The 53240-nt window shown below is 34.8% G+C and carries 69 protein-coding genes and 3 tRNA genes; 45 read left to right on the forward strand and 27 right to left on the reverse strand.

Annotated elements, in window-relative coordinates; translation table 11 throughout:
* On the reverse strand, nucleotides 1-618 hold a 618-nt coding region (locus tag K9M74_01285; protein MCF7798516.1), incomplete at its 3' end, for a hypothetical protein.
* A 110-nt stretch (nucleotides 619-728) separates the two neighbouring features.
* Here K9M74_01285 and K9M74_01290 point away from each other — a divergent pair.
* The 3 genes from K9M74_01290 to K9M74_01300 all read left to right on the forward strand — a co-directional run bounded on the left by K9M74_01290 (nucleotide 729) and on the right by K9M74_01300 (nucleotide 1540).
* Nucleotides 729-875 carry a hypothetical protein gene (locus tag K9M74_01290; protein MCF7798517.1) on the forward strand — a complete coding sequence of 49 codons (147 nt, stop codon included), beginning with the start codon at nucleotides 729-731 and terminating at the stop codon, nucleotides 873-875.
* Between the two features lie 7 nt (nucleotides 876-882).
* A tRNA-Thr gene (locus K9M74_01295) sits at nucleotides 883-987 on the forward strand.
* Between the two features lie 208 nt (nucleotides 988-1195).
* Nucleotides 1196-1540, forward strand: a complete 345-nt coding sequence (locus tag K9M74_01300; protein ID MCF7798518.1) for a hypothetical protein — start codon at nucleotides 1196-1198, stop codon at nucleotides 1538-1540.
* A gap of 30 nt (nucleotides 1541-1570) precedes the next feature.
* Here K9M74_01300 and K9M74_01305 read toward each other — a convergent pair whose 3' ends face one another.
* Genes K9M74_01305 through K9M74_01320 form a run of 4 tightly spaced genes read right to left on the reverse strand, consistent with a single transcriptional unit; the run spans nucleotide 1571 to nucleotide 4544 of the window.
* The gene (locus K9M74_01305; GenBank protein ID MCF7798519.1) at nucleotides 1571-2191 is read right to left on the reverse strand and encodes an HAD family hydrolase; all 621 of its coding nucleotides are present in this window, start codon (nucleotides 2189-2191) and stop codon (nucleotides 1571-1573) included.
* Nucleotides 2188-3123 (reverse strand): ADP-ribosylglycohydrolase family protein, encoded by a 936-nt coding sequence (locus K9M74_01310; protein ID MCF7798520.1) that lies wholly within the window; start codon nucleotides 3121-3123, stop codon nucleotides 2188-2190. Before K9M74_01310 ends, K9M74_01305 begins: the two co-directional genes overlap by 4 nt.
* Nucleotides 3110-4015 carry a hypothetical protein gene (locus K9M74_01315; GenBank protein ID MCF7798521.1) on the reverse strand — a complete coding sequence of 302 codons (906 nt, stop codon included), beginning with the start codon at nucleotides 4013-4015 and terminating at the stop codon, nucleotides 3110-3112. The genes K9M74_01310 and K9M74_01315 overlap by 14 nt, the downstream gene beginning before the upstream one ends.
* The gene (locus tag K9M74_01320; GenBank protein ID MCF7798522.1) at nucleotides 3993-4544 is read right to left on the reverse strand and encodes a phosphoribosyltransferase; all 552 of its coding nucleotides are present in this window, start codon (nucleotides 4542-4544) and stop codon (nucleotides 3993-3995) included. Before K9M74_01320 ends, K9M74_01315 begins: the two co-directional genes overlap by 23 nt.
* A gap of 148 nt (nucleotides 4545-4692) precedes the next feature.
* Between K9M74_01320 and K9M74_01325 the strand changes: the two genes are divergently transcribed.
* Entirely contained in the window at nucleotides 4693-5565 is an 873-nt protein-coding gene (locus K9M74_01325) for a hypothetical protein (GenBank protein MCF7798523.1), read from the forward strand.
* A 207-nt stretch (nucleotides 5566-5772) separates the two neighbouring features.
* Nucleotides 5773-6615, forward strand: coding sequence for a hypothetical protein (locus K9M74_01330; protein MCF7798524.1), 843 nt, complete (start codon nucleotides 5773-5775; stop codon nucleotides 6613-6615).
* A gap of 35 nt (nucleotides 6616-6650) precedes the next feature.
* On the opposite strand, the gene K9M74_01335 is transcribed toward K9M74_01330, so the two are convergent.
* Nucleotides 6651-6968 carry a hypothetical protein gene (locus K9M74_01335; protein ID MCF7798525.1) on the reverse strand — a complete coding sequence of 106 codons (318 nt, stop codon included), beginning with the start codon at nucleotides 6966-6968 and terminating at the stop codon, nucleotides 6651-6653.
* A 95-nt stretch (nucleotides 6969-7063) separates the two neighbouring features.
* On the opposite strand from K9M74_01335, the gene K9M74_01340 reads away from it, so the two are divergent.
* The 4 genes from K9M74_01340 to K9M74_01355 all read left to right on the forward strand — a co-directional run bounded on the left by K9M74_01340 (nucleotide 7064) and on the right by K9M74_01355 (nucleotide 10465).
* Nucleotides 7064-7948: a mechanosensitive ion channel family protein gene (locus K9M74_01340; GenBank protein MCF7798526.1), complete on the forward strand. Its 885-nt coding sequence runs from the start codon at nucleotides 7064-7066 to the stop codon at nucleotides 7946-7948.
* Nucleotides 7945-9003, forward strand: coding sequence for a magnesium/cobalt transporter CorA (corA, locus tag K9M74_01345; GenBank protein ID MCF7798527.1), 1059 nt, complete (start codon nucleotides 7945-7947; stop codon nucleotides 9001-9003). The genes K9M74_01340 and corA overlap by 4 nt, the downstream gene beginning before the upstream one ends.
* 21 nt (nucleotides 9004-9024) lie before the next feature.
* Nucleotides 9025-9534, forward strand: coding sequence for a hypothetical protein (locus tag K9M74_01350; protein ID MCF7798528.1), 510 nt, complete (start codon nucleotides 9025-9027; stop codon nucleotides 9532-9534).
* 85 nt (nucleotides 9535-9619) lie between these two features.
* Nucleotides 9620-10465, forward strand: a complete 846-nt coding sequence (locus tag K9M74_01355) for a prohibitin family protein (GenBank protein MCF7798529.1) — start codon at nucleotides 9620-9622, stop codon at nucleotides 10463-10465.
* Between the two features lie 57 nt (nucleotides 10466-10522).
* Here the strand turns inward: K9M74_01355 and K9M74_01360 are convergent, their stop codons facing one another.
* Nucleotides 10523-11401 carry a Fic family protein gene (locus K9M74_01360; GenBank protein ID MCF7798530.1) on the reverse strand — a complete coding sequence of 293 codons (879 nt, stop codon included), beginning with the start codon at nucleotides 11399-11401 and terminating at the stop codon, nucleotides 10523-10525.
* A 123-nt stretch (nucleotides 11402-11524) separates the two neighbouring features.
* Here K9M74_01360 and K9M74_01365 point away from each other — a divergent pair.
* The 3 genes from K9M74_01365 to K9M74_01375 all read left to right on the forward strand — a co-directional run bounded on the left by K9M74_01365 (nucleotide 11525) and on the right by K9M74_01375 (nucleotide 12844).
* Nucleotides 11525-11652, forward strand: a tRNA-Ser gene (locus K9M74_01365).
* 120 nt (nucleotides 11653-11772) lie between these two features.
* Entirely contained in the window at nucleotides 11773-12339 is a 567-nt protein-coding gene (locus tag K9M74_01370) for an AAA family ATPase (GenBank protein ID MCF7798531.1), read from the forward strand.
* Entirely contained in the window at nucleotides 12314-12844 is a 531-nt protein-coding gene (locus K9M74_01375) for a dCMP deaminase family protein (GenBank protein ID MCF7798532.1), read from the forward strand. The genes K9M74_01370 and K9M74_01375 overlap by 26 nt, the downstream gene beginning before the upstream one ends.
* A gap of 54 nt (nucleotides 12845-12898) precedes the next feature.
* Here K9M74_01375 and K9M74_01380 read toward each other — a convergent pair whose 3' ends face one another.
* Nucleotides 12899-14512 carry a TCP-1/cpn60 chaperonin family protein gene (locus K9M74_01380; protein MCF7798533.1) on the reverse strand — a complete coding sequence of 538 codons (1614 nt, stop codon included), beginning with the start codon at nucleotides 14510-14512 and terminating at the stop codon, nucleotides 12899-12901.
* A gap of 118 nt (nucleotides 14513-14630) precedes the next feature.
* Between K9M74_01380 and K9M74_01385 the strand changes: the two genes are divergently transcribed.
* Together K9M74_01385 and K9M74_01390 are read left to right on the forward strand one after the other, a co-directional pair.
* Nucleotides 14631-15272, forward strand: a complete 642-nt coding sequence (locus K9M74_01385) for a hypothetical protein (protein MCF7798534.1) — start codon at nucleotides 14631-14633, stop codon at nucleotides 15270-15272.
* Nucleotides 15269-15625 (forward strand): hypothetical protein, encoded by a 357-nt coding sequence (locus K9M74_01390; GenBank protein MCF7798535.1) that lies wholly within the window; start codon nucleotides 15269-15271, stop codon nucleotides 15623-15625. Before K9M74_01385 ends, K9M74_01390 begins: the two co-directional genes overlap by 4 nt.
* Nucleotides 15626-15673: 48 nt before the next feature.
* Here the strand turns inward: K9M74_01390 and K9M74_01395 are convergent, their stop codons facing one another.
* The gene (locus tag K9M74_01395) at nucleotides 15674-15958 is read right to left on the reverse strand and encodes a hypothetical protein (protein MCF7798536.1); all 285 of its coding nucleotides are present in this window, start codon (nucleotides 15956-15958) and stop codon (nucleotides 15674-15676) included.
* Nucleotides 15959-15973: 15 nt separating this feature from the next.
* Complete coding sequence (locus tag K9M74_01400; protein MCF7798537.1) at nucleotides 15974-16150, reverse strand: zinc finger domain-containing protein; 177 nt, start codon at nucleotides 16148-16150, stop codon at nucleotides 15974-15976.
* Between the two features lie 130 nt (nucleotides 16151-16280).
* Here K9M74_01400 and K9M74_01405 point away from each other — a divergent pair, with 130 nt between their 5' ends.
* Nucleotides 16281-17261: a hypothetical protein gene (locus K9M74_01405; protein MCF7798538.1), complete on the forward strand. Its 981-nt coding sequence runs from the start codon at nucleotides 16281-16283 to the stop codon at nucleotides 17259-17261.
* A gap of 123 nt (nucleotides 17262-17384) precedes the next feature.
* Here K9M74_01405 and K9M74_01410 read toward each other — a convergent pair whose 3' ends face one another.
* Entirely contained in the window at nucleotides 17385-17702 is a 318-nt protein-coding gene (locus tag K9M74_01410) for a transcription factor S (GenBank protein ID MCF7798539.1), read from the reverse strand.
* A 118-nt stretch (nucleotides 17703-17820) separates the two neighbouring features.
* Between K9M74_01410 and K9M74_01415 the strand changes: the two genes are divergently transcribed.
* The 7 genes from K9M74_01415 to lonB all read left to right on the forward strand — a co-directional run bounded on the left by K9M74_01415 (nucleotide 17821) and on the right by lonB (nucleotide 23481).
* On the forward strand, nucleotides 17821-18123 hold the full coding sequence (locus K9M74_01415; GenBank protein ID MCF7798540.1) for a hypothetical protein: 303 nt from the start codon (nucleotides 17821-17823) through the stop codon (nucleotides 18121-18123).
* 176 nt (nucleotides 18124-18299) lie between these two features.
* The gene (locus K9M74_01420; protein ID MCF7798541.1) at nucleotides 18300-18617 is read left to right on the forward strand and encodes a 50S ribosomal protein L44e; all 318 of its coding nucleotides are present in this window, start codon (nucleotides 18300-18302) and stop codon (nucleotides 18615-18617) included.
* 208 nt (nucleotides 18618-18825) lie between these two features.
* Nucleotides 18826-19005, forward strand: a complete 180-nt coding sequence (locus K9M74_01425; protein ID MCF7798542.1) for a 30S ribosomal protein S27e — start codon at nucleotides 18826-18828, stop codon at nucleotides 19003-19005.
* Nucleotides 19006-19016: 11 nt separating this feature from the next.
* The gene (locus K9M74_01430; GenBank protein MCF7798543.1) at nucleotides 19017-19790 is read left to right on the forward strand and encodes a S1 RNA-binding domain-containing protein; all 774 of its coding nucleotides are present in this window, start codon (nucleotides 19017-19019) and stop codon (nucleotides 19788-19790) included.
* 4 nt (nucleotides 19791-19794) lie between these two features.
* A complete protein-coding gene (locus K9M74_01435; protein ID MCF7798544.1) occupies nucleotides 19795-19950 on the forward strand; it encodes an RNA-protein complex protein Nop10 in 156 nt (51 codons plus the stop codon).
* A gap of 279 nt (nucleotides 19951-20229) precedes the next feature.
* Entirely contained in the window at nucleotides 20230-21348 is a 1119-nt protein-coding gene (locus tag K9M74_01440) for a hypothetical protein (GenBank protein ID MCF7798545.1), read from the forward strand.
* 216 nt (nucleotides 21349-21564) lie between these two features.
* The gene (gene lonB, locus K9M74_01445) at nucleotides 21565-23481 is read left to right on the forward strand and encodes an ATP-dependent protease LonB (protein ID MCF7798546.1); all 1917 of its coding nucleotides are present in this window, start codon (nucleotides 21565-21567) and stop codon (nucleotides 23479-23481) included.
* Nucleotides 23482-23682: 201 nt separating this feature from the next.
* On the opposite strand, the gene K9M74_01450 is transcribed toward lonB, so the two are convergent.
* Nucleotides 23683-24258 (reverse strand): hypothetical protein, encoded by a 576-nt coding sequence (locus K9M74_01450; GenBank protein ID MCF7798547.1) that lies wholly within the window; start codon nucleotides 24256-24258, stop codon nucleotides 23683-23685.
* A gap of 182 nt (nucleotides 24259-24440) precedes the next feature.
* Here K9M74_01450 and K9M74_01455 point away from each other — a divergent pair, with 182 nt between their 5' ends.
* Entirely contained in the window at nucleotides 24441-25892 is a 1452-nt protein-coding gene (locus tag K9M74_01455) for a hypothetical protein (protein ID MCF7798548.1), read from the forward strand.
* A 70-nt stretch (nucleotides 25893-25962) separates the two neighbouring features.
* Nucleotides 25963-26547, forward strand: coding sequence for a hypothetical protein (locus tag K9M74_01460; protein ID MCF7798549.1), 585 nt, complete (start codon nucleotides 25963-25965; stop codon nucleotides 26545-26547).
* An 8-nt stretch (nucleotides 26548-26555) separates the two neighbouring features.
* On the opposite strand, the gene K9M74_01465 is transcribed toward K9M74_01460, so the two are convergent.
* The gene (locus tag K9M74_01465) at nucleotides 26556-26741 is read right to left on the reverse strand and encodes a hypothetical protein (GenBank protein ID MCF7798550.1); all 186 of its coding nucleotides are present in this window, start codon (nucleotides 26739-26741) and stop codon (nucleotides 26556-26558) included.
* A gap of 127 nt (nucleotides 26742-26868) precedes the next feature.
* On the opposite strand from K9M74_01465, the gene K9M74_01470 reads away from it, so the two are divergent.
* From K9M74_01470 to K9M74_01480, 3 genes are read left to right on the forward strand one after another with little or no spacing between them, the layout of a single operon-like run.
* Nucleotides 26869-27753, forward strand: coding sequence for an ROK family protein (locus tag K9M74_01470; GenBank protein MCF7798551.1), 885 nt, complete (start codon nucleotides 26869-26871; stop codon nucleotides 27751-27753).
* A gap of 4 nt (nucleotides 27754-27757) precedes the next feature.
* Nucleotides 27758-28525 (forward strand): nucleoside phosphorylase, encoded by a 768-nt coding sequence (locus K9M74_01475; GenBank protein MCF7798552.1) that lies wholly within the window; start codon nucleotides 27758-27760, stop codon nucleotides 28523-28525.
* A gap of 3 nt (nucleotides 28526-28528) precedes the next feature.
* Nucleotides 28529-28921 (forward strand): hypothetical protein, encoded by a 393-nt coding sequence (locus tag K9M74_01480; GenBank protein ID MCF7798553.1) that lies wholly within the window; start codon nucleotides 28529-28531, stop codon nucleotides 28919-28921.
* Between the two features lie 54 nt (nucleotides 28922-28975).
* On the opposite strand, the gene K9M74_01485 is transcribed toward K9M74_01480, so the two are convergent.
* Together K9M74_01485 and K9M74_01490 are read right to left on the reverse strand one after the other, a co-directional pair.
* The gene (locus K9M74_01485) at nucleotides 28976-29632 is read right to left on the reverse strand and encodes a DEAD/DEAH box helicase (protein ID MCF7798554.1); all 657 of its coding nucleotides are present in this window, start codon (nucleotides 29630-29632) and stop codon (nucleotides 28976-28978) included.
* Nucleotides 29633-29692: 60 nt separating this feature from the next.
* A complete protein-coding gene (locus K9M74_01490) occupies nucleotides 29693-30199 on the reverse strand; it encodes a hypothetical protein (protein MCF7798555.1) in 507 nt (168 codons plus the stop codon).
* A gap of 88 nt (nucleotides 30200-30287) precedes the next feature.
* Here K9M74_01490 and map point away from each other — a divergent pair, with 88 nt between their 5' ends.
* Complete coding sequence (map, locus tag K9M74_01495; GenBank protein ID MCF7798556.1) at nucleotides 30288-31178, forward strand: type II methionyl aminopeptidase; 891 nt, start codon at nucleotides 30288-30290, stop codon at nucleotides 31176-31178.
* A 33-nt stretch (nucleotides 31179-31211) separates the two neighbouring features.
* Nucleotides 31212-32306, forward strand: a complete 1095-nt coding sequence (locus K9M74_01500; GenBank protein MCF7798557.1) for a GTP-binding protein — start codon at nucleotides 31212-31214, stop codon at nucleotides 32304-32306.
* A gap of 149 nt (nucleotides 32307-32455) precedes the next feature.
* On the opposite strand, the gene K9M74_01505 is transcribed toward K9M74_01500, so the two are convergent.
* The 3 genes from K9M74_01505 to K9M74_01515 form a co-directional block, all read right to left on the reverse strand.
* Nucleotides 32456-32821: a hypothetical protein gene (locus K9M74_01505; GenBank protein MCF7798558.1), complete on the reverse strand. Its 366-nt coding sequence runs from the start codon at nucleotides 32819-32821 to the stop codon at nucleotides 32456-32458.
* A 21-nt stretch (nucleotides 32822-32842) separates the two neighbouring features.
* Entirely contained in the window at nucleotides 32843-34426 is a 1584-nt protein-coding gene (locus K9M74_01510; GenBank protein ID MCF7798559.1) for a hypothetical protein, read from the reverse strand.
* Between the two features lie 511 nt (nucleotides 34427-34937).
* Nucleotides 34938-35354 (reverse strand): 30S ribosomal protein S6e, encoded by a 417-nt coding sequence (locus K9M74_01515; GenBank protein MCF7798560.1) that lies wholly within the window; start codon nucleotides 35352-35354, stop codon nucleotides 34938-34940.
* A 173-nt stretch (nucleotides 35355-35527) separates the two neighbouring features.
* On the opposite strand from K9M74_01515, the gene K9M74_01520 reads away from it, so the two are divergent.
* Both K9M74_01520 and K9M74_01525 read left to right on the forward strand, forming a co-directional pair.
* Nucleotides 35528-36208 carry a PAC2 family protein gene (locus tag K9M74_01520; GenBank protein MCF7798561.1) on the forward strand — a complete coding sequence of 227 codons (681 nt, stop codon included), beginning with the start codon at nucleotides 35528-35530 and terminating at the stop codon, nucleotides 36206-36208.
* Nucleotides 36209-36221: 13 nt separating this feature from the next.
* The gene (locus K9M74_01525) at nucleotides 36222-36512 is read left to right on the forward strand and encodes a ferritin (GenBank protein ID MCF7798562.1); all 291 of its coding nucleotides are present in this window, start codon (nucleotides 36222-36224) and stop codon (nucleotides 36510-36512) included.
* A gap of 82 nt (nucleotides 36513-36594) precedes the next feature.
* Here K9M74_01525 and K9M74_01530 read toward each other — a convergent pair whose 3' ends face one another.
* Nucleotides 36595-36942: a hypothetical protein gene (locus K9M74_01530; GenBank protein ID MCF7798563.1), complete on the reverse strand. Its 348-nt coding sequence runs from the start codon at nucleotides 36940-36942 to the stop codon at nucleotides 36595-36597.
* A gap of 120 nt (nucleotides 36943-37062) precedes the next feature.
* On the opposite strand from K9M74_01530, the gene cca reads away from it, so the two are divergent.
* Nucleotides 37063-38304, forward strand: a complete 1242-nt coding sequence (gene cca / locus K9M74_01535) for a CCA tRNA nucleotidyltransferase (protein ID MCF7798564.1) — start codon at nucleotides 37063-37065, stop codon at nucleotides 38302-38304.
* Here the strand turns inward: cca and K9M74_01540 are convergent.
* The gene (locus K9M74_01540) at nucleotides 38297-38671 is read right to left on the reverse strand and encodes a hypothetical protein (protein ID MCF7798565.1); all 375 of its coding nucleotides are present in this window, start codon (nucleotides 38669-38671) and stop codon (nucleotides 38297-38299) included. The two genes, cca and K9M74_01540, sit on opposite strands and share 8 nt — an antisense overlap.
* A 216-nt stretch (nucleotides 38672-38887) precedes the next feature.
* On the reverse strand, nucleotides 38888-39193 hold the full coding sequence (locus K9M74_01545) for a hypothetical protein (protein MCF7798566.1): 306 nt from the start codon (nucleotides 39191-39193) through the stop codon (nucleotides 38888-38890).
* Nucleotides 39194-39404: 211 nt separating this feature from the next.
* On the opposite strand from K9M74_01545, the gene K9M74_01550 reads away from it, so the two are divergent.
* From K9M74_01550 to K9M74_01565, 4 genes are all read left to right on the forward strand, one after another.
* Nucleotides 39405-39971, forward strand: coding sequence for a 50S ribosomal protein L15e (locus K9M74_01550; GenBank protein ID MCF7798567.1), 567 nt, complete (start codon nucleotides 39405-39407; stop codon nucleotides 39969-39971).
* 51 nt (nucleotides 39972-40022) lie between these two features.
* A complete protein-coding gene (locus K9M74_01555) occupies nucleotides 40023-40313 on the forward strand; it encodes a 50S ribosomal protein L21e (protein ID MCF7798568.1) in 291 nt (96 codons plus the stop codon).
* A gap of 10 nt (nucleotides 40314-40323) precedes the next feature.
* Entirely contained in the window at nucleotides 40324-40677 is a 354-nt protein-coding gene (locus tag K9M74_01560; protein ID MCF7798569.1) for a hypothetical protein, read from the forward strand.
* A gap of 116 nt (nucleotides 40678-40793) precedes the next feature.
* On the forward strand, nucleotides 40794-41351 hold the full coding sequence (locus K9M74_01565) for a DUF655 domain-containing protein (protein MCF7798570.1): 558 nt from the start codon (nucleotides 40794-40796) through the stop codon (nucleotides 41349-41351).
* 84 nt (nucleotides 41352-41435) lie between these two features.
* On the opposite strand, the gene K9M74_01570 is transcribed toward K9M74_01565, so the two are convergent.
* The 4 genes from K9M74_01570 to K9M74_01585 all read right to left on the reverse strand — a co-directional run bounded on the left by K9M74_01570 (nucleotide 41436) and on the right by K9M74_01585 (nucleotide 43647).
* Nucleotides 41436-41720 (reverse strand): hypothetical protein, encoded by a 285-nt coding sequence (locus tag K9M74_01570; GenBank protein MCF7798571.1) that lies wholly within the window; start codon nucleotides 41718-41720, stop codon nucleotides 41436-41438.
* 165 nt (nucleotides 41721-41885) lie between these two features.
* Nucleotides 41886-42371 carry a 50S ribosomal protein L11 gene (locus tag K9M74_01575; GenBank protein MCF7798572.1) on the reverse strand — a complete coding sequence of 162 codons (486 nt, stop codon included), beginning with the start codon at nucleotides 42369-42371 and terminating at the stop codon, nucleotides 41886-41888.
* 14 nt (nucleotides 42372-42385) lie between these two features.
* The gene (locus tag K9M74_01580; protein MCF7798573.1) at nucleotides 42386-42538 is read right to left on the reverse strand and encodes a hypothetical protein; all 153 of its coding nucleotides are present in this window, start codon (nucleotides 42536-42538) and stop codon (nucleotides 42386-42388) included.
* Between the two features lie 383 nt (nucleotides 42539-42921).
* Nucleotides 42922-43647, reverse strand: a complete 726-nt coding sequence (locus K9M74_01585) for a hypothetical protein (GenBank protein MCF7798574.1) — start codon at nucleotides 43645-43647, stop codon at nucleotides 42922-42924.
* Nucleotides 43648-43753: 106 nt separating this feature from the next.
* Here K9M74_01585 and K9M74_01590 point away from each other — a divergent pair, with 106 nt between their 5' ends.
* On the forward strand, nucleotides 43754-44575 hold the full coding sequence (locus K9M74_01590; GenBank protein ID MCF7798575.1) for a DegT/DnrJ/EryC1/StrS family aminotransferase: 822 nt from the start codon (nucleotides 43754-43756) through the stop codon (nucleotides 44573-44575).
* A 166-nt stretch (nucleotides 44576-44741) separates the two neighbouring features.
* Complete coding sequence (locus K9M74_01595; GenBank protein MCF7798576.1) at nucleotides 44742-45080, forward strand: hypothetical protein; 339 nt, start codon at nucleotides 44742-44744, stop codon at nucleotides 45078-45080.
* Between the two features lie 15 nt (nucleotides 45081-45095).
* On the opposite strand, the gene K9M74_01600 is transcribed toward K9M74_01595, so the two are convergent.
* Complete coding sequence (locus K9M74_01600) at nucleotides 45096-45764, reverse strand: hypothetical protein (protein ID MCF7798577.1); 669 nt, start codon at nucleotides 45762-45764, stop codon at nucleotides 45096-45098.
* 93 nt (nucleotides 45765-45857) lie between these two features.
* Here K9M74_01600 and K9M74_01605 point away from each other — a divergent pair.
* The 7 genes from K9M74_01605 to eno all read left to right on the forward strand — a co-directional run bounded on the left by K9M74_01605 (nucleotide 45858) and on the right by eno (nucleotide 52720).
* A tRNA-Cys gene (locus K9M74_01605) sits at nucleotides 45858-45928 on the forward strand.
* Between the two features lie 145 nt (nucleotides 45929-46073).
* Nucleotides 46074-47546: a cysteine--tRNA ligase gene (gene cysS, locus K9M74_01610; GenBank protein MCF7798578.1), complete on the forward strand. Its 1473-nt coding sequence runs from the start codon at nucleotides 46074-46076 to the stop codon at nucleotides 47544-47546.
* Nucleotides 47547-47667: 121 nt separating this feature from the next.
* Entirely contained in the window at nucleotides 47668-48063 is a 396-nt protein-coding gene (locus K9M74_01615) for a hypothetical protein (GenBank protein MCF7798579.1), read from the forward strand.
* The gene (locus tag K9M74_01620) at nucleotides 48060-48593 is read left to right on the forward strand and encodes a hypothetical protein (GenBank protein ID MCF7798580.1); all 534 of its coding nucleotides are present in this window, start codon (nucleotides 48060-48062) and stop codon (nucleotides 48591-48593) included. The genes K9M74_01615 and K9M74_01620 overlap by 4 nt, the downstream gene beginning before the upstream one ends.
* Nucleotides 48594-48649: 56 nt before the next feature.
* The gene (locus K9M74_01625; protein ID MCF7798581.1) at nucleotides 48650-49051 is read left to right on the forward strand and encodes a winged helix-turn-helix domain-containing protein; all 402 of its coding nucleotides are present in this window, start codon (nucleotides 48650-48652) and stop codon (nucleotides 49049-49051) included.
* 417 nt (nucleotides 49052-49468) lie between these two features.
* Nucleotides 49469-51202, forward strand: a complete 1734-nt coding sequence (gene glgP / locus K9M74_01630) for an alpha-glucan family phosphorylase (protein MCF7798582.1) — start codon at nucleotides 49469-49471, stop codon at nucleotides 51200-51202.
* A gap of 270 nt (nucleotides 51203-51472) precedes the next feature.
* Nucleotides 51473-52720 carry a phosphopyruvate hydratase gene (gene eno, locus K9M74_01635; GenBank protein MCF7798583.1) on the forward strand — a complete coding sequence of 416 codons (1248 nt, stop codon included), beginning with the start codon at nucleotides 51473-51475 and terminating at the stop codon, nucleotides 52718-52720.
* Here the strand turns inward: eno and K9M74_01640 are convergent.
* Nucleotides 52717-53028 carry a hypothetical protein gene (locus K9M74_01640; protein MCF7798584.1) on the reverse strand — a complete coding sequence of 104 codons (312 nt, stop codon included), beginning with the start codon at nucleotides 53026-53028 and terminating at the stop codon, nucleotides 52717-52719. The genes eno and K9M74_01640 overlap by 4 nt on opposite strands.
* Nucleotides 53029-53240: the final 212 nt, after the last annotated feature.

Here is a 53240-nt window from a genome sequence, read left to right on the forward strand (position 1 = left end):
AGCGGTCTTTTTGTTAGTGCGAGGCTTAGTGGTAGCTTTTTTTGTTGCCTTTTTAGCTGTTTTTGTTGCTGTTTTCTTTGTTGTTTTTTTAGCGGTCTTTTTGTTAGTGCGAGGCTTAGTGGTAGCTTTTTTTGTTGCCTTTTTAGTTGCTTTTTTTGTTGTTTTCTTTTTAACAGCTTTTTTTGGTGTTGCTTTCTTTGTCACTGTCTTATTTACAACAACAGGCTTTCGCTCAACACGAACAACAGGTGGTTCTTGATGGTTGTCAAGTCGAAGTTGTTTTTCAACACGACCTTTTTTTGGCTGAACATACCAAATACTTAACATCAAACCAATAAGCGAACCAATAACAAATTCTAAAATAAGATTAGGATACAATGCAGCGCGATACGTTGTTGCATACACAACAAAAATAATTGTAGCTGCAATAAATAAATAATTGAACTTATGCATTGTCTTTTGCTTACCTGGAACAGTAGTTGCCCTGTACAAGAAATAGGCATTTAAAATAAGCAAGGCGAATTTACCAGCTTGAACAAGTCCACTGGATTGAATAAGTAAACTTAAAAACAACACAATAAATGTAAGATAATTGATGAATAATCTTGTTTTCTTCATGGGAATATCTAATTAGAAAGGGGTATATAAATGTTTTCATCGATAAGTAGTATTTTGTTTTTTTTCTCGGCAACCTTTATAAATAAAAGGCGTGTTTCTGCAACCTAACAATGGCAAAATGCGATATTTGCGGGCAAAAAGTACAAACAACCTTCCTAGGAAAACTAGTAGGAACAATTATCACAGTAAATGGTAAGAAAAAACACGTTTGCAATGCTTGTCAAAAAGAACACAGCGATCTTAAAGCCCAATTATAATTATTCTGCCTCCTTAGCATAGTGGCTAGTGCATCCGCCTCGTAACCAAAAACAGAAGAATTCTGTTTTTCAAGAAAGCGGAAGGTCCCGAGTTCAACTCTCGGAGGGGGCTTTTATCTGATATACAGTGGTCAGGTTTTCTGGTTACTTTATGTCGTGGGCGGGTTTACTGTTTTGTTTATTCTATCTATTGAATCCAGCTGATGTATTATTTGTTTAAAAAGAACGATTCATTATGTTCGAAAGATTTAAATTTTCATTTCTTCAAAGTCTTTTTTATGCGGGAAAAAATTCAGGGTAAATATAGTTTTAAGAAACTCATGAAACATGGTTGGCATGGCTTTGTAGTTATAGTTGGTTTTGCATTATCTCCTTTATCTTGGTGGAATGATTTATTTGTTAATATACCTTTAGCTTATGTCTTTTCATTACCTTTTTCGCTAATAAGTAAAAAACTCTTTATTCCTTCTTTTGTAGTGGGTTATTTACTAACAAATATCTTGGGATTTTATTTAATGCACCGTGGCTTTAAGAAAATATTAAACTCTCCTTCAGGTAGAAAAGAGTTTCGTAGAGATATTATTATTGCGTTTTTGTATACTCTTCTCATAATCATACTTGGTTTAACCGGAGTAATAAAAGCACCTGTTGATTTGTTTACTTGATTGAGTTGCAGTATTTTTATTACTGTTGTTTTATTCATTATTTAGAATGGTTTTCACTAAATCGTAAAGGGAATTATCATCTGTTCTATTTATTTGATGAGCATTTATACCTATTAATTTTGGCGCAAGATAGTCATTTACTTTTCCATCACCAATCATAATAATATCTGTAAATGGAATGCCTGATAGTTTGCTTATGTATTTGTAACTATGTACATCGGGTTTTTTATAACCTATTTGATGCGAGAAAACTCCCAAATCAATATATTCAGGAAGTAATGTTTTTTCATATATTTCATGATATAAGCTTGTCTGGTTAGATAATATTCCAGACATATATCCTTTTTCTTTAACAAGTTTAATTGCTTTAATTGCATCTGGAAAGAGTTTTGATTCTTGATGTTCTTTAGTAATTATTTCTATTTGTTCTTGAGAAAGTTTTTCTTTATCAGCTGAAATCTTTGTTGTTTGAAGAAATTGAGTGATAAATTCTTCAGATGACTTGAGTTCTTGACAAAGGTATAGTGGTTTAACTTTATTTCTCCAAAATTCTTTATCAATATCGTAACGATGTTTAAGAAATGTGAATCCATTCCAATTTGATGGCATGTCTAGTAATGTCTGCCATAAATCAAATACTACTAATTTCATTTTGCATACTTATCTCTAAGTTTTTTTAATTCTTTTCCATAATAGATGAAATCAATATTGTTAGCTAGTCCAATCTCAGTAGATATTTTTTTTACTTTTTCATTAGTTTTTCTTGCACCCATAATGCTACCTGCTATTGATGCCATAGTATCTAAATCTCTATTTGGTTGATTTCTGTGAATGATATTAATAAATTCATCATAGGTATTATTTGCTAAAATACCTGTAGCTATTGCGCAAGGAACCGAAGTCCAAGCATATTTTGTAAACCCAATCATTTCGTCTAACATATCTGCAGAGTTATGCTCGCTGAATATTTTCGTGGCGAGATGAAAATTATCTATTACCTTAGTATGTTTACCTTCAGGAAAATATGTTTGCAGCGTATCTAACATGTATTCATTTATGTTTGCAATGTCTCGTAAGGCTGCTTGTTGTGCATATGCAGTAAGTAATGTTGCAGAAATTGATTCGAGAGTGCCATGCGTGAGTGTTGTCAGTTTAATTACATCTTTTGTTAATTTATTTGCATTATCATGAATAACTGCTAAACCAAGAGTACGTATAGCTCCTCCGTTTGTTTCTCCATCAAGCGCCACATATTCTAGATTATTGCTTGATTTGAATTTTTTAATTTGAGTGCCACCTTTTGGATCGCATATCATAAGATCTGCAGCAAAATCTTTTCTATCGAACTCTTTATTTTTAATTAATGAATCCATTACTAGTTTTGTTAATATAGTGTCATCTGTTATTGCACCATAATTCCATGTTTGTATACTTGTTCGTCGAACTGGTTGTTTAAGTCCAGTTATTTTATGACCATATATTTCTATAACTTCATCAGTCGTATATTTTGAACATATTTTTCCTAGAGCGTCTCCTGTTGCTAGATGCTCAAAACTAGATATTATTTTATTAACAAATGTCATATTGGTCAAACTCCTTTAATAGTTTTTTTACTCCAACACTATTTCCCACATCAAATCTGCGTTTACAATTACGCAGGGTGTGAAGTGCAAAAAAGAACTTTTTATTTTCTTTCACGTATTTTTGTGTTTCTTGTGGATGATATTTTATATATTCTTCAAATGAATTGATATGTCCCAGTCCATACGCAGGACGCTCCATAGTAGCGCGAACAATTGCATAGCCTAAAGGAAGAATACCAAATGCTTCTTCATCGATTAAGTAAATTTTATCTTCATCTGAAATTAAATTATGGATTCCAAAATCTTGATGATCTAAAACAGGAATAAGTTGAGGAAAGGTGTTTACTGTTGCCAGTAGTTTTTGATATATTCTTTTATCTATTTGCTCTACAGTACTTATTGACTCTTTAATGAGTTGAGTTACATTTTTTTCTAGAACTGAAGTTAGCGAGCCATATTTCTGTTTGTTGAGCATTATTTGGAGTTGTGCTATTTCTTCGAGGTGTTTTGTTGCATCACTAGCTGTTAAATTCTTTCCTTGCAGAAATTCAAATAATACTACATTGTCTTCTAGCTTGAGAAGTTTTGCTTTATTATCTAATGTTTTTTCAACTTCTATATTTCTGTTTGCAAGTTTCTTTGCTTCCACTTTATTTGCACATAATCTAGCTTTATACTCGCCTTCTTTAGTTACTAGGTGAAAGACTCTAGATCCGGAAATATAATTTTTTGTTTCAGCATCAAAATATTGTAATATATTTATATCTATTATATCCTCATTAATTCTTTGTTGAAAAAAATCTTTTTTATTCTCAATAGTTGCTGAGAATTTCTGAATTTGAGGATTGTAAAATGCTTCATTAAATAATTCAGTTGAAATCATTTTCATCATATAAATATTTTATACTGTATCCTTTTTTTGCTAGTGTATTGATATTCTTAGCACTTTCTTTTGTTGATGCCACTATATATGTTCCAATATCAATAACATTAACACCCAGTCTTTCAAATTCAGTTATTGCATTAACAAGAGTTGATCCTGTTGTTATTTCATCTTCCACGATAATGATGTTGTCGTTTTTTTTCAAACCATATATGTAGTGATTTGCTCTCTCAGAATGAGGTTCAATAAATGTGATTTCATTTTCATGTTTTAATCGTACACGATATGAGCCTATCATTGGTATATTGGTTGCTTGAGATACGCCGTATGCTGGAAGTAATCCTCCTTCTGCAAAACCAACAATATAATCAATCTTAGTTGTATTCAGTTTAGTTGCAAGTTGTCTACCTACATCTTGTAAAAATTGTGGTTGAAGTGGGTCCACACGTCCATCAAAAGGATGAATGATTTTGAACTTCTTTGTGTCGCCATTTCTTCTTTCAAGCATGTAAAGGTGAACTTTATTTACTGATTCCATGCTTGTTAAGAATGAGTGCGTGGTTATAAATCTTACTTTTTGTTAGCATTATATAGTGGTTAAAACAAGGATTTATTTATAAATGTTTAAAATTATTTCTATAGATTGTAGTATGGTTTTTTATATTTCACCCTATATTAAATAGTTAATGATGGATGAAGACTATTTGCATATTGTGGGCGACACGCATAATGTAGAGAGTCTTCAAAGAATTCTTCTAAAGTATGATAATATTCTCTCTCTTGGTGATATTGGTGCGGCTACTGACCACACTATCTTTGAAGGAAACAACATGAGTAACTATCGTTTAGCTTGGAGACATTTTTCGAAAGGCGATGTTGTATCTCCTGAGATTGTTGCATGGTTTAAACAACTGAATATTTCTTCTTGGATTGCGCAAATAAATAATATTGTCGCATCTGGTAAACTTATTAGTATTATTCAAGGAAATTCAGATTTAGCCATGCTCGAATTTTTTCCAGAATGTAAAACGTTTTTAGATGAGCAAATGAATGAAAAATTTCATTTTATTCGAGAACTTGAGATTATTGAAAAAAATCATGTGGTGTTAGTACTCATTCCTTTTAGTAGAAAACCATACAACCTTCAGTTCTTGGCTGAAGTTAATAAAGAAAAAAAAATAATTGTTTTTAGTCATTGTCCACCTATGAAGCTTGCAAAAAAACCTTATTATACTTTTATCTATGATGTTCTTGATGTCTTAGCAAAGCAAGCAAAGCAAGAAGTGTTATTTTTTCATGGTCATATGCATCCAGATCAATCTTATGTTTACAAGCCAAATGGAATTGTTAATTTGACTTGTATTTGTCCAAAAGCTGAGGAGAATAGAGATGGAATAGGTGTTAACCACCACGTTGTTAAACTTAATTTGACTAAAGGCATCTTTAAGATTTTTGATAGTATTACAAATAAGGAGATTAAGTTGGTTAATTTACCTGACGAGTTCTTTACAAATGAGGATCATTGGAACACATTTGATGAGACTGAACTAGCAAAATAATAGTGCTAGCTTTATAAGCTACTCTTCCTTATACGCTTCTTAGAGAACCTTTAGAATTAGGGGCTTTTAACTTGTAAGGGGCTTAGCTTGGGGGCTTTCTCTTCGGAGGGGGCTTGTTTCTATTTAATTGTGTGCTATATGCGTTTTTTTGTTTTCACTGGCCAAATTCTCATAAGCTATATAAAGTTCTGATAAATAATATTTATTATGGATGAAAAAACTGCTATTAAGCTCTTTGAATCACATAAAATTCGCGCCGAATGGAATTCTGATGAAGAAGAGTGGTATTTCTCTATTGTTGATGTTGTTGCAGTTTTAACAGATAATGATTTTCAAACAGCAAGAAAATACTGGAATAAGCTCTCTCAGCGTCTTCGAGAAGAAGGAAATGAAACGGTGACAAATTGTCACCGGTTGAAATTACTTGCTCCAGATGGTAAACAAAGACTTACTGATGTTGCTAATACGCAGCAATTACTTCGTCTTATTCAGTCTATTCCTTCTAAAAAAGCCGAGCCTTTCAAAATATGGCTTGCAAAAGTGGGTAATGAACGAATTAATGAAACAGCGGATCCTGAATTAGCAATTAACTGGGCAATGCAAACTTATCTTAATAAAGGTTACTCTAAAGAGTGGATTAATCAGCGACTCAAGACAATTGAGGTTCGTAAAGAATTAACAGATGAATGGTCTAGAGTGGGAATTGATAAACAATCAGATTTTGCTATTTTAACAAATGAAATCACTAAGGCTTGGTCAGGAAAGACAGTTAAAGAATACAAACAGCTCAAAAATTTAAAAAAAGAAAATCTTCGAGATAATATGACTAATCTAGAACTTGTTCTTAATATGTTGGCAGAAGTAACAACAAAAGAAATCTCTGAAAAAGAAGATCCAACAACATTTGATGAGAGTAAATCTATTGCAAAAGAAGGCGGGGAAACTGCTAAAGTCGCAAAAGATAGAATTGAGAAACGATTAGGGCAAAATGTTGTCACTTCAAAAAATGCTAAAGAAATCCATTTCAAGAAACATAAGCAAATAAAGTAATTTATTCTTTCATCTGTTGATATTATAACTCGCTTTTATAACTCATTCTTTGTGAGGGTTTCTGAGATGAGGAGTTGCTTACATTGTTTACAGAATACATCGATGATTATTTTTTCTTCTTGCTCTTGCGTTTTTGTGTGTTCTTCTGTTATTTCTTTGTTATTGCAATAAGGACATTTGTAATCCGTTTTTGTTTTGATAAAGCCCTTGTCGCTGAATACTTGTAATGTAACGTAGGATTTAGAGAGCTCTAATATTCTGCCCGTAGGCAATTCTGTTGCCACCGTATCATATAGTTTTTTAGATGTTAAGACTTTACGGTTGTTTTGATCGGACCTGATTCCTTTCTTCATCTTTATGTTGCAAAACTATATTTCACTATATAAACTTGTTTCTACGGAATCTTTATAAACCTCGTTTGCTCTAATTTGTTTGGAGAGGACGGTTAATGATTTTTGGACTGACATATGAACAAATAGTGGGGTTGGCTTTTTTTAGACCTATTTTGGCTTTGTTTATTATTCTTTGTACATTTATTGTCGCTAAGATTGTAAGTGCAGTGCTTAGACGTTATATGAATAAATCTGCAAAATATATCAAAGTAGATAAAACTCATTTTGCCTTCATGCGACATTTCGTCAGTGGCGCTATTTACCTTGTAGGATTTGGCATTGCAGTGTATACCATACCTTCATTTCAAAAACTTGCTATTAGTCTTCTTGCTGGAGCTGGAATTTTTGCAGTAGTTATTGGCTTTGCATCACAAGCAGCATTTGCAAATATTGTGAGTGGTATTTTTATTGCAATTTTTAAACCATTTCGCGTAGGAGATACTATTCAAGTAGGAACCAACTTAGGTATTGTTGAAGACATTACACTTCGACACACCGTTATTAAAAATTTTGAAAATAAACGAATAGTTGTGCCAAACACCATCATCAGCGAGGAAGTCATTGAAAATAGGAATCTTGTTGATGAAAAAATATGCAAACATATTGTTGTAGGTATTAGTTATAATTCTGACTTAGAAAAAGCTATGAAGCTATTACAACAACTAGCGCAGAAGCATCCTTTATGTATTGATTATAGAACTCCGGCCGATAAAAAGAACAAAAAACCAAAAGTAAGTGTTAAAGTTATTGGTCTTGGCGACTCATCAGTCGACCTTAAAGCGTGGGTATGGACAAAGAACGCATCTGATGCATTTGAACTAGGATGTGATATTTATCGAGACATCAAATTACTTTATGATAAAGAAGGAATAGAAATTCCTTTCCCTCACCGAACAGTTTATGTTCGAAAAGATAAACCGAAACGGAAGTCGCGACGATGAAATTATTTTCTAAAACACAACAAAAGATAGGTCTTGCTCCTGGAACACTTCAGTATACAGGTAAAAAGACAACTGAGAAAATAAAAATAAAACTCTTCGATTATAATAAAGATGACTTCGCTGAACAGATAATAGATAATCATGCAGAACTTAAGAATTTTATTAAGCCAAATTTAGTTGCCTGGGTTAATGTAACTGGTGTACATGATACAGAATTAATTTCTTCAGTTTGTGACCAATTTAATATTCATCCATTAGTACAAGAAGATATTGTAAATACAAATCAACGTCCAAAGATGGAAATTGACGAAGAATCTATTTTCTTTGTTTTTCACCTCGTCCATGTCAATAATGATTCTACACTGGAGTTTGAACAAATAAGTATGGTTCTTGGAAACGATTATGTTCTTACTTTTCAAGAAACTGAAAAAGATATTTTTGATCCCATACGTGAGCGAATACGAGGCACAAAATGGCGTATACGTTCTCGAGGAACGGATTATTTAGCTTACGCAATTATGGATTTAGTAATTGATCATTATTTTTATGTCTTAGAACTCTTAGGTCAACGAATTGAAGAATTAGAAACTGAAATTCTAAAAGAACCTACACAAGCAGTCTTTGAAAAAGTACATCATCTGCGGCGTGAGCTTGTAAAAATACGACGAGCAGTTTGGCCGCTTCGAGAAGTTGTTAGTCAATTTCACAAAAGCGAATCTAAGTTAATAGATAAATCGACAGCTATGTATATTCGAGACCTTTACGATCATACCATACAAGTAATAGATACTACAGAAAACTTTAGAGAAATGTCAAGTAGTCTAGTTGATATGTATATGACGGGCGTTTCTAACAAGATGAATGAAGTCATGAAAGTATTAACAATAATTGCAACTATTTTCATTCCTTTAACATTTGTTGCAGGACTTTATGGAATGAATTTTAATTTCATGCCAGAACTTGGTTGGCATTATGGTTATTTTGCGACTTTGGGCGTAATGGTTATTGTAGCTATTGCCATGATTAGATATTTTAGAAAAAAAGCTTGGATGTAATTTTTTGGAGGTTAATGAACTATGTTATTTGCTGAAAAACCAGTTTCCTATTATTGGGATTATTTTAAACTACCATTTTTTATTATGTTGGGATGGACTGTATTAGGTTCTATTCTAGCATTCGTTGATTTTGCAACGTATCAGTCAATTTTTACCCCTTTAGTAGGAATAATTGTGCAAGTACTTCTCTTTGGCTTTGCAGGATTTACTTTATATGAAGATGCAAAAGATGCAACGTTAGGTCACGCGACGTGGTCTGGCGCATTAACGGGTGTAAGTATAGGGTTTATCAGTGCAGTAGTCTCCCTTATCTTGTTATTCACCTTGCCTGCAATGAGTCAAGTGATTGTTAATCAAGCTGCAGCAAAAGGAGTTACGCTAAGCGCATCACAAATTGACATGATGAAATACTTATCATTTACCAGTTTAATTTCAGCACCGATTGTGAGTGGATTACTTGGAGCTGCTTGTGGTGTTGTTGGAGGTCTAGTTGCTAAGTATTTTGGAACTAAAAACAAGAAAAACAAATAATTTTTTTGGTTTATTTTTCTTTAACTTATAAGTATTCATTCTTATAATCCCAATGTTTTTATAGCTGAGCATATATGCCTTTCTTATGAGACATGTGAATGATTTGAAGAGTGAACCTTCAAAAAGCAGAATAGTTTCTATTATTGTAGTTATAGTGGTAATTATTATTCTTTTTGCAAGTATAAAAGTTGTAGATGATGGTCAAGTAGGTGTGAAAAAAACACTCGGCCATATAGCAGATGAAGAAGTAGATACGGGACTTACTTTAATTATTCCTATTATTCAATCCCTTGAAATTTATGATGTAAAAACTCAAGAAATAAAAGAAACGTCTATGGTTCCGTCCTCCGAAGGGTTGATTATTACGTTGGACGTGAGTGTTCTTTATCGCTTGCAAAATGCAGAGGTTGCTGAACTTCGAAAATCGGTAAATAAAGATTTTAAAGAAACATTAATTATTCCCTATATTCGAAATGAAATACGAGATACGGTTTCAGGCTATGAAGCAAAAACTATTTACTCTCAAGAAGGACGTAAAGAAGTAGCATTACAAGTGCAAACTAATTTAGTTGAAAAATTAAGTGTTAGAGGTATACTTATTGAAGATGTGCTTTTAAGAGATATTAAACTACCTCAAAAAGTAACGCAAGCAATTGAGCTTAAACTCGAGAAAGAACAAGAATCACAACGAAAAGAATTTGAACTTATTTCTGCAACAAAAGATGCGGAAATTGAAGTTGCTCGAGCAAAAGGAGTTGCTGAAGCAAACAGAATTATTTCGGGTTCTATTTCTTCGCAATACATTCAGTATTTATGGGTGCAAGGATTAAATGATGGAAATAGTGAAGTTATCTATGTTCCAACAGAAGCAAACCTTCCTATACTTGAAGCAACAAGAAATTCTGGAATGGGATTGCCCATAGTAGAATAAATTATTTTTTTTCTTTCTTTTTCTGTAAGAATTCTGCATTCTATTTTATTTCTATCTTTACTCAGCGGATGCGTGTTCACGAAGGAAACTCTCAACAATATACTTTACAAACACTTCTTCTTCTTGAGTTTCATCGAATTTATCAAGTGCAGTGTAATAAGATTCTCTATTTTTATATTCAATAGTCATCATAGGATAATTGCTTCTGTTTAGTACATAATTAAGCAGCAATCGCGCAATCCGTCCATTACCATCAAGAAAAGGATGGATTTTTACAAATTTAAGATGTGTCATTGCAGCAAGCTCAACAGGATGCATTTTATTACGATGTTCTTTGAACCATTCAATGAATTCGTCAATAAGATAGGGAACATCTAAATAGTGAGCTGCTTTATAGCCTGCAACGCGAACATTAGCTTTACGAAATTTACCTGCGATACTTGGTTTAGCTTGTTTAAATAATTCCTTGTGCCAGTGCAAGATAAGTTCTTTTGTTAATGGTTTTTTAACGGTACTCATATTCATGAATACTCTCCAATGCGCGAAACTTTCAATATGATCTTTGAAAGGCTTTTCTGAAGGAACGTCTTTGTGGAATAAATCTTTAGTTTCTTCAGGAGTGAGCTTGTTTCCCTCAATTGCGTTTGTGTTATAGGTGAAATTAATACAGAAATCCATGAGTTGCTCGTCTTTAAGTTCTGGCTTATAGCTTCTAATTTTCTCAATAAGTTCAAAGGTCTCTTTATCTATACATATCCATTCTTTACTTTGCAAGTGAGCTAGAAAATCGAGCTTAAGTGTTTCAAGCTCGTGTTCACTAGGCTCTTGTCTACCAATATATTTCTCTATCTTCTTGGTCTTGCCATTCTTTCTAACACTCTGTATAAGATAGTAGTAAGGAACTCCTTTGACCGTTTTAGTGCGTAGATATACCATTTTCTATACTGAAATATTAATTAGCCCCCACTTATATATAAAGATTTGTTTTTGTGGGGCTAACGATTTCTAAAACGCAGTCTTTAAAAAGCCCGGTTTACTCTCCAGAGTAATTCTATTTATGCCAACGTCGCATAACCCGGTATTGCGCCGGCCTTGAGAGTCGAAAACTTGATGTTTTCGAAGCTTTAGGTCTTCGACCAAAACAGCCGGTCCCTTTGGGATTCCCGGTTCGAATCCGGGCGTTGGCGCTTTTTTTTCTCAAAAAAGGGACAACCAGTGAATTTCTAATTTTAACGCGTTGGCGCCTCTTTTTCATAATAATTTTTATATATCAAGAGTTTTTTGAAAGCAGGGTTGAGGGGAATATTATGATAATAGGTATAACAGGAACACTTGGAGCGGGGAAAGGAACCATTGTTGAGTATTTGGTGGGGAAGAAAGGATTTCATCATTTTTCTGCGCGAGCACTCATTAACGAAGAGATAACGAAGCGAGGACTTTCTATTAATCGAGACAATATGGTTGCAGTTGCAAACGACATGCGCGCAAAACACTCGCCAAGCTGGGTTGCTGAAGAACTCTTTCTTCGAGCGCAAAAACTAGGTGGCGACTCAGTCATTGAAAGTCTTCGAGCAGTCGGTGAAGTAGAAAAATTGCGCGAGCAACCAGACTTTATTTTCTTTGCAATAGATGCTGATAGAAAAATACGCTTTGAGCGAGTACAACAAAGAAATGATGTCCAATCAGACGATGTTGACTTTCAAAAATTCACCGAGCAAGAAGAATTAGAAATGCAATCAACAGATCCAACAAAACAAAACTTATCGGCATGCATTAGCATGGCAGATTATGTTTTTCAAAACAATGGAACCATTGAAGAATTAGAAAACCAAGTTGAGGCGGTGCTTAATGAGCTCAGAACAAAAGAAAACTAAACAAGAATTTGTTTCTAAACGAAACGATTATATTTCCTGGGATGATTATTTTATGGGTGTTGCTATGCTTTCAGCAATGCGCAGTAAAGATCCTAGTTCACAAGTTGGTGCTTGTATTGTTGATAAGCAAAATCATATTATTGGAACGGGCTATAATGGTTGGCCGATAGGAATTGATAATGATGCATTGCCGTGGGCACGACAAGGTGATCTACTTAATACAAAATATCCTTATGTAGTTCACGCCGAAGCAAACGCGATTCTTAATGCGACACGAGATTTGCAAGGAGCAACCCTTTATGTGGCACTTACTCCTTGTAATGAATGTGCGAAACTTATTATCCAAAAAGGAATTAAAGAAGTCGTTTATATTAGTGATAAATATGCAGATGTAGATATTTTTATTGCGGCAAAGAAAATGCTTAACATGGCCGGAGTAAACCTACGACAGCTTAAACCAGCAGAATCAGAACTTATTATCGATTTTGAAAAAATAAATAATTAAATAATTTTTTTAGTGCTTTAGTTTATCTAACTAAATACGAGCGCTATTATTTCTTTATTCAAAGCCTTCACCGGGATTGCCCCGTGATGATTGTTCTGGAACTCCTGCAACGATGACATCATCAATGCGCAGAATTAAAACAGCCACTTCGCTAGCACTTGCGATAGCCTGTGTCTTTATTGGAAGTGGTTCAACAATACCTTCTTTAAAGGCATCGATAATTTTACCATTAAACACGTTAACGCCCGCCCATTTTTTTCCTTTATCGTGAGCAGCATTAAGATCAGAAATAATATTAATAGCATCAAGACCAGCATTTTCTGCAAGCGTTTTAGGAATAACCTCAATAGCTTTTGCGAATGCTAAAATTGCAAGTTGTTCTTTGCCTGATACTTTTTGTCCAAAATGCTGCAGGTTTCTTGTGAGTTCTGTTTCAGTTGCGCCTGCGCCACCAACAACACGATGTGCTCGAAGCGCGCTTGCAACATTGCCTAATGCATCGTCTAGTGCGCGATTCACTTCATCAGCAGTATGTTCTGTTGTTGCCCTTACTAGTATGGTAACTGCTTTAGGATTTTTGCAATCACGAACAAAGGTCATTTCTTCATCGCCGACTTTTACTTCTTCAACAAGACCTGCCTTTCCAAGATGATCTTTTTGTAAATCATTTACATTACTAATAATATTGCCTCCTGTTGCTCGAGCAATATTTTTCATATCGGATTTTTTTACTCGACGACAGGTATAAATACCGCGTTGCGCAAGGAGATACTGTACTACCTCATCAACACCCTTTTGACAAAACACGACACTTGCGCCAGTTTTTGTAATAGTATCAACTATTTTTTTAAGCATATTTTCTTCCATATCCAAAAATGCTTGTAATTTATCAGGATCAGTAATTGAAATACGTGCGTCAGTTTCAGTTCTACGCATTTCTAAAGGAGAATCAATAAGCGCAATCTTTGCATTTTTTACAGATGTTGGCATGCCCGCGTGCACTTTTTCTTTATCAATAACAACACCTTCAATGAGTTCTGTTTCTTCAACACTACTGCCTACTTTTTTTTCAAGCTTTACATTATCGATGTTGATGTCTTCTTCTTCTTTGATTTTTTGAAGTGCTTTAACAACAATTGATGCAAGATGTTCTTTTGCACCTTCTGCAACTTTGCCTGTCATTGCAGTCATGGCAAGTTTATTAAGTGTTGTTGTATCTTTTTCGGTAATCATCTCACTCATATTAAGTAATATTTTTTGTGCTATTTTTGCAGCTTGACGATATCCTTTGATAATAACTGTTGGATGAATACCTTGCTCAAGTAGTTCTTCAGCTTTTTTTAAGAATTCGCCAGCAAGTACAACTGCAGTTGTTGTCCCATCACCAACTTCATCTTCTTGCGTTTTAGCAATCTCAACAATCATCTTAGCTGTCGGATGCTCAATATTCATTTCCTTAAGAATGGTTGCGCCATCATTAGTAATAGTTGCATCGCCAAGTGAATTAACAATCATTTTATCCATTCCTTGTGGACCGAGTGTTGTTCGAACAGTTTCAGCTACAAGTTTTGCAGCAAGAATGTTCATTCTTTGCGCGGTTCTTCCTTGATCTCGTTTGGTTCCTTCTGCGAGAAGATAATCGTTTGCGTTAGTATCTTGTTGACTCATGCATAGAATAGAACGAGCCATTCTTTAAATAGCTTTTTGTTCAGATGTTACTCTTAAGAGAAGACATAATCTTTATATACTGTTCTTTCCTTAAGAAGTTTAAAAAGAGGTAGTGTTAATGCCCGAAGATGATGAATACGAGTTATTGCCGCATGAAGAAGTGGAACAACTCCGACGAGATGTAGATAAACTCAAAAAAAATCCTTTTGGAGATGGTAAAGATAGCAGAGACCTTATTGCTTCTATAAATGATTTAAAACATGCTATCCAATCATTACATGCTCTTTTTGCGCAAGCAAACCACGAAATAGAACAAGATTTTCGATCAACAAGCATTAAAGACCATTTTAAAATTATTTCCAAACAAAATGAGCGCATAGCGGAAGGAATTGTATCTGTTGCAAAAATGTTGGAAGGCCAAGTACAACCGAACACATCTACAACTTCTCTGCAGCCAGATGCGACACAACAATCACCATCAACCTCTACGTCAATGGGATTATCTCAAGAGCCAATAACAAATCCTTTGCCGCCTAATCAAAACAATTTTTTATCGCAGTCTTCTCCAAATACTGTACCTCCCTTAACACCAAATCAAGCTCAACCATTTACTCAAGCTACAACACAACCTGAATCTCAAACATCGATGCAACCTCCCGCAGGTGGCGTGCCACCTTTACAAACAATGCCTCATGCAGGTCAGCAACCACCAACTATTCCACCACCTCCACCGCCAAAAAAGAAAGGACTTTTTAAATGATACCGCTTCTTAAAGAACAATTAATTGTATCACTAGTACACGCAGCGCAACAACCTCATGTTCTTAGTCAACTAGAGCCGCGACTTGTTACTCACGTACAAACAAAAAATGCTCATCGTATTCACCGTTTCAGACAAAAAAAAACAAAACCAAATTCGCGAGTAACAAAAATTAGTTCTCCAGAAAAAAAACGAACGGTGATACATTCGATTGCAGAAGAGATAACTCTTGCTCGAGTTGTTGCAAAAGAGCTTTATGAAGATCAAGAAATAACTGAAGCGGACTGGCGAGCAACAAAAGCAATGCTTAAAAAATTATCAACTCAGCTCATGCAGAAAAAAATTGTGCATTAAGTACTTTAGAATGAGTTGTAAAAAATAAAAAGAATTTTTTATTGCTTTCTATCCTAATGCCAAATCCATGTTAGCTACTTCAGCCTGGGTGACGCCATCAATTTCTGCTTTCATCTTATCGCAGATGCTATCAAAATCAGCGTTGTCATTCATTTCATACATGCCCATAACCAGAACTTGCTTTAAGCCAAAAGCTAAAGGTTCAATTTTTGTTTGGGTATCGCCCTTTGCTCCAGCTTCCTTTGCAATCTTTTCAGCAGCAACTTTGATGCTTTCTACATCTGTATCAGGAGACTTTGGCATAAGTTTAAACGTTACAATTGCATTACTCATTATTCAGCACCTCAACTAGTTAGGTCCTACAAAACCACATTCAGGACAGGTGTATTTTACTACAATTTCCCGAGACTTTCGGCTTCTATAAATAATCTGTTTACCGCAGTTAGGACAAGGAAAACTGGTCGAACCAATATCATTGGTTAAAGCAGTATTAGTTGCTGAATCGTGTTTAATTTTGTCAGTCATACACGCTAAGAAGTTACACTCTCTTTATAAACGTTATGTCTGATTGGGGTTTGTTTAAAATATGCTATTGCTTCACTTAGTATATTGTTTTATCCAAAACATTTAAATTATTCTTCGCTCTTGAACTCGTATGGCTGAATTGTTTTTAGATGCGGTAGCACTTCTTGAACCATATTATTTTCTAGTTGAGAAAGTTAATAGTTTACACGAACTTACTGAAGAAGATTTAGCTTCTGTATGTACGCCACTTTGTGCAAATGAAGTTATTAAACTGCAAAAACTGTATAATTTGTCCGGAAAACTTCGAAGTTGTGGCAATCCTTCATTTGTCCATTCTCTTCGAACATTTATTTGGGCGCAAGCATTCCAACTACCTCCTCAAACAACAAGAATTGTTCTTTCACACGATGTTGTTGAAGACTTTGGAAAAACATATCAGCAAATCAGAGCGATGCTTGAAAGAATTCCAAATGACATTCGATTACAAATTAAATTACTAACTAATCAGTACAAAGTTATTGCAAAAGAACTTGCTCCTTATGATTCGCTTGCTGCGATGAAAAAGAAAATAGTAACTTTTTATCATGAAGATGATGTGGTGCCACAAAAAATATTTTCTCTTCTTGGCAATTTACCAGAAGGAATTAACTTACCATTGTATTTGAAAGATAATGCTTATCGACTTTATGTAGAAGATATACTAGAAAGTGGTGATGAAAGTGTTCTTGTAGCAAAATTTATTGATAGGCTTGATAACACACTTACCGATTTACCTTCCAAATTTGATGCAATATTAAAATTATATGATAAAAACATGTTGTTATTAACGCTGACACAAGAAACAATTGCACAAACAAAAAATGTTCGTTTACAATTAATTTATTTACTACTTTTTGAACGATTTTTAGACCAATCGACAGCGTTACGACGACGTTATGATCACATCGCAAAAGTCCGTGGAAAATTCTATGGAAAACAATATTCGAAACTGAGTCGAGACTTGCGAGCGCGACATAAAGAGCTTGAAAAATTACAACTATTTGCAGATAAACTTTACGCGAGTAAAAAAATTGAACGATTACTTGAACAACTCAAGCGAAAATATTTCTAGAACTATTTTAATATTTTTTTATAGGTATTATTTTTAGGTGTTTCTTATACCTACTTACACTTTTCATGCGGAGAAAGGGTTTTATTCCGACAAAAAATGCGTTTTTATTTTTGGAGCCTATTCTTATGAATAATCTCTCCATGTATGCTTACACTTTTCGCATCTAAAGAATTTGGTTTCTGGTTCGTCGCCAGCTCGTGTTTGTTTGAGCCAATAAAACGCTTTATCATGACCGCACTTAGGACAATCAGCATCAGTTAATGGGTGAACATCAGCATTTTCAACAACCTGAATGTCTTCTTCCTCGTTTTGCACTGTTTCTTTGATAGTAGCATTCTCTTTTTTCATATCACTACTATAACCACAACTACAAAACAAAACCGTTTTTGTTTTTTGCTGCTTGGTTTTAAGCAAACTTCCGCATTTTGGACAAAACATCATTTCAAAAGAAATTTTCATCGTTCTGATTTAAAAAGTTTATGACGATAGAGTATTTATTTGAACAATTTTCGGAAAATAATGGCTAAAACCTTTAAATTAGAGGTTTTTAAGGTTTATCATGGATGAAAAGCTATTATTGCGTATGGCGCTTATTGTTTCTCTAGTTGGATTTGCTGGCTTAGTAATTATTGTACTGGTACAAAAACCAGTAGTATCAACTCCGCAAGAGGATTTGTTGACTACTATGGTTGTTGAGATTCTGGATGTGCAAGCAACACAAGAAGGAACTGTGGTGGTGTATGCAACAGAAGCATCAGGTTATATTGACGCGGAAGTATCTGAAGATATTATTGGGCAAGAAGTGACTATTATAGGAAGGCTCTCGGAAGATTTTTTTAGCATAGAAGAAATAACTGTTTGATGCAACAACCGCGCCCTATTATTTTTAGCAGTGGCGAGAACTTTTTAATTGCTTATCATAGAAATTTCTCGTTTTTAACTAGTCTTTGCTAGGCTTCTAACGAGCTAGAAAGGGCATTATGTTGTATTTAGTTTACCAATACCTTTAAAAAGGAAAGCTAATTCCATCTGCCTACGATGAAAGTACCTAAAGTTACTAAACGACATTGTCCAACGTGCAAAAAACACACAGAACACAAAGTTTTAGAATCCAAACGTCGAGCTAGAAACCAAACTCATCCAATGAGTGTTGGTTCAACTCATCGAGTAAGAGCGAGGGGTTTACGTCGAGGTGCAGGTGGTCTAGGTCGTTATTCTAAGCCTGCAATTGCTAAATGGAAATTAACAGGTAAAAAAACTACAAAAAAAACTGATTTCCGGTATGAATGTAGCGTGTGCAAAAAACAACATGTACAAGCAGGCGGTATTCGAGCAAAAAAAGTGGAACTTATTTAGCGCTTAATATTTTTCTTTAATTTTTCTAACTTCTTTTTTAACTTGTTGAGGGTAGAATTTATAAAGGAATGGCTGTTTCTTGAACATATCTTATATCCTCAGAGGCAGTGTATGCTTTTTTGAGGCAATTGAACTTTTCGGCTACGATTTAACGGTTTTGGCTTGAAAGTCTCGACTATAAGAAAATAAACAATTAGGTAAGCAAAAAATGTCTACAGAACCTACATCAAAATTTATTAAAGTGCGTTGTCCGAAATGCAAAAACGAACAAATTGTTTTTGGAAAAAGCGCAAGCGAAGTAAAATGTCTAGTTTGTGATAAAGTATTAGCAGAACCAACAGGCGGCAAAACGCGAGTCAAAGCACGAGTACTTGAAGTACTAGAATAAAATTTTTTACCATGTTATTTGAAAAAACAGGTTATCCGGAAGAAGGCGACATCATTTTTTGTACGGTAACGAAGATTCATTTCCACTCAGTCTTTGTAACTCTTGATGAATACAGAGGCAAACAAGGTATGATTCACATTTCAGAAGTAAGTCCTGGAAGAATTAGAAACCTTGGGGATTATGTAAAAGAAGGAAAAGTTATTATTTGTAAAGTTCTTAAAATAAATAAAGAGCGAGGCCATATTGACCTCTCGCTTAGACGGGTTAATGAAAGTCAACGCCGAGCAAAAATTGAAGAGAGAAAACAACAAGCAATTGCAGAAAATATATTACAATCATATATACAACTGCACAAAGGAGATATCAAAGAACTCTATAAAACAGTTGCACAAAAAGTCTTAGAACATTATGAAACAATTTATGCTGCATTTGAAGATGTTGTTGAAAACGAAGCAAAACTTTCAGATACAGGTCTTGATACAAAACTTTCTCAAGACATTGAAAAATTTGTGCGAGAACGAATTAAACAAAAACAAGTTGAAATTATAGGTGAGCTCGCAATTGAAAGTTACGCTAAAAACGGTGCTGAACTAGTAAATAATTTTATGAAAAAAATAGTTGCTATTAGCGAATTACTTCATGTTCAATTCTTAGGTTCGGGAAAATTTAAAATTGAAGTGCGAGCACGCGAATACAAAGTAGCAGAAGCAGTTATTGCGCAACTTGAAGAAGAAGTTACAACAGTTACTAGTAAAGAAACTATTTGTACTTTTGAGCGAGTGTGATTTCATGGCAAAAACAATTCTGAAATGTGAGCGATGCTTTTCTTATGGATTGGCTGAAACCTGTAGTTGTGGTGGTAAACGAGTATTTTCTCATCCGCCAAAATTTTCTCCTGAAGATAAATACGGCAAATATCGTCGAATGGCAAAAGAACAACAATAATATTGTTTTTTTGTTTTTTGTTATGCTTTGTATAGTTTCTTATTGTAAATAATGGCGAAGTACTGTTGCGCGCTGCTAAAAAAATAAATCATATTTCACGCATCAAAATAAACAGAGCCTTTCTTAATGTCTGCGCAGCAAAGAATACTATCTGCTTGCTCATAGCTTTTCTTTAAGGAATTGATCTTGACTTTTATTGTGTTGTTTGTGTTTGTTTTTAAAGTTTTTTTTACAAAGCTTTTTAAGGGATGATGTTTTAAAAAATAGTGGGTTTGTGATATGGGAATACTTATTTATGATCATTTGCGAGAAGGACGACGAATGTTTTTTCGACATTTGCGTGTTCGAGGAAAGCGATTTTATTCTTTTACGGGGAATGCAAACCAAATAGGAAAACAAATTCTTGATACGCTTTGGAATGGGCAATATTTTAGAACAAGTCTTGGTAATTATCCGGTTTTTTACGCACGAGATTTTGGCATGGCAATACAATCCTTGCTAGAATTAGGTTACAAAGAAAAAGTACGAAAAACACTTGATTATGCAATGAATTGCTACATGTCTCATGGAGGTATAACAACGTATATTGCTACATCTGGAAAACCAGTAAACTTTCCAAATGTCTATTCGCCAGATTCCGTAGCACATATGTTTCGTAGTCTTGCTATACTTAATGATAAGGAACTTATTGCAACATATAAAGATTTTTTACAATATGAACTAGATAAATTTTACAAAACTGCAACGTTTCAAATTACAGGCGAGATAAAACGATTTATGCATTTTGGTGGAATGCGCGATCATCATAAACGAGACGGATCTTGCTATGATACAGTCATGGCTGCCATTATTAGTAGAGAAGCAGAACATTTAGGTCTACAAAATCCATTCAAACGATTTAATTATTCGGAAATAATTATTGACCAATTTTGGAATGGAATTTACTTTAACGATGACAGAAGCACAAAAACACTTACTGCTGATGCAAATATTTACCCTTTTTGGTACGGAATTATTGAAGATAAAACAAAACTTACATCAGTTATTCACGCGATGCAAAAACTTAATTTAGACAAACCATTCCCTATAAAATATATTGCAGAAGGTCATCCCAAAGGAAAAACTATTTTTGTTGAATTTTTGGTGCGCAATTGGGAATCACAATCAATCTGGCCCATGAGCGGATTACCTTATATTGATATTTTAGGAGATATCGATGCAGATAAAGCACATATGCATTTAGAACAATACAAACGACTCATTGAAGATTATGGAACTTTTCTTGAAGTATATGGTGGAAACGGAAAACCCTTTAAGAGCGCAGTGTATAGTAGTGATGAAGGCATGATCTGGGTAGCACAGTATCTTTTGCTAGCAAAAGAGCATGGTTTAAAATAATTTTTCTGATTTTTCTTAATAAAGCTTATAAAGCAGAACTTCTTGTTAATAGGTATGCCTAAAAAAAAGATAACTCAGAAGAAAGCATTATCAAAACGAGCGACTAAGCAATCAAGCAGACGATTAACTACAAAATCAAGTAAGGTACCCCTTAAAAAGAAAGTATCTGGGAGAAAGAAAAGTTCTCAAACGATTTCTAGAGCATCTTTACAACCGATGACTTCAAAAAGTTTTTCTTCATTTTATTCAACAAAAGACATTCCTGTTTCTTCAAGAATAATTGATCAAGTTATCGGGCAAGATCATGCAGTAACTGTTATGAAAAAAGCTGCTCTGCAACGACGCCATGTGCTACTTATTGGAGAACCAGGTACGGGGAAATCTTTACTTGGTCTTGCACTTGCTGAACTTTTACCAAAAGAAAAATTAGTTGATATTCTTTCTTTTAAAAATCCAAATGATGAAAATAAACCACTTATTAGAACCTTGTCTGCAAAACAAGGACGAGAAGTAGTTGCTAAAGCAAAAGCAGAAAGTGAAAGCGCCTTTAAAGGACAAAATTTAATGTTTCTCTTTTTTGCACTTATTGCTGTAGTTTCGCCGTGGTTAATTCGTAATCATTATATGAAAACTGATGGCGTCTTAGCAGCAAACATACTCTTTGCAGCAACATTTCTAGGAGGTATTGCGTTTCTTGTAGCAATTGTTCTAATGATGAATATGGGAAAACGATCAGGTTCAAAGATATCCCCTCCAAAACTAGTAGTTGATAATTTTGATAACAAAAGCGCACCGTTCTATGATGCAACGGGAGCGCATGCAGGAGCACTCTTAGGAGATGTACTTCATGACCCATTTCAATCAGGAGGTTTAGGAACGCCCGCGCACGAACGAGTCGTAGGTGGTATGATTCACAAAGCTCATATGGGTGTTTTATTCATTGATGAAATTGCAACACTACACCCAACATCACAACAAGAACTGCTCACTGCAATTCAAGAAGGAAAATTTGCAATAACTGGACAAAGTGAACGAAGTGCAGGTGCTATGGTTCGAACAGAACCTGTACCTTGCAAATTTTTACTTATTGCCGCAGGAAACTTTGATGGGCTCAGAGATTTACATCCTGCTCTTCGTAGCAGAATTAGAGGGTATGGCTATGAAATTTATATGAAGGATATTATGAAAGATACTCCTGAGAACAGATATAAACTTGCACAATTTGTAGCACAAGAAGTAAGAAAAGATGGCAAGATTCCTCATTTCTCAAAACCAGCAGTAGATTATATTGTAGAAGAAGCAAAACGGCGAGCAAGTAGAAAAGGTCATTTAACACTACGTCTTCGAGAACTCGGCGGACTAGTTCGAAGTGCTGGAGATTTAGCACAAGAAGACAAGTCTTCGTTAGTAAATGTAAAACACATTCAAGCAGCAAAACAATTAGCGCGAGGACTAGAACAACAAGTAGCTGATAGATATATTGAAAATAAAAAAGACTATGATGTCATTATCACAGAAGGTAGGCGTGTTGGACGAGTCAATGGTTTGGCTGTTATGGGGGATCCAAGTTCACTTTCAGGAATAATTCTCCCAATAGAATCAGTTGTAACAAAAGGCGGGAAAACCTCTAAAATAGTTGCAACAGGAAAATTAGGAGAAATTGCAAAAGAAGCAATTACAAATGTTTCAGCAATAGTAAAATATTATTTTGGAAAAGATATTAAAGAAAATTATGATGTGTTTGTACAATTCCTGCAGACCTATGAAGGTGTAGAAGGAGATAGCGCAAGCCTTGCTGTTGCAACAGCAATTATTTCCGCGTTTAAAAAAATACCTATAAAACAAAATTATGCAATAACGGGAAGTGTGAGTGTTCGAGGAAGAACGTTGCCAGTAGGTGGTGTGAGTGCAAAGGTTGCAGCAGCAATTGATGCAGGCATTCCAAATGTAATAGTTCCTCGAAGCAACATACAAGATATAGTTGTTGAGGCTGATAAACTTAAAAAAATAACTCTTATTCCTGTGGATACGCTTGTTGATGTTCTTGAAGAAATCTTGGATTGGAATGGTAATAGATCCGTACTTACTAGTATTAAGAAAATTGCTGCCCAAGAAAAAAAGTATGAGAAATAGTTTTTTTGATGACTAGTTGTAAAGCAAAAGTGTTTCTGTAGAGATTATTTAAGACAGGAAAGGCGATAGTTCTTACTTTTTTTCATTAAGGTTTGCTTGATGACAGGAACTGTTTTCATTTCCTCTTTATCAAACTTGTTTTGATATGCGAAAATTTTTTTATTTTCGCTTTATTGCATTTATGCAATGACGGGAATGTTTTCATTTCCTTTTCATCTTAGCAAGCATGCGCTCGAGCTGATCAATTTTAGCCATGAGGCGAAGTTTTTCTTGATCGTTGGTTTCAAGACGCTTTGCGTGCATTTCAAGTTCAAAATCCGCAGCCTTAATGTTTTTAATAGCGTCATGAAGTTTATTAATATCTTTAAGTGCATCACTTGATGTTTTCGCATGATTTTTGAAGACATCTTTTGCAGCGTTAAAACCTGCAGCTTGCGCGTGAATTTTATTTGTGGTGTTGGCGAGTTCTTGCTCAATTGCTGATGAGAAATTTTCTATCATCTTTTTTTCAAGAGCAGGACGAATAAGTGAAATGTTGGTTGCTGCCTTTTCAAAATCTTTGGAAGCAATTACGAGATGTTCAGTTGCTTCTTGCATTTTAGCAAGCATTTCTGTTTGAAGGTTTCCTATTTGTTTGACTTGCTTAATAAGTTTATCAACATCTTCTTTTTGCTCAGCGATATGTCTGGACACGTGTTTTACATCTCGCTGTGCATCTTTGATTTGATTTTGAAGCTCTTGTACTTGCTCACCGTTGGAGAATAATTTTAACGTCATGCCCAACGCAAATGAAACCGATTTCTTAAAGATTATCTTTGTGAAGAAGAATTTCTTTGTTTTTCTTACTTTTTAGTTATAAATTTAAATTGATTACTCGACTGTAGCGTGTTTTTTGGAAACCTTTATAATGCTCAAACAACAGAATTTGATTAATATACTGTTCATAGGAGGAATTATTCATGGTAGCACAAGGATTAATTGATTCATTAACAGCACTTGGAAAAGCTGTTGGTTTTCTTTTCAAAGGCGATTTCGGCGCAATGGCCGAAAATCTACTTATAGGTGGGATTGCCGTAGGCGTATTTCTCATTATTATGTTCTTAATGAAAGTTATTCTTGAAATATCCATATTAAAAAGTCCAGAACATAAAAAATATGCAACGTGGATAGGTGTAGGAATAGCGCTTATTGGAATGGTGAATGATGCTGTTTATAACATGCTTACTAGCTTAGTAGGAGGCAGTTTTATTATTGTAGTACTTATCTTACTCGTTGTCTTTGCAGTAGTAATATTTGTGAATCGTATGAGAAAAAGCCATTATGATGCAAGTGCTGAAATGCATGGTGCACATACAGATGCGATTTCAGCTCGAAAAGATCTCAAAAAAGAAGATCATGAACTTTCACTTCAAGAAAAACTAGAGAAGCGAGAAACAGGAGCTCTTAACAAAGCAGAACATATTGTTGATGATGAACTCAGTTCTATTCGAAATCTACAAGAACTTGTCACAAAAATGCGACAACTCCTTGGTCAACTAGCACAAACAACTGATCAAGCACACGCGCAACAACTTCGAGGATCTTTAACTCGAGGTGCGCAAGCACTGCCAACACTAGTTAAAGAAGATTTTGCAGATGAAGAAAAATTAAAAAAAATATTACATCAATTAGAGCACGAGTTCCTCTCAGAAATTAAACTCGACGGTGAAGAAACAGAGCAAGTTGCACATTTAGAAGCACGTATTAAAGACCAATTAGTTAATGAGCATAAAGTGGGCGAACATGCAGCAAGAACTAAAATACTTACGGCTGAACAGCAACTAAAAGACTTTTTACAACAAGCAAGACAACTTGATCAACAACGAGAAGAACTTGTTAGAAGTTTACGGGACCTTGAAGGAAAGGAGTTAACTCAAACAAAACAATTACAACAAGAAGTGACTCAACTTATTCAATCGCTTGACGCAGGAAACTCTTCTTTAGCACTCCAACACGTTGGCACAATTGAGCAGCTTATTAATGCAGAAACAGCAGAATCAAGACAAGTAAGACAATTACTTATGCAAGAACAACAATTAACACAACGAAAACTACAACTTGATCATGCAATGAAGCAACTCGTACATCGACTTGCAGGAGTTGAAAGACGAGAAGATAAAACAATACGTCATGATGAACACGCTGCAGAATCTGATATGAACAAAGGTAAAAAATTGGTTTCGGAAATTCTTGGAGATAAGAACCATCTTAGAAAAGAGAGAACTACTTCAGGCAAATATAAAATACAAGGAAACATAGATACTAATATGAAAGAATTACAAGACTTAATTAATCGTGTGCATGGTAAAAGTCCTCTTGAAGCAACCGAGTTACGAACGATGGCGCGTAATGCAGGCATTCAAGTCAAGTAACTTAATTTTTTTTTATTCTATTTTTTTGTTGGTTTAATTTTACTTTATTTATGGAGGTGAGCATAGGCAAATGGTGGTCGCAGACCCAGATAAGAAACATGCAGTACGTATCTTTTTTGCAGTAATTGTTTTGTTTGCAATTGGTGCAATTGTATTTATCACGCCGCCAAGTGAGTTTCCAGAACATACAGTGAGTGATGATTTTTCTAGTTTATTGTATGCAGTCTCAGCAATTACTCATGGAGATATAGAAGGATTCTTTGACGGATTTGTTGATGGAATGCCTCTTCTTGCACTTTTCATGGTTATGTTTGCAATTATGCATTATCTCTTCTCGCATGTACTTAGCTCGATATTTCCGAAAAAGAATGTGGCGACCATGCTCGCACTTGTTATGGCATTGTATGGTTTTTTTGACCACCGGATCTATAACCAACTCTTAAGTCTAAACGCTTTTGCACTCGGCGGCATCGTTTTTAGCGCGCTGGTTATTATGATATGGGGCTTTACAGAAACCAATATTAAAGGCCTTCAAGCAGAATTAAAAGACTTGACTCATAAATATAAGCAAGGGCGAGCTAATAGAAGCGATGTGCAACGAATAAAACAACTTATTCGAGATATAGAACGAGAAGGAAAAAAACCTCGTTCTTGATAAGTTTTCTATTCTTCTTCACGATGAATAAGAATTGCAATGATAATAGCAATAGCAATAGTCATATAGGCCCAATCTTTAAGGCCTGCAATAAAAAGAAATAAACTGATAATGATAATTGCACAAGGAATAAGAAGAATTGATAACGGGATGGTATGGTGATGATCTTGTTTCACAATCTTTTTTTTAGCCATACAAGAACTTCCTGTTCTTTTTCTTTAAAACTATTTAGTTTTATTGGAGAGTGGTATCAATATCCATTACATATATGCTGTTGAACTGGCAAAACTTTAAAAAAGGCACCTTCTTAAGAGAAGGTATATGGTGGTTATAGCTTTAGATATTGGCGGGACAAAGATTAAAGCAGCAATAGTCTCGCCACAACAAAAAATCTTGAAAAGTATAGTTGTACCTACGCGAAGACAGAAAGGAAAAACGTATGTACTTAATACAATTGATGTTCTTATACAAGGACTTCTCGCAGGCAAAGAGAATATAACAGCAATAGGTATTTCAGTCCCAGGAATTATACGACCTGATGGTAAACAACTTTTTGCAGGTAACGCGCTCTCATTTCTAGAGGGAATTAATTTGAAAAATCGACTTGAGAAAAAATTTGAGCTACCCGTTGTTATTGCAAATGATGCCGATTGTTTTGCACTAGCAGAAGCAACTATAACGGGATTTCCAAAGGCAAGCAAAGTATTGGGTGTTATTTGGGGAACTGGACTTGGTGCTGGTATAGTTAAACGGAAAAATAAATCACAATGGAGTATTGTTACAGAGCCATTAGAAATAGGTCAAACACTTGTTGTGCATCCGCATACAAAAAAACTTGTGCGACAAGAAATGATTGTAGGTGGAGCATACATGCTTAAAGAATATAATACAACTGCAAAAGATAAAGCAGGAAGCGTTTCAGATATTTATACTGCAAAAAACAAACAAGCAAAAGACGTGATGCAAAACGCAATAGAACATCTTGGAAAAACATTAGGAAATCTTGTGACTATTCTGCAACCAGATGTTATTGTTTTAGGTGGGGGAGTTAGTCGCTTACCACAACCAGTCTATACGAAACTTAAAACTCTTATGAAAAAATATGCGTTGCCAACTTGTTATACGGGTGTTCAATTCAAACGACATACTATAAGTGCAGACGCTGGATTACTTGGCGCAGCAATACTCGCGCGACAGCTGAGGTGAGCAGGTGGGATTTCCAAATTTTAAAGGTAAACATAAACAAGCATCCATGATAAACCCTTCTGATTACATTGCTTATGTTCGAGGAGAAAAACTCGTACGAAGTCGTGTGCCTGAGGCAATCATCATTTGTTATAATAATAAGCTCATGAAACATATCGTTAAACAACACCGTGTTAAACAAATTGAAGGTCTTGCAGGTGAGTTATACTCATTTACTGCAACAAAACATAAGGTGGGCATTATTGGCCGATTTGGTATTGGCGCTCCTGCAGCAGCAATAGTTATGGAAGAACTGATTGCTTTAGGAACTAAACGATTTATTACGATGGGAACATCTGGTGCCTTACAAAAACATCTAGACTTGGGTTCTGTTATTGTTTGTGATAAAGCAATACGAGATGAAGGAACATCGCATCATTATATTAAAAGAGCAAAGTATGCATATGGAGATGCGCAGCTCACAGCAAAACTAGAGAATGTACTTCAGCAAAAAAACATACCTTATGAAAAAGGAATTTCCTGGACAATTGACACGCCTTACCGAGAAACAATAGCGGAAGCAAAAAAATATCAAAAGCAAGGCGTTCTTACTGTAGAAATGGAAATAGCAGCACTTTTTACTATTGCAGCATATCGGGGCGTGGTAATAACTTCACTTTTAACTATTAGTGATTCATTAGCAGAACTTACGTGGACGCCAAACTTTCACTCAAAACAAACAGTAACTACGTTAGAATTGCTTTATGAATTGGCCCTTGAGGTGTTGGTATAAACTATGAATCGACATGAAGCACATCATATGTTTGTTGTTGCAAGCATTTACCTGCTCGGTATTATTGTTATTATAGGTGTTTTTTTAGTTCCAACTATTAAAGAACGATTTGCAAGAACACCTGAACTAACAGAACTATATCCTATGCTTGTTAGTAATTATTCCGCATATGTATTTGAAGGAAGAATTGTGTGGATGGATAAACCAGATATCACAGTTCCCATTTTTTCTGGAGCAAAATATGATATTCACCATAAATATCCTGGAGATGTGCAAACAGGAAGTTTTACTGATTATACGCTTGGTGTTTTTGCTGCTAAGAAAGATTATTTTGTGTACCGATTTTTTCACAATGAGACTAGGCCAACGTTGTATGGACCATTTACCTTTAAATAAATTTTTTTATTAAGAAATAATTTTTCTTATTTTTCTGCAAGGCAACTATTTTTTTTATTCTTCTTTTTTAGCATCTTCGAAATGAATAGTATTTTTATAAAAAATACCTTTATCAAGACGAACAGGACGCCATTTATCTTGCACTAGTTTTGCATCAAGCCATGTTGCTAATTCATCCGCATTACCAATGGTTGCAGAAAGAGCGATGAGTTGTAAATTACTGAGTTCTTGACGAAGCAAAGTAATAACAATTTCAAGCGTCGGACCTCGATGGGTATCATTAAGCAAATGTACTTCATCAATAACAACAACGCCCACACGTCCGAGCCAAGGCGCATGATGACGTAAGAGTGAATCAAGTTTTTCACTAGTAGTAATAATAATATCATACTCTGCTAAGTATTTATCATCACTATCTAAGTCGCCACTTGATAAAGCGATTTTAAGATGAGGGTGTTTTTTAGTGAATTCTTTATATTTTTCTGTTGCGAGTGCTTTAAGTGGTACGACATAAATACCTTTTTTATGTTTATCGATGATTGTATGTAAAATTGCAAGTTCTCCAACAAGCGTTTTTCCAGATGCTGTTGGTGTGCACACTAAAAGATTATTATCTTTAAACAACCCCGCTTTAATTGCTTTTTCTTGTGATGGTCGTAAATTAGCAAAACCTAAAGTGTCTAAATGTTTTTGAATGTGCTTTGGAATCATGATTTTAAAGAAAGCCTGTTTTGTTTATATGTTTTCGTAAATAATGAGTGCTCTTATTATTTAGAGACTCTCTATTCGTTTATAGATCTCTCTAAGTTGCGTATCATCGGTAAGAATTTGAACAATGGTTTTTTGCATCTCCATTAAATCAATGACCATTTGATTAATGAGTTCATTACGAAGATCATTTGTTGACGGATGTTGTTCAAGAATAGTGATAAATTTTTGGACAAGAATATTGAGTTTTTCTAACTGCTGTTTTTTGTCTGAGAAAAATTTGTCGTCTTTAATAATAAAAAAATCAGCGTTTTTTAACTTGAGTTGACTAATAGTAAGAATATCATTTTGCAAATGAATTATATTTTCTTTAATTTCAGTCATGTTTTTTCGTAAATTTAAAATATCTGCATCAGAAACATTAAAAGAAGGATTTTTGAGGTATTCTTTAAATTGAACAATCTTTTTTTCAGTATCTACAATAAATGTACAAATTTGTTGATCGATACCTTCATCGTCAATTTCCATATGGTAAAGGCGGCTAGATGCGTTCTTTTTGAATAATCCCATATATAACCTCTTTTAAAAAGATTTTAGAACTTTTTGTTTATAAACATTACCATATATATTTATTAAGCACGAGTCTTGCAAGAAGGATATGTTTGAAGAAGAGAAATTTCTACTTGCAGGAAAAATTACTGGTCAGGCAAGAGACTACGGAAAATCCCTTATTAAAGAAGGCGCGCTCGTTGTAGATATACTTAATGATGTAGAGAATTTTATTCTTAAAAAAGGAGCAGGAATTGCGTTTCCTGCACAAATATCGCTTAATACAGTTGCAGCACATGCGTGCAGCGACGAGCAAGATGAGACGGTTGTTGCTTCAGATGATGTGGTAAAACTTGATGTGGGGGCTCATATTGATGGTCATATCGGTGATACTGCGTTAACAGTGAATTTATCTGGTGAATATAAAGAACTCTTAGCAGCAAGTAAAGCTGCACTTACAAAAGCATCTAAACTCTTCACACCAGGAATGAGAGTGGGTGAAATTGGACGTGTTATTCAAGATGAAATAACTGCAAAAGGATTTAGCCCTGTGCGTAATCTTTCTGGACATGGACTGGGATTGTATCAAATTCACACAGCTCCGCAAATTCCAAATATTTACTTAAATAATTCCTTAGAACTTGCAGAAGGAATGACTGTTGCTTGTGAACCATTCGCAACAAACGGCAAAGGAGCAATTGCAGAAAGCGGCGATGCGACTGTATTTAGCTTTGTAGGAAAAAAACCTGTTCGCAGTCCATTCGCACGAGAAGTCCTTAAGCGCATTGAAAGCTATAATGGATTGCCTTTTACTACGCGATGGTTAAGCAAAGAATTTGGTGTGGGTAAGACAAAACTTGCGCTTAAAGAACTTGGAAAAGTTGGTATTATACATGGACATCCACCACTTAAAGAAATAGGAAATGGTATGGTAAGTCAACACGAACATACGTTCTTAGTAAAAGATGCGCCTGTTATCACCACTAAAAGTGATGATTAGTTTTATAAACAAACATTCTTTTTTGATGCAGTAATGGCTGATTATAACGAGAAAATTAAGGAATTAGAAGACAGAATTGCTAATACCAAATATAACAAACGAACACAAGCAGCCATAGGCCTCTATAAAGCACAACTAGCAAAGCTCAAAGAAAGAGAAGTAACTCGTGGACAAGCTAAATCGGGTGGCCAAGGATGGGAAGTACGAAAAACAGGAGATGGTACTGTTATTCTCATTGGTTTTCCTAGTGCGGGAAAATCTACTCTTCTTAACGCGCTCACTGATGCAAAATCAGAAACTGCAGCATATGCCTTCACCACACTTACTTGTATTCCGGGTGTTATGCAACATAAACACGCAAAAATACAAATTTTAGATGTTCCAGGAATTGTAAAAGGAGCTGCAAGTGGAAAAGGACGAGGAAAAGAAGTCCTTGCAAGTATGCGAAGTGCAGATGTTTGTTTAATTCTTCTTGATGCGACACGGCCTGAAGAATATGATGTTATTGTCAGTGAAATTTATGACACGCATATACGTGTTAATCAAAGAAAGCCTGATGTGAAAATAACTAAAACGGGAAAAGACGGAATTAAAATTGGAGCAACTTGTCGGTTAACACATTTAACACATGACACTATTAAAGCAGTCTTAAAAGAATTTCGTATTAATAATGCAGATGTAGTATTGCGTGAAGATGTTACTGTTGATCAACTTATTGATTGTATAGAAGCAAATAAAAAATATATGCCTGGAATCACTGTTATTAACAAATCAGATTTAGTAACGCCTAAGGAGCTTAGAAAAATAAAGAAAAAATATTCTGCTGATCTTGCAATTAGTGCGCAATTAAGTCAAGGCATTGAAGAACTCAAAGAATTAATTTTTGAAAAACTAGATCTTATTCGTATTTATCTTAAAGAACCCATGAAAGAAGCAGATATGGAAGTTCCACTTATTGTTTTTCGAGATTTTAGTGTTGGAGATGTGTGCAAGAAATTACATAAAGACTTTATTTCTAAATTTAAATTTGCTCGCGTTTGGGGACCAAGTGCAAAATTTGATGGGCAAAAAGTCATGACTAAACATAAACTATATGATCAAGATGTTTTAGAAGTACATTTGAGATAAAAGGGATTACTAATTTCCCCCTTATCTGCCCTTGATAAAATAAAAAATATGCTCAAAAATTATCTTAGGTTTTTAGCATAAAAAACATTGTTTTTTTGTATAAGAAAAAGCAAAGCTTTTCTTCGCACGTTACCTAGTAAATAACAAAATTAAAATTTAAAGTTTTTTGCAAACTGCCCGATGAGTGGCACTTCTTTTTCTTCTTTGTTAATAACTTGAACAAGACCAATTATCCAAAGAACGAATAAACCTATCCACGCAATCATCCACAAAGGCATAAGGAAACCAAGTATTGCGTTTGCAATCCAAATAGTAACATCAACAATGAGCAGAACAAGTGCTTGTTTGATGTGAAACGTAACATATGAGTTTTTTTTCATTTCTTCATCAGCAAAATACCAAATGATGCCGACAAAAAAATAAGCAAGTACTGCACAAATTTGTTTGTTATCGCTGTTTTGAGGATGGGTTGATTTTTTTTTAGTTGTTTTTTTTACCGTAGCTTTTTTGGTCATAGTATTTTCCTCTTATTTTCTTTACCAATTCAAATGACGATGTCCTTTTTTATAGACATTAAAAAGAATTTGCATATCAAGACCGACATCTTTTGCGGCTTTTGCAAGCTTTCCTGCATTACGATCTGTTGTAGAGTCTTTTTTTTCTTTTTGTTTTTTTTCTTTCTCAAATTTTCTTGCTTCTGAACCTGCAAGTGAACCAAAAAGGTCGCCAATACCGCCACCAGCTTCAAGAAACGGTTCAAGAATACCCCACTTTGCAAATTTATTATGATTTTTTCGAGTTTCTTTAGCAGATTCTTCGGCTTCTTTTGCCTTTTGTTCACGCTCTTCTTTTTTCTTGAGGGCCTCTTCTTCACCAGCTTCTTCTAAATACTTTTCGAACTCTTCACCGAGTGCTTCAAAAGAACCCATAACGTGTCCAGTTAAACTATTTAGCATACCAATATCTTCTTCTTGACGCATTTTTTTGTACGCTTGAATATCATCCACGTGCCATCCATACGAACGAAAGGTCACCGTAACTTTACCAGTATGAGAGGTTATCTGTTGTTGATACTCTGGCTTGTAGGTTAAGACAGGTTTAGAATTATATTTAAAATTTACAAGGATACATTTGAAATGCTTATCTTTTTTTGTCATGTTAATAGATTTTCTTGCAAGAACTTCTACTTCAAGTATAGTATTATCAAACGCAGTAACAAGATCTGCACTATCGAGTTGATTCTGATTAGGGGTGAGGCGTGCAGCGGACTTTAAGTACGGTTTAATCCAGGACATATATAATTTAATAACGCTCCAATGTTGTCTGAGATATTTGAGTTGAAAAGCACGTCTTGAAATTAATTCTTTTTCACTTTTCTCCTTCCAATTAATATATTGATAGAGTTTTCTTTTTAAAACAGTTTTTACCATATTGTTAAATTCTTTGACACTGCCCTCTTCTACTTCTTTATCAATATCTTCAAGTTTGTAGATGTGCGTATTCATGAATAAATCCGGGAGCACAACAAAATTATGTTGTCGAGCCAGGGCGTAAATAGAATCGGGATTTTGACCATTAGGATTTTCAACAAGATTAATATACAGATTTTTGAGTGTGATATCTGCACTCTTGCTTGTCTTCCACATAGTATACGGTTCCATACGTTCATCGATAATCCGCAATTCCCTTACTATTTGAAAGAGTTGTTTGACTAGCGCGCCGATTTGAATAAGATATTCTCGCGCTCTATCTTGTTGAATAGCAAGACGTTGACCCATATTACCAAATGTACCGCTACTTTCTGAAGCGCTAAAAATATCATAAATTTTTTCGACGTGCTGATAACCTAAATCATGTCTGAGGAATTGCAGGATCCAATGATATGTTTCTTCTAAACTTGCATTATATTTTTCAACAACGAGACGATAACGAGAAACAGGTTGAGGGTATGCATCTTCATTTGTTTCATCAGCTGTTTGATAACCTGCAATTTGTTTAGGTAATGAACCTATGTTTGCAAACTCAGTCTCTTCGATTTTCCAACCTAAGTCCTTTCCAAAATGCTTCACGTAGTCAGTTTTGTTCTCAAACACCTTAGCAGTAAACATATCCATCTTCATTTACGAAAAACTTCTTTATAAACTCTTCTACTCATAGCCCTTATTTTTCACCCTATTAAGCTATTTATATCCCTGTTTGCGGTCTTGAAAAACAGCTGTAGGCGAGTATTTCGCTAAATAGTTAAATTGCTGCCAGAAGGTAGTATTCTTTACTGTGTAGATATTGAGAAATGCTTTGTTTATTTTGATGCGTGAATTATAGTTTATTTTTTTAGCGACGCGCAACAAAACTTCGTTGTTGTTGATGCAGTAGCCAAAGGGCGTAGTTCCATACGAAATAAAGCAAAACTGCTGAATACTTTGTATAGAGGAGCTCTTTTCTGGTTTTGTGCATGGTGTTGGTTTATCAGTAAACCCCCTTATTTCCACTGCAGTATACAAAAATCCACTCTAACTCCGTAGAACTTAATTGTTCTTAATTTGTTTATAGGAATTTAAAATTAATACAACGCCAAAAACAATAGAATAGTAAATTAAAACTAGACTAGTGAAAAAGAATCAAGCAGTACATTTATTCTGCTTTCTTTTCTTCGTCTTCTGTTGCTGGAACTTCTGCGACTGGCTGGATAGGACCTTTGCCATGCTTAGTTACCGCAAGATTAATTTGAGCGGTTTTTTCATAAATAGTATTTCCCGCAACCATTTTACGAAGCTTAAGACCTTTTCTATGTTGATTACGCATACCAACGCCACCAACAATTAAAATTTTTTTTCGAGCAGAACCTTGCACATCTTTTCGCATAGGAAAACCAGCACTATCGCTACCCCCGCGAATTTCAAATTCGTAGCCTGCGAGATCGAGTGCTTCACCACCGACTTTATCGCCGATTTTCTTGCCAATAAAAGGTGTTAATTGCTCTTCAGAAAGCGTTTTATTATATGTTTTTTTGGACTTAGCGTCCCCAATGTTAACTTTAATTTCAGCCATTTTTTATCCTCCGAAATCGCACCGAGAGATAGCTTTCCAGAATACTGGTTAACTATTTGCAGCAGTTTGTTTGCGCTTCAGTGTTATTAAGAACTTCTTTTCTATTTATAAAGATTTATCAAAGACTATTTAAATGAAAAGATGTGAACTGAACCTATTGAGGTGGCAGAGTTATGGATATTAGATTACGAAAGAAACCAAAAGGTGCAACACTTATTGAAGGATTTCCCGGATTTGGCTTGGTAGGTACGATAGTTACCGAGTATTTACTTGAACATTTGCCATGTGAACAAATTGGAGAATTAATGTATGATGAATTACCTGCAACTGTTGCCATACACAAAGGCAAACTTGTTCATCCTATGGGCGTATTTTATAATAAAAAATATAATGTGGTTATATTACATGCAATCTTAGATATTCGTGGACATGAATGGGCTATTGCACAAGCAGTTGAAAAACTAGTTAAAACATTAGAAGTAAAAGAAATTCTTTCAATTGAAGGTGTAACTGGAGACGGAAGTGATGAACTTTTTTGTTTTCAAAATAAAAAATTTGAAACACTTGGTGCAAAGCCAGTGGAAGAATCAGTTATTATTGGTGTAACTGCAGCACTTCTTCTTCGACAGAAAAAAATGAGTTGCTTATTTGCTCAAACCCATTCGAACATGCCTGATAGTAGGGCTGCAGCAAAAATAATTGAATTATTGGATAAATATTTAGGATTTAAACTAGATACCAAACCACTACTTATGCAAGCAGAAATTTTTGAAGCAAAAGTAAAAGATCTTATGCAAAAAGCAAATAAAACAACAGATGAAGTTGATAAAAAACAAATGAGTTATTTAGGATAAAAAAGGTGATAACATGGCAACAATAGAAGAACGAGAAAAACTAAATGCATTAACCCAAGACTTGACGCGAGCAATAGACTCGCTAAGAGAAGAAATGGAGGCAGTTGATTACTATAATCAGCGAGCGGATGCATGTACTGACCCGGAACTAAAAAAAATTTTGCAACATAATGCAGATGAAGAAAAAGAACATGCAGCTATGCTTATTGAATGGATACGACAACACGATGAGGTATTCTCAAAAGAAGCAAAAGACTATATCTTCTCAGACAAAAAAGATATTGCAAGTCATGAGCATCAATAATAATTTTTTCTTTCACTACTAAGCGTGCAAAGAAAAGGAATTTTTATTTTTGAACATTTTTCTTTTTTTCTTCTTTTCTTTTTTATATGCCGATAATTGCTGCAATAGCGCCTATGCCTAAAAGTATTCCTATAAGACCAAGTAGAATACTTATAATTGTATTTATTAATAGAATTAGTATTGCTTTAAGAAAAGAAACTTTAAAGGCATATTTGAATAGGAATACTGTAATAATAAGTCCAATAACTAATCCGAAAAGAGGAATAATCATTCCGCATACATTAACTAGGATTCCACTCATGACATTAATAATTATTGTCTTAAAAAAATTAGTCTTGCCATGTAATAATTTGACTGAAAAATGAAGAGGAACTGCAGCTAGCATGGTAATAATAAGAATAACGAGTAAACTTGTAATAATTAGTGACATAAAACTATCTTGATTTTTGATTTTATTTAAATGTTCCTTTGACTTTGCAAAGGGGGTGTTTTTTTCAAATTCTTTGTAGACGGCATATTTAAAAAGAAAGAGTGCTTCTAGCAGTAGTATATGGATTATGCAACAATTCTTACAACTATCACACCAGCACCTGAAGAGGTAGCAGCACTTCAAATAGTTATTTCTACTATGGCTGCCAAACTGAGTAAGGCGGCAGAACGCGTAGGTGTAGCTGTAGAAGTAGTTCCAGGTGGGAGTACTGCAAAAGGAACTTATTTAGCAGGTAATTTTGATATAGATATGTTTGTACGTTTTAAGACTGATCAGAAAAATCTCTCTGATCTTTTGGAATTAATGCTTGCTGATTTAGAAATAACTTTTGAGCGAGTGCATGGCTCTCGAGATTATTTTACGTTTACACAAAACAATTATTTTTTTGAAATTGTGCCGGTAAAATATGTAGATACGCATCAAGATGTAGATAATGTTACCGATATGTCTCCATTACATGTCTTTTGGGCGCAAAAACATTTAACACCTTCACTTCGAAATGATATTCGTTTAGCAAAACAATTTTGTAAAGCAATACAAGTATATGGAGCGGAAAGTTACATTAATGGTATTAGTGGACATGTGTTAGATATTTTAGTTATACATTATGGTGGATTTGAAAAACTTTTACATGCAGCAGCATCATGGGGCGAGCGAACTATCATTGACTCTGAAAATAAACATGCAAATGTCTTAACAGAACTTAACAAAGCAAAACTTGTTTCGCCACTTGTCGTTATTGACCCAATAGATCCGCAGCGTAATGCATCAGCAGCGTTATCTTTAGAAAAATATAACTTATTTAAGAAACACGCAAAAGCATTTTTGGTACAACCTGAAAAAAAATATTTTGATTTGCCTCGTTTTGATAAAGCACTCCTTGAAAAAAAGAAACGAGATGAAGAAGATTTATATGTTATTAAATTTACGCCTCAGCAAGGGAAAAAAGATGTGGTTATAACAAAAGTTCTCAAAGTTTTTGAATTTTTACATAGACATTTACAACTCTATGATTTTAAAGTAAACCTTGCAGACTGGTTTGTTGATACAGATTTTTGTTATGTATACTTTTTTGTTGATAATAACCAACTCAGTGAAACATTGGAGCGAGAAGGGCCGCCATTAGAAAACTTCCAAGGAGTAGAACGATTTAAAGAAGTACATGGAGATGCCGTTTACGAAAAAGATAATCGTCTTTATGTTCGTGTACGACGAGATTTTATTGATGCGGGTATGTGTTTACGACATCTTTTGCAAAACGAGTTTGTCGCTGAGCGAGTTACTGACTATACCTTTAATTAGGAAAATATTTTCTAACTTTTTGTTTTATAGATTTAGGAATGGAAGTAAACAAATTTTCTGAATTGATATTAAGAGTTTGTTTTCCTTCAGTTAAAACATTAATTGTTTTTGGTCTTTCATATTCTAAAATGTGTCCTGCTTGGGTTTTAACTCGAACAACTTCTTGTTCTTCCCCAGAAAAATATAATGTAATGTTTTTAGGATTCGTTGCCAGTCTGAGTTCTTTTGTTTCAGGATTATACGTAACAAGCTTTCGCTCATTTTCAATGTACATTTCTACTCCTAGCAACACATGACCTTGCGTTGTTGTTTTTTTGGCAATATTATTTCCAATAATTTTTGTATCGATAGTTTTTATTTTTTTCATGAGAACTTAGAAGTACATGGGTTATTCAAAAACCTTTTGAAAATGGAATAGGTTAACCTCATGCACTATTTTATTAAATTATTTTGAATGTTTTTTGTTTACTACTTTTTTGTAGAATAAATTCTTTGGTAATCTGACTATTTGGTGGTTTATACTCTTGTTCTAAATTGCTTTTTTTAGGATATATGTGCTGCAATTATTATGGAGTTTTATGATTTAGTTAAGTTTTAGTTGCGCGACTAATTTTTTTAGCAAGCTATCAATACCAACAAATAAATTATGCTCAACGACTTCTGAATTGTATAATTTACCATCAATTTCAAGTTTTCCTTTTAGCTCGTATTTAGAGATTTCCTCGCCAATTTTATGGATTGGTTTAAGTGTTATGGTAAGATTGGAAAACTCTTGTTTATCAGAAATCTTTCGGGCATAATTGCCAACGACTTTTTTTACTACAACAAATTCTGCATAGCCAAGTTCTTTAAACCCTACAAGCGTAATATTTCCGCCTAATTCTATCATGGCTGATCACCCCGCACACTAGTATTTTTGGGGAATGAACTTTTTAAATCTTCGTAAAAATGCTTTTTTTACACTTTCTTCTTGTCTAGAAGGGTTATATTTATAAATGAACTATTGTTTCTTGCCGTTACACAGCTTCTAGATAGGATGTGGGCGTAGCTTGCCTGAACACTAGAAGGCTAAAATAAGAAATAATGGAGGCTAGATAAGCATGGGAGCTTACAAATATATTCGAGAGGCTTGGAAAAAGCCAAAAGAAACGACTGCAGTGCAGGAGTATTTATTTCAATTTCGACGAGAAGGAGCAACAGTACGAATTCTTAGACCGACACGACTGGATAGAGCGCGATCACTAGGTTACAAAGCAAAACAAGGTGTTTTTGTAGTACGTCAACGAGTAACTCGAGGTGGACACAGACGACCAGATATTAAAGGTGGTCGAAGGCCTAAGGCAAATTCGCAAAAGAAAGTTGTTAACAAATCATATCAGCAAATCGCTGAAGAACGCGTGGCTCGACAATATACTAATTGTGAAGTATTAAATTCATATTTAGTAGTAGAAGATGGTCAACATAAATGGTTTGAAGTAATTATGGTAGACCGAACAAGCAAACCTGTTCTTCGAGATGAGAATTTAAATTGGATTTCACTTCAGAAAGGACGAGTTTTCAGAGGCATGACAAGTGCTGGAAAGAAAAGTCGAGGATTACGAAATAAAGGGGTTGGCGCAGAAAAAGTACGTCCAACACAAAAAGCAAATAAGAACCGTCTACATTAAGACGGTTTTGACAAGCTTTATAAAGCAAGTATAATTTCCTGAGGATAAACAATGGTAGATAGAGTAGGTGGATTCAGACGAAAGACGCGCTATAAAATGCGTAAAAATGTTTCTTCACGAGGTAAGGTTAGCCTGCGGAATTTTTTGCAAACCTTTGCTGTTGGAGAAAAAGTAAAGCTAGGGGCTGAACCGGCATATCAAAAAGGAATGTATTTTCCAAGATTTTATGGACGAGTAGGTATTATTTCTAAAAAAGTAGGAACGTGCTATGAAATTAAGATTGAAGATTTAGGTAAAGCAAAAACTGTTGTTGTGCATCCAGTGCATTTACGACGAGCATGAGGTAAATAAAATGGTTAAGCCAGAAATCCTTGAACAAAAACCAGTAAGCATCAGTGAAGTAAAAGACATGCTAAAAGCAGTCCACAAACGAGATGAAGAACTGACGTTTCGAGGAGGCAAGACTGAAGAATACGTGAATGATGCAGTTCGCCTCAGTACTAAAAAAGTCAACGATCTTATGAAAACGATTGCAGAACTTGAAATTCCACGACTTAAAGAACAACATCTTATTAAAATCGCAGATACGCTTCCTGAAAGTCCAGAACACCTCAAAGTTCTTCTTTCAGGCTATAATGTAACTATTACAAAAGAAAATTTAAAGAAAATAGTTGATGTTGTAGATGAGTTTAGACCTCTGAAGTAGGTATATTCAACTACCTAAAGTGTTCTTTTAATTCTGTTGAATTCTGTTGTGTTCTATAAAAAGAAAGATATATAAGGAGGACTCTTAATAGATAGTTGTAGGGGAGTTGGTAGGCTATGCAAGAAAAGAAACGAGAAGAAGAAGCGATAGTACTCGATTTTTTATCTAACGGGTATGTATCAGACTCTAGACCGAGTCATTTAAAGACTTCAATAGCGCAAGCCATAGGGAAAAATAATCTTGCATTACTTGAACTGGTTCCACGAAAAGGATTGGCTTTGCAACCATTTGAGGCAGTTTATGTCGGAGATCAAAAACGAGATAAAATTCATCATGTCGTTGGAAAAATCCCTCTTTCAAAACTTACGGGTACTGCTCGAGGAGAATTAGAGCACGTACTTAAAGAAATAGTTAAAGAGCGAGAAGAAGAGTTTATTGAATTCTTTAACAAAAGTCAACCATTGTCAACACGAATGCATTCACTTGAATTACTTCCAGGACTTGGGAAAAAACACATGTGGATGATAGTTGAAGAGCGACGTGGCGATCCTTTTACTAGTTATGAAAATCTCAAAAAACGAGTAAGTCTTATCCCTGATCCAGAAAAACTTATTATTAAACGAATCATGAAAGAACTGGATGGTAATGAGAAACACATGATTTTTGTGAAGTAATTCTTGGAATTTTTTTTATTCTCTTTTTTACATTACTAAATTTCTAAAGAAATTTTGAATATGCTAAAAATTAATTAATTTTCATCATAAATCATAAACATTTGGCAAATTATTTTCATCCCACACTTGATTCAGTTCAAGGGCTTTAGCTAAACTTACCGTTCCGCAATTCATACAAGTAAAGAAGATACCAAATTTACTTGTTCGAAGATCAAGCCAGTCTCCACATGCACACTTAAAATCATTGAGTCTTGCGTTTTTATGAGCTGTGCATACAGGAACTTCTTGCTCGTTAGTTGTTGTTGCTTGCTTGCCACAGAAGAGACACGTAGTTAGCTTGCTTTCTCCGTAGACCTTTTTGTATCTCATCGTGGCATAAAAAAATAAATGACGCACTGCGAAGAATTATTACTCGCTACGCGAATAAAGACTTATCGTTAAACGCAGTCATTTGCTTTTGGCAAATACGTTTGACTTACTTGTTCTTCAAGGCAGTGCAGACATTAATTTTGCAGGGTTTGGCGAGTCTGTTGTTTACTCGTCTGCAAGTTCTTTATCGTAGTTACCTGCGTTAATTTCTGAGATAAGCTCTGAAGATTTCTTACCATTAATTGTAACGCCCATACTTCTACATGTGCCAAGAATTTCTTTCACGCGCATTTTTTGGTTTTTACCCGTAACCGCACCTTCTTTCATTCGCGTAATTTTTTTCACTTGTTCAAGTGTGAGGTCTCCCACATAATCAGATTGAGGTGTGCCACTAGCTTTCTTAATATCGAGTTCTTGCTTGATAAGAGCGGTTGCAGGCGGGGTTCCAATTTCAATTTCAAAAGACTTATCATTAGTTTCGATGATTACTTTTACAGGAACTTGCATGCCTGCAAAATCAGCAGTTTTTTTGTTAATCTCAGCAACAACTTGTCCGATATTAACTCCTTTTGGACCAAGAGCAGGTCCTAGTGGAGGTGCAGCACTCGCTTTACCGCCAACAATTAATGCATCTACAGTTTCTTTAGCCATTTTTTATTGCCTCATTAAAAGGTGGCTGAAGTTCGAAAATCTTTGATTTTTGTTTTTTCAGCTAAATTGTTAATTGCTGAAGTTCGAAAATCTTTGATTTTTGTTTTTTCAGCTAAATTGTTAATTGCTGAAGTTCGAAAATCTTTGATTTTCGTTTCTTTAGCCATTTTTTTATCATCTGCCAACGAATGTTAGGCGTCATTGTGTGTTTTGCTTTGCTCAACAGCACGTAAAAACCTATTTCATAGCTTATTGTTTTTTTTGGCGAAATGGTTGAATAGAATACGTCTATTCCATACTTCACCGGTTGTTTCTCAGAACGAAACTCGTTCTGGATAGAGGATGCTTCAAACCTTGGTTTTTAGCGACCCCGTGTTTATGGTAGTAGGAAGGAGTGAACAGGGGTTTATAAAAGTACTTTTTTTATTTTTTATTGTGCTACGCAGACTTTTCGCGCCTTTGGCTTGGCGAAGCTTAATCATTTGTCGCAATAATTTCGCAGATTTGCGAAATACAACAAATTTATTTTTCTGCAAGGTAGCACTACGTATTATTTCTTCTTAAGTATTTCTAGAATCTTTGGCGTTGCTGGTGTGTAGGTTGTTTTCTCGTTTGGCTTGTACATTGTTTTTATAGAATCAGTTGAGTTAGTTGTTGAAGTAGAGTTTAACTTTACGCCTGCAAGCGCGCTTTCAATATTGAAGTCCTGAGGCTTGGTTACTGTTGGTTGATACGTTGCCTTAATTTGCTCTTCTCGCTTTTGTACAACTTGTTGGATAACAGTATAGGTTTGATTAAGATTTTCTCGGACAAGCGGATTAAAGTCGTAATCATTAGCCATTCGGTGGGCTTCGGTAATCGTGAAAAACCTGTTAGCATCATCAGGTGTCCAACTCGTTTTATACATCAAATTGTATAAATCATTTCGCGTATTATAACTTGTAGCCATGGAGAGCTCTTGTTGGCTAATTGCCTGATACGGTGTTTGTTTTTGATCAAGTAACTCGCGCGTCACGTTTTGTGTGACTTCTTCTAAACTTTGTATTTCTTCTTCAAGTGATGCTTTATTTTCTTTAGCAGAGGTTATGGACTCTTGCTCTTCTTCTCTATCATGGGTTGCTTCTTCAAGCAAGTTTCTTGTGACTTGGAGCTCAGCAAGGAGAGTTTTGAGTTCTTTTTCTTTTTGCTTAAGTTTAGCGAGGAGCTCGCGCTCTGCTTCTTCATATAAGCCAATTCTCATGCGAGAACTCGTTTTTGTTGGAGCTTTTTGAGGCATAGATTATTTTTATATATGCGCTAGTTAATTAATCTTTTGGCAGATGTGTTGTTGAGGATATTGCTGCGGAAGCTTTATTAATGAAGGATTGCTCTTAGGTGCTTATATGGATTATAAAGAAGAATGTCGCGCAATGTTAAAAGTTCTTACGGGAGCTTCTTATGTACTTTTCACTACTCGATGTAATGAATCAATTAAACTAGCCATGCAACTTGTGGCTGATCTTGGACGGCATATTGTGTTATACCAAGAAGAAGGCGGATGGTTAACGTATGAGAAATATATCAAGCAAGCAGGACTTGAAGGTTTAAAGATGATTACTGATGATGGACTTATTTATGAAAAAGAATTAAACCAATATGACTATGATATAGTACTTTTACTTAACTCCATGCCAGGATATGCAGTAACTCATGATATGGCAAATATATATTCTCATTGTCTGAAAAATGATATTTTTTTAGTGAATGATGTTTCAGGAAGCATAGGGAGCACTCACGCAAAATTTGGAGATGTTATTGTAGGTAGTTTTAACAAAGCAAAACCTGTTGACCTTGGTCGAGGGGGATTTATTGCAACTAATGCTGTTGATTTATTTGCAAAAATAAAAACGCATCTTGAAGAAGAACCCGAAATGGATTATCAACAGCTTCATCATAAACTAAAACATTTAGACCAACGTAGAAGCTTTCTTTTAGAACGAGCAAAGAAGGTAAAAGAAGATTTAATTGCTCATCATGTTGTTCATCAAGAAAAAGAAGGATTTAATGTTATTGTCCGTTTTGAAGATGATGCTGAAAAAGAAGAAATTATTTCTTATTGTGATAAAAATGAATTAGAATATACGATTTGTCCTAGAGAAATAAGAATTTTAGATGATGCAATAAGCATCGAAGTAAAACGATTAACAGGTCATAACGAGAACTAATTTTTTTCTATTTGTTATTTTGAATACGTATTCTTCTTAATTGTATTAGCACTTCAGTAATAATTTTCAGTTTACTATGTTCATACCGCAAATTTTACGGTTTTTTCTTAATAATACTTATGTAGTAACACACATCATAAAAAGTTATACAAAATAATTTTTCCAAATGAATAATTTGGAGGTCTTGCAAGTGAGCTTAGAACGACTCTGCAAATCAGCAAAACGAATAGATAAAATAGATGCAATAACAGGGCCACTTTCAGTAGCACTTTATCACTCAGGAAGCGAGGTACTTTATGGTATTGGTGTAGCGATGAGCGTTGCAGAAATTACGTTTCTTAAACTTCCTTGGCTAGCTAGTTATATGGTTCAAACAAAAGATGTGGTTGCGCCACTTTTTATCACGGCTAAAGAAGTTGTTTCTAACTCTAACAAAATTTCGGGAATAATTGATGTTGTTCCTTTTTATTCAATGGTTATGAATTATAAAACAAGCGGAAGTTAACAATTAGAGGTTAATTTATGTTAAATTGTTTGGTATTGGCATGATGTATTTGATTCCTGTTGTGTTAGTTATTGAGTTATATCTTTGCAAATGCTTATTATTTTTGTAGGCGTAGAATAAAGGAATAACTTTTACTCTTCCAAAGCTTTCTGCAAGAAGTTTTAAACTTAACTTATTTGTTTCGTATGCATTCATTGCATTGGCAGCTGCAATTTCAAGATTCTTTTTTGTAAGATCTGAATTTTTTATGTTATATGTTGTCTCTTCTTTATTTGCGAGTCTTTTTGAAAGAATATCTAGACTCATACTTTCTTCTATAAAATCGCTTTGGTTAATTACATTTTGTTCCACAAAATAAATCCCAATTCGAGGTCTATGAACTTCATATTTGTTTTTCATAATCTTCTTGAATTCAGTTTCTACTTCTCTTAGATTAAGTTGTAATAATGGATGAAGAAATTGCAACATCATCACTTGCGCAACATAATCAGGAATATCTGCTTTGAATCTTTTTAATTTGTAGTTAACTTGTTTACCAGTAAATTGTAATTTTTCTTCTATTGATTCTTTGTTTGGTTGAGAGAAAATATTCTTTTTTTTGAATCGATTTTCAATTTCTCTGAAAACTTCTTCTTGAATAATCTTTATTTCGGGACGCATTTTAGCGCTCATTTCTAATCTCATAAACTATTTATTCTTATTGGATTATATAATTCTTACCGATACTTTTAAATAACAATCTCAGATAACCAATAGAACGGGTGTGAAGCTCTTTTTGCGCACATGGCCAAGTGGTAAGGCACCGGATTGCAGCTCCGGGATCCCCAGTTCAAATCTGGGTGTGCGCTTTGCTTAACCCATCTTTGAACTTTTCAGTTCATGCTTGAAAATGTTTCATTTTCAGCACCCCTTGTTCCTCTGGGAATCTGGGTGTGCGCTTTTATTCTCTTTTTAGGGTAATTTTTATAAATAAACTGATTAGTTTAATGTATTATGGTTTTAAAGCTTTATAATTCACTCACCAACAAACTCGAAGAATTTATTCCAGTTATTCCTGGAAAGGTCCGAATGTATAATTGCGGGCCGACTGTTTATAGCTATCAACATATAGGAAACTTCAGGGCTTTTGTTTTTGCAGATCTCCTTCGCAGAGTTTTCAAATACAAAGGATTTGAAGTTGTGCAAGTGATGAATATTACTGATGTTGGACATCTCACAGATGATGGTGATGACGGTGAAGACAAGCTTGATGTTGCTGCAAGAAAAGAAAAAAAACATCCTTTAGAAATAGCACGTTTTTATACCGAACAATTCTTGGCTGATTGGAATGCGCTTCGATTACAAGACATTGAATTTCGACCAAAAGCAACGGAAACCATTACTGAAATAATTGAGTTAATTAGCGTTCTTTTAGAAAAAGGACATGCATATCAAGCAAGTGGAAATGTGTATTATGATGTGACTTCATTTCCAAATTATGGGAAACTTTCAGGAAATTCATTAGATAAATTGACTAAAAATAGAGTTGCAAAAGATCCAAACAAAAAAAATGCGAATGATTTTGTTTTATGGTTTGGAGAATCAAAATATGAAAATCACATTCTAAAATGGGACAGTCCTTGGGGCGAAGGATATCCTGGATGGCACATGGAATGTTCTGCTATGAGTGCAAAATTTCTCACTGAAGCATTTGCTGATAAAAAGCTTTCTAAGACTCATTTTCAAACTATTGATATCCATACAGGAGGAGAAGATAATAAATTTCCTCATCATGAATGTGAAATTGCGCAAAGTGAAGGTGTTTTTGATAAACAGTATGTGCATTATTGGCTTCATCCAGCTTTTTTACAAGTTGAAGGTGGAAAGATGAGTAAATCTGCCGGAACTGTTTATTATGTTTTTGACTTAATTAAGGAAGGATTTAGTTGGCGAGCAATTCGCTATTTATTATTATCTGCTCATTATCGACAAACACTTAATTTTACAAAAGAAGGGCTACAAGCAGCATCACAATCTTTAGCTCGAATAGATGACACGCTCAAAAAACTTCAAGCAGTTCGAAGTGAACAACCTTATAGCGAACAATTAGGAAAAGCAATAAATGTAATGAAACTTGTAATCGAGCAAGAACTTGATAATGACCTTAATATTAGTGGCGCTTTAGGTGCTCTTTTTGAAGCAATAAAAATAATTAACAAAGCACTTGATGAAGGAATGGTTGGAGACGAACAAGCAAAAGAAATTCTTACAACAATGATGCATCTAGATGGGTTATTTGGTTTTTTACCGCCAGAGCTTTTAGATGATGATGAGGTTCCTGCTGAGGTGGCTGACTTATTATCTGAACGAGCAACTGCACGAAACAAAAAAGATTGGGGAACAAGCGATTCTCTTCGAGATGCGCTAAAAGAAAAGGGTTACGAAGTTCGAGACACTCCCAGGGGTCAAGAACTAAGAAAACTCTGATTTGGCTTTTTCCACGCAAATATTTATAAACTTTAACGAGCAATTTTTCTTTAGAGGTGAACTAAAACTGACTAGAGGACAATCTTCTGTAGAATACTTGTTTATAGTAGCAGTAGCCTTGATGATGATTATTCCTGGAAGCGTTATTTTTTATCGTTATTCTTCAGACTCACAAGCAGCTCTTGTAAGCACACAAATTTATCGCTCAGGAACAGAATTAATTGATACGGCTGATCTTATTTACTCTGTTGGCTCAAATTCTTGGCAAACCTTAGCATTATCTATCCCAACCGATGTTCATGAAATGCTCGTGTATAATGATACTTCAATGAGTGAATTGGTGTTGGTGTATGGTCCTTATAAATCTCACGCTGTTTTTTTTACTAGAATAACGCTTCTAAATGAAACAAGCAATGATTGCTCTGCTGGTTGCAGCATACCCATTACTGATGGTGTTAATGAAATTAGAGTGGAATCACATGCAAATGGAGTGGTGCGATACAAGGTTGTAGAATGAAAACTGTAAAAAAAGGTCAATCCGCCTTAGAATTTGTTCTGTTAGTCTCATTCATGCTTCTAGTTTTTTTTGTCTTTTTTATTGTTATACAAGGTAAACTCTCAGATATTATCTCAACAAGAGATTATCAATATTTAGAAGAAGCGAATAATGCCATATTTACTGAATTTGAAATTGCTTGGGGAGTACATGCTGATTATTTTCGAACATTTACCATTCCTACCATTAGCGATAAATTATACCTTATTGAAATGGGTGATCCTTATGAATTAACAACAAAATACGGGACTAAAGAATACGTTAATTTCTTATCCGAACCAGTAAAGGGTTCATTACATCAAGGTGAGAATGATTTATATAAACTTGATGGAAACATACTCCTATCTGATGGCACACTTTATGAAAATCTTAGTTATGCAGGACTTTTCTTAAATGTTAATCCTGAAGCGTGTTATTTGGCTGATGCTAACTCGTCATGCGATACTCTTTCTTATAAATCAGACTGTCAAAGTCTTTTCGGGCTTTGCTGAGTTTTTATATCGTTAAGACATAATGATTTAAATAATACCTTTTCTTTTTACTCACTATGAGAATAACACGAGTAACTATTGTCCGTGAAAAAAAACTCTCGCCAGACACCATTAACGATTTACTCATGCTCTTTGGAGAAAGTCTTGGTCTGTTTAGTATGCGAGATAAAGATAAGAGTTGCTATAGAATTTTTATAACGCTTATTAAAGCATTAAAGATGGATGTGGAACTCACCAGCGATGAACTTGCTTCTCAAACAGGACTAACGCGAGGAACGGTAATTCATCATCTGAATCGACTCATGGCAGCAGGTATTGTTGTTAATTATAAAAACAAATATTATATCGAACATAAAAATCTTAAAGCAATGGTAACATCGCTACGCGAAGGAATGAACGCTCTTCTTGACGACTTATCCATTGTTGCTGACAAAATAGATGATCGTTTAGATTTGTGAGATTTCTTGGCTGTGCACATAACATGGCTGTTGCCTTGAATTACAAACAAGAGTCGACGCGATTTGCCGCGAGGCATGCCCAAAAGTATTTTCTTGATTTTTGAGCATATGTAGCGAAACGACTTCTTTTTTTGCATTTGCAGAATGCAATATATCTTCGCAACAGTCAGAAATGATTATATGCGTAAAGTTATATTTCTTTTTTTGTATTGTTTAGCACATCATGACCTTGAAGAACAATAAAGCATGCTGCATTTCGTAAATCAAAGGTTAAGAAATTTTCGCAGCTAGCAATAACTTTTTTGAGTGGAGCGAGAATAAACCTTTGTGCGTGTTGTAAACAATTTTTACTTATTTTTAGTTACTACTCATTCTGAATCCACAATCCTTATAAACAAAATTTCTCTCAAACAAAGCATGGCCTTAAAGAACACTTCGCAACTTACGCAAATGGTGCGAAACAGAATAGCTTATTTTAGTATGGAAATAGGATTTCGAAGTGATATTCCTACCTACAGCGGAGGATTAGGAGTGCTTGCAGGGGATACGATGAAATCCATGGCAGATATAGGTATTGATGCAGTTGGGGTGACCCTTCTTTCTGAACACGGTTATTTCACTCAACATCTAGATGAACATGGCTATCAATACGAATCGCCAACGGATTGGCCAGTAAAAGATACCTTACATAAACTCGATGTTTCTGTAAACGTTTATTTACATGATCGCGTTGTAAAAGTAAACGTGTGGGAATACGAACTAGTTGGTGTTTTAGGAAAAAGTATTAAACTATATTTCTTAGATACTAATGATGAAGCAAATGATGAACAAGACAGATTACTTACTGCAAAATTGTATGGGGGAGATAATCAGTATCGACTCAAACAAGAAATAATTTTAGGCATTGGCGGCGTGAAAGTACTTCGAGAACTAGGTTATAATCCAAGAAAATTTCATATGAATGAAGGACACGCAGCATTTCTTATTTTAGAACTTTATCGAGAACTAGATGATATGAATTGCATATCGGAGGATTGTGAACAAGAAAAACTAGATATTATTCGACAACATTGTTCATTTACAACGCATACGCCAGTTGCCGCAGGACATGATGAATTTGATGAACAACAAGTAAGAACATATTTAGGAACTATTCTTCCAGATAATATTTTTAACTTAGTGAAACGAGATGGTAAATTTTCTATGACGCGACTTGCACTACAATTTTCCTCTTATGTAAATGCGGTAGCCCGTAAACATCAAGAAGTATCCAAACGAATGTTTCCAGAGTACGATATAGATTATATTACTAACGGTGTACACTCAACAACCTGGGTAAACCCTCATTTTGCAGCACTGTATGATAAATATATTATTGATTGGCGAGAAAATCCTTTAGAACTACGAAATGCAAGAAAAATTCCCATCGCTGAATTTCGACACGTACACGAAAAAGCAAAAAAAGATTTATTCTCTTTTATTAAACAAACAACAGGAACAGAATTTGATGCGCATATATTCACCATAGGATTTGCGAGACGCGCAACAAGTTATAAACGAGCAGATTTACTCTTTAAAGATATTAATCGACTCAAAGATATAAGCAGACGTGTTGGTCGCATACAACTTATTTTTGCAGGAAAAGCACATCCAAACGATCATGAAGGAAAACTTTTAATTCAACGCATTGTGCATTTAGCTCAACAACTAACGCCAACAATAAAACTCGTCTTTTTACAAGACTACAATATGGATATTGCCCAACGACTTGTTTCAGGAGTGGACCTTTGGTTGAATACTCCACAACGACCACTTGAAGCATCCGGAACGAGCGGGATGAAAGCTGCGCATAACGGCGTGCCAAGTCTTTCTGTTCCAGATGGTTGGTGGATTGAAGGACTCATGGAAGATGCAACGGGATGGGGTATTGGTGAAGAAGTAGTATACGAGCAAGATTATGAAAAAGTGAACTGGCAAGACGCTCAACAAATATATGAAAAACTCGAACAAAAAATTCTGCCGCTTTATTATCAAAATAATGATGAATATGTAGCGGTTATGAGGCGTGCAGTAGCAATTAATGGAGCATATTTTAACACGCAACGAATGGTTGATCAATACTTAGTACGCGCATATGCACGAAACAACTGAGATTTTCTTTTGTTTGTTATTTGTTTAATTATAATACTAAGAATAGGTCCTGTTTCAACATGGAGGGGAAATGCATACTGCGAAGTACTATTCTCGCTGTGCTTACAAAAGCATTATCCTTAGACGCTCTCGTATCTTTGATGAAGAAGAAATGCGTCTAACTCAAAAAAAAACTTTCAGGCAGTAGACAAACGATTTTGAACAGAGCCTAAGAATAAAAATCTTTAAATAGGATGGTGAACTAAAGACTGCTAAAAAGGTGAGCATGATATGCGAATACAACAGATTAAAGCACGACAACTTCTTGATTCTCGAGGGAATCCAACAATAGAAACAGAGCTTATCACTAAATATGGTCGTGCCCGAGCAATCGTTCCAAGTGGCGCATCAACTGGCAAACATGAAGCATTAGAACTTCGCGATGGCAAAGCAGCCTATAATGGTAAAGGAGTAACAAAAGCAATTGCTTCAGTAAAAACCTTAAGTAAATATGTGAAAGGTAAAGACTTCACCCACCAACAGGCATTTGATGAAACTCTTTTAGCAGCAGACGGCACGAAAAATAAATCTAAGTATGGTGGTAATGCGTTATTATCATTAAGCATGGCATTTAGTAGAGTCCTAGCTCAAGAGCATGACATTCCTTTGTACAAACAAATCGCAAATGATTTTCATACAAAAACACCAACACTGCCCATACCTTTTGCAAATGTTATTAATGGAGGAGTTCACGCAGGAAATGATTTAGAATTTCAAGAATTCATGATAGCGCCAGTGAAAGCAAAGAGTTTCACACAAGCAACAGAAATTGTGGCTGAAACCTATCATGAACTCAAAGAACTCATCAAAAAACGATATGGTAAAGAGGCAGTAAACGTAGGTGATGAAGGTGGATTTGCACCTCCCGTACACAGCGCTGATCAAGCACTTAATCTTTTAATGAAAGCATTAGAAAATACAGGTCATGATCGCGTAACGGCAATTGCAATGGATGCAGCAGCAAGTGAATTTTATCATAAAAATAAAACGTACACGACAAAACAACTTAAACCGGGAAGACTAGCGAAATATTATGAACGTTTAACAGAAAAATATCCTCTTATTAGTGTTGAAGATCCTTTTGATCAAGATGACTTTTCTGCCTGGAAAGGATTTATGGCATCGCATGAAAACTTACAAATTGTTGGAGATGACTTAACAGTTTCAAATCCGCTTCGCGTTAAAAAAGCAATTGAAGGTAATATGTGTAATGCGTTGCTTCTTAAAATTAATCAAGTAGGAACTATTTTTGAATCTTTAGCTAGTGCGTATTTAGCACAAAAAGCACGATGGAACGTGATGGTCAGTCATCGTAGTGGAGAAACAGAAGATGCGTATATCTCAGACTTAGCAGTAGGTCTGGGGATGGGACAAATAAAACTTGGCGCGCCAGCACGAGGCGAACGAACCGCAAAATATAATCAACTACTTAGAATTGAAGAAGAACTTGGAAGAAAAGCAAAATATGCTCGGTTTTAGCATGCATAGATAAATAATTTCTCAACAGCGTCTGTTGGTCTTTCTTGAAGATACATTTTGAGTTTAGTAATCTTTTCTGCAAAATCATCCTGGCTCATCGTTTTTTTCATTAGTCCTTTAAGGTAACACTCGCCTACAATTGTTGCAATATGTTCCTTTGAAAAAGAATAGGATTTACTTTGTGACTTTTGTAATGTATTCCATTTCCTAAAATAATCAGTTGCAATTTCTCGAAATAATAAAGGAAACTCTTCTTTTTGTTGCACTTTATGATTATTTATTTTTTTCTCAATGGAATCCGTTTTCATGTGAATTTGTAGAAATAAGTCTTACTTTAAAAGAATGCTCGTTTGTAATGCACTTGTTTTGTTAGTGGGGAGAGGCTTTGTGTATTAAGTAGTCTCTGTGTATAAAGTCCGAAAAATGTGTAAAAAGTCGTTATGCTATGGTTTTTGAAAGAATACTTTTAATATCTCCATTAAGTCCTTTTAACCTATCTTCTGAATGCCATAATGCTTCG

Source organism: Candidatus Woesearchaeota archaeon, assembly GCA_021734105.1.
Classification (GTDB): domain Archaea; phylum Nanobdellota; class Nanobdellia; order Woesearchaeales; family SKGA01; genus SKGA01.

Excerpts from the sequence above, each read along its gene's own strand:
- K9M74_01290 (MCF7798517.1), top strand. The coding sequence starts at position 729 with ATGGCAAAATGCGATATTTGCGGGCAAAAAGTACAAACAACCTTCCTA.
- K9M74_01300 (MCF7798518.1), top strand. The coding sequence starts at position 1,196 with ATGAAACATGGTTGGCATGGCTTTGTAGTTATAGTTGGTTTTGCATTA.
- K9M74_01305 (MCF7798519.1), bottom strand. The coding sequence starts at position 2,191 with ATGAAATTAGTAGTATTTGATTTATGGCAGACATTACTAGACATGCCA.
- K9M74_01310 (MCF7798520.1), bottom strand. The coding sequence starts at position 3,123 with ATGACATTTGTTAATAAAATAATATCTAGTTTTGAGCATCTAGCAACA.
- K9M74_01315 (MCF7798521.1), bottom strand. The coding sequence starts at position 4,015 with ATGATGAAAATGATTTCAACTGAATTATTTAATGAAGCATTTTACAAT.
- K9M74_01320 (MCF7798522.1), bottom strand. The coding sequence starts at position 4,544 with ATGGAATCAGTAAATAAAGTTCACCTTTACATGCTTGAAAGAAGAAAT.
- K9M74_01325 (MCF7798523.1), top strand. The coding sequence starts at position 4,693 with ATGATGGATGAAGACTATTTGCATATTGTGGGCGACACGCATAATGTA.
- K9M74_01330 (MCF7798524.1), top strand. The coding sequence starts at position 5,773 with ATGGATGAAAAAACTGCTATTAAGCTCTTTGAATCACATAAAATTCGC.
- K9M74_01335 (MCF7798525.1), bottom strand. The coding sequence starts at position 6,968 with ATGAAGAAAGGAATCAGGTCCGATCAAAACAACCGTAAAGTCTTAACA.
- K9M74_01340 (MCF7798526.1), top strand. The coding sequence starts at position 7,064 with ATGATTTTTGGACTGACATATGAACAAATAGTGGGGTTGGCTTTTTTT.
- corA (MCF7798527.1), top strand. The coding sequence starts at position 7,945 with ATGAAATTATTTTCTAAAACACAACAAAAGATAGGTCTTGCTCCTGGA.
- K9M74_01350 (MCF7798528.1), top strand. The coding sequence starts at position 9,025 with ATGTTATTTGCTGAAAAACCAGTTTCCTATTATTGGGATTATTTTAAA.
- K9M74_01355 (MCF7798529.1), top strand. The coding sequence starts at position 9,620 with ATGAGACATGTGAATGATTTGAAGAGTGAACCTTCAAAAAGCAGAATA.
- K9M74_01360 (MCF7798530.1), bottom strand. The coding sequence starts at position 11,401 with ATGGTATATCTACGCACTAAAACGGTCAAAGGAGTTCCTTACTACTAT.
- K9M74_01370 (MCF7798531.1), top strand. The coding sequence starts at position 11,773 with ATGATAATAGGTATAACAGGAACACTTGGAGCGGGGAAAGGAACCATT.
- K9M74_01375 (MCF7798532.1), top strand. The coding sequence starts at position 12,314 with ATGAGCTCAGAACAAAAGAAAACTAAACAAGAATTTGTTTCTAAACGA.
- K9M74_01380 (MCF7798533.1), bottom strand. The coding sequence starts at position 14,512 with ATGAGTCAACAAGATACTAACGCAAACGATTATCTTCTCGCAGAAGGA.
- K9M74_01385 (MCF7798534.1), top strand. The coding sequence starts at position 14,631 with ATGCCCGAAGATGATGAATACGAGTTATTGCCGCATGAAGAAGTGGAA.
- K9M74_01390 (MCF7798535.1), top strand. The coding sequence starts at position 15,269 with ATGATACCGCTTCTTAAAGAACAATTAATTGTATCACTAGTACACGCA.
- K9M74_01395 (MCF7798536.1), bottom strand. The coding sequence starts at position 15,958 with ATGAGTAATGCAATTGTAACGTTTAAACTTATGCCAAAGTCTCCTGAT.
- K9M74_01400 (MCF7798537.1), bottom strand. The coding sequence starts at position 16,150 with ATGACTGACAAAATTAAACACGATTCAGCAACTAATACTGCTTTAACC.
- K9M74_01405 (MCF7798538.1), top strand. The coding sequence starts at position 16,281 with ATGGCTGAATTGTTTTTAGATGCGGTAGCACTTCTTGAACCATATTAT.
- K9M74_01410 (MCF7798539.1), bottom strand. The coding sequence starts at position 17,702 with ATGATGTTTTGTCCAAAATGCGGAAGTTTGCTTAAAACCAAGCAGCAA.
- K9M74_01415 (MCF7798540.1), top strand. The coding sequence starts at position 17,821 with ATGGATGAAAAGCTATTATTGCGTATGGCGCTTATTGTTTCTCTAGTT.
- K9M74_01420 (MCF7798541.1), top strand. The coding sequence starts at position 18,300 with ATGAAAGTACCTAAAGTTACTAAACGACATTGTCCAACGTGCAAAAAA.
- K9M74_01425 (MCF7798542.1), top strand. The coding sequence starts at position 18,826 with ATGTCTACAGAACCTACATCAAAATTTATTAAAGTGCGTTGTCCGAAA.
- K9M74_01430 (MCF7798543.1), top strand. The coding sequence starts at position 19,017 with ATGTTATTTGAAAAAACAGGTTATCCGGAAGAAGGCGACATCATTTTT.
- K9M74_01435 (MCF7798544.1), top strand. The coding sequence starts at position 19,795 with ATGGCAAAAACAATTCTGAAATGTGAGCGATGCTTTTCTTATGGATTG.
- K9M74_01440 (MCF7798545.1), top strand. The coding sequence starts at position 20,230 with ATGGGAATACTTATTTATGATCATTTGCGAGAAGGACGACGAATGTTT.
- lonB (MCF7798546.1), top strand. The coding sequence starts at position 21,565 with ATGACTTCAAAAAGTTTTTCTTCATTTTATTCAACAAAAGACATTCCT.
- K9M74_01450 (MCF7798547.1), bottom strand. The coding sequence starts at position 24,258 with ATGACGTTAAAATTATTCTCCAACGGTGAGCAAGTACAAGAGCTTCAA.
- K9M74_01455 (MCF7798548.1), top strand. The coding sequence starts at position 24,441 with ATGGTAGCACAAGGATTAATTGATTCATTAACAGCACTTGGAAAAGCT.
- K9M74_01460 (MCF7798549.1), top strand. The coding sequence starts at position 25,963 with ATGGTGGTCGCAGACCCAGATAAGAAACATGCAGTACGTATCTTTTTT.
- K9M74_01465 (MCF7798550.1), bottom strand. The coding sequence starts at position 26,741 with ATGGCTAAAAAAAAGATTGTGAAACAAGATCATCACCATACCATCCCG.
- K9M74_01470 (MCF7798551.1), top strand. The coding sequence starts at position 26,869 with ATGGTGGTTATAGCTTTAGATATTGGCGGGACAAAGATTAAAGCAGCA.
- K9M74_01480 (MCF7798553.1), top strand. The coding sequence starts at position 28,529 with ATGAATCGACATGAAGCACATCATATGTTTGTTGTTGCAAGCATTTAC.
- K9M74_01485 (MCF7798554.1), bottom strand. The coding sequence starts at position 29,632 with ATGATTCCAAAGCACATTCAAAAACATTTAGACACTTTAGGTTTTGCT.
- K9M74_01490 (MCF7798555.1), bottom strand. The coding sequence starts at position 30,199 with ATGGGATTATTCAAAAAGAACGCATCTAGCCGCCTTTACCATATGGAA.
- map (MCF7798556.1), top strand. The coding sequence starts at position 30,288 with ATGTTTGAAGAAGAGAAATTTCTACTTGCAGGAAAAATTACTGGTCAG.
- K9M74_01500 (MCF7798557.1), top strand. The coding sequence starts at position 31,212 with ATGGCTGATTATAACGAGAAAATTAAGGAATTAGAAGACAGAATTGCT.
- K9M74_01505 (MCF7798558.1), bottom strand. The coding sequence starts at position 32,821 with ATGACCAAAAAAGCTACGGTAAAAAAAACAACTAAAAAAAAATCAACC.
- K9M74_01510 (MCF7798559.1), bottom strand. The coding sequence starts at position 34,426 with ATGAAGATGGATATGTTTACTGCTAAGGTGTTTGAGAACAAAACTGAC.
- K9M74_01515 (MCF7798560.1), bottom strand. The coding sequence starts at position 35,354 with ATGGCTGAAATTAAAGTTAACATTGGGGACGCTAAGTCCAAAAAAACA.
- K9M74_01520 (MCF7798561.1), top strand. The coding sequence starts at position 35,528 with ATGGATATTAGATTACGAAAGAAACCAAAAGGTGCAACACTTATTGAA.
- K9M74_01525 (MCF7798562.1), top strand. The coding sequence starts at position 36,222 with ATGGCAACAATAGAAGAACGAGAAAAACTAAATGCATTAACCCAAGAC.
- K9M74_01530 (MCF7798563.1), bottom strand. The coding sequence starts at position 36,942 with ATGTCACTAATTATTACAAGTTTACTCGTTATTCTTATTATTACCATG.
- cca (MCF7798564.1), top strand. The coding sequence starts at position 37,063 with ATGGATTATGCAACAATTCTTACAACTATCACACCAGCACCTGAAGAG.
- K9M74_01540 (MCF7798565.1), bottom strand. The coding sequence starts at position 38,671 with ATGAAAAAAATAAAAACTATCGATACAAAAATTATTGGAAATAATATT.
- K9M74_01545 (MCF7798566.1), bottom strand. The coding sequence starts at position 39,193 with ATGATAGAATTAGGCGGAAATATTACGCTTGTAGGGTTTAAAGAACTT.
- K9M74_01550 (MCF7798567.1), top strand. The coding sequence starts at position 39,405 with ATGGGAGCTTACAAATATATTCGAGAGGCTTGGAAAAAGCCAAAAGAA.
- K9M74_01555 (MCF7798568.1), top strand. The coding sequence starts at position 40,023 with ATGGTAGATAGAGTAGGTGGATTCAGACGAAAGACGCGCTATAAAATG.
- K9M74_01560 (MCF7798569.1), top strand. The coding sequence starts at position 40,324 with ATGGTTAAGCCAGAAATCCTTGAACAAAAACCAGTAAGCATCAGTGAA.
- K9M74_01565 (MCF7798570.1), top strand. The coding sequence starts at position 40,794 with ATGCAAGAAAAGAAACGAGAAGAAGAAGCGATAGTACTCGATTTTTTA.
- K9M74_01570 (MCF7798571.1), bottom strand. The coding sequence starts at position 41,720 with ATGAGATACAAAAAGGTCTACGGAGAAAGCAAGCTAACTACGTGTCTC.
- K9M74_01575 (MCF7798572.1), bottom strand. The coding sequence starts at position 42,371 with ATGGCTAAAGAAACTGTAGATGCATTAATTGTTGGCGGTAAAGCGAGT.
- K9M74_01580 (MCF7798573.1), bottom strand. The coding sequence starts at position 42,538 with ATGGCTAAAGAAACGAAAATCAAAGATTTTCGAACTTCAGCAATTAAC.
- K9M74_01585 (MCF7798574.1), bottom strand. The coding sequence starts at position 43,647 with ATGCCTCAAAAAGCTCCAACAAAAACGAGTTCTCGCATGAGAATTGGC.
- K9M74_01590 (MCF7798575.1), top strand. The coding sequence starts at position 43,754 with ATGGATTATAAAGAAGAATGTCGCGCAATGTTAAAAGTTCTTACGGGA.
- K9M74_01595 (MCF7798576.1), top strand. The coding sequence starts at position 44,742 with ATGAATAATTTGGAGGTCTTGCAAGTGAGCTTAGAACGACTCTGCAAA.
- K9M74_01600 (MCF7798577.1), bottom strand. The coding sequence starts at position 45,764 with ATGAGATTAGAAATGAGCGCTAAAATGCGTCCCGAAATAAAGATTATT.
- cysS (MCF7798578.1), top strand. The coding sequence starts at position 46,074 with ATGGTTTTAAAGCTTTATAATTCACTCACCAACAAACTCGAAGAATTT.
- K9M74_01615 (MCF7798579.1), top strand. The coding sequence starts at position 47,668 with ATGATGATTATTCCTGGAAGCGTTATTTTTTATCGTTATTCTTCAGAC.
- K9M74_01620 (MCF7798580.1), top strand. The coding sequence starts at position 48,060 with ATGAAAACTGTAAAAAAAGGTCAATCCGCCTTAGAATTTGTTCTGTTA.
- K9M74_01625 (MCF7798581.1), top strand. The coding sequence starts at position 48,650 with ATGAGAATAACACGAGTAACTATTGTCCGTGAAAAAAAACTCTCGCCA.
- glgP (MCF7798582.1), top strand. The coding sequence starts at position 49,469 with ATGGCCTTAAAGAACACTTCGCAACTTACGCAAATGGTGCGAAACAGA.
- eno (MCF7798583.1), top strand. The coding sequence starts at position 51,473 with ATGCGAATACAACAGATTAAAGCACGACAACTTCTTGATTCTCGAGGG.
- K9M74_01640 (MCF7798584.1), bottom strand. The coding sequence starts at position 53,028 with ATGAAAACGGATTCCATTGAGAAAAAAATAAATAATCATAAAGTGCAA.